Source organism: Nonomuraea sp. SBT364 (assembly GCF_001083785.1).
In the GTDB taxonomy this organism is placed as follows: domain Bacteria; phylum Actinomycetota; class Actinomycetes; order Streptosporangiales; family Streptosporangiaceae; genus Nonomuraea.
Window position 1 is genome coordinate 1 of record NZ_LAVL01000025.1, and the last position, 57,671, is coordinate 57,671.

Genomic DNA, 57,671 nt, shown 5'->3' on the forward strand with positions numbered 1-57,671 from the left:
GGGGAGATGCTGGCCGAGGTCGGGGAGACGGCCGGGGCGCGGGAGGCGTTCGGGCGGGCGGCCGAGCTGGAGCCGGGCGCCGCCGGGGCGACGCTGGTGCGGGCCGGGGTGAGCCTGGAGAGGGCGGGCGATCTCGACGGGGCGCGGATGGCCTTCGAGGGCGCCGCGCGGGACGCGGACGACTGGGCGGCCGTCGCAGGCCGGGCCCGGCTGGGGACGGCGAGCGCCGACGAGCTGCCCTGGGGGCTCCTGGCGGTCGGGGACGACGAGGGCGCGCTGGCCGCGCTGGGCGTGGTCGCGGGCGGGCGGGAGGCGGCCGAGCTGATGCTGGCGCTGCACCGCGAGGACGTCGGCGCCGTGCGGCGGCTGCTGACCGAGCGCCCGTCGGCCGGGGCGTTCGCCGAGACGCTGAAGGCGGCGCGCGAGATCGAGGACGTGACCGAGGAGCTGTACCGGCTGGTCGTCGAGCTGGCGGAGCCGGCGCAGGCGGCCGAGGCGAGGATCGGGCTCGGACGGCTGCTGTCGGACGCGGGCCAGCACTGCCGGGCGGAGCTGTGCCTGCTGCCCGCGACCGGGGAGGCGGCCACGGCGGTGGCGGCGTGGCGCGCCGTCGGGGTCGCCCGGCAGCGGCGCGGGGACCTGCCCGGCGCCGTGGAGGCCGTGCGCGCCGCCATGCCGGACGCGGCCCTACAGCTCGCCGGGCTGCTGGAGGAGCTCGGCGACGTGGCCGGCGCGCGGGCGGCGCTGGAGGCGGGGGCGGCGGCCGGTGAGCTGGAGAGCCTGCGCCACCTGCTGGTGCATCTGCTGGAGCAGGGCGAGTACGACGCGATCCCGGCGGAGGCGGAACGGGCCACCGGAGCGGGGGATCCGCAGACGGTGGCCATGGGGTACTGGGTGTGGGGTGACGCCTGCCGGTCCACCGGTGATCTGGCGGGCGCGGTGAAGCTGTACCGGCGGGCGATGGAGGCCGGGGACCCGGACGTGGTGCCGGGCGTGCGCGGGGACCTGGCGCAGGCGCTGCGGGCGCAGGGCGACGGCGGCGCGGCGGCCGAGCAGGCGTGGCTGGCCATCGAGACCGGCGACCCGGAGACCGCCGGACGGGCGGGCGTCAACCTGGGCTGCTGGCTGCACGAGGACGGCGACCCGCTGGGCGCGTCCGACGCCTTCGCCGCGGCGGCCCAGGCGGCCCCGGAGGACGCCGGGTCCGACGTGGCGCGGACGGCGCTCGGGAACCTGGCGGTGCTCGCCCGGCAGGCCGCCGAGCGGGCCGAGCACCAGCTGGCCGTGCAGATCCTGTCGCGCATGGGCAGGCACGCCGCCGAGACGGCGCGGGAGCTCGGCGGCGCGTGCGACGACCCCGCCGCCGTGCGGGCGTACTTCGAGCTGGCCGGGCACGGGTCGCTGACCGAGCTGGAGGTCGCCGGGCGGCTCGCGGAGCTGGGCGAGACGGCCCAGGCGCGGGCCGTGTACGAGCGGCTGGGCGCGGACGCCGACGCCGACGTGCGGTTCGTGGCCGGCGGCAGGCTGCTGGAGCTGCTGGACGAGCAGGGCGACGAGGACGCCTTCTACAGCCTGGCCGAGCGGCAGGCCGGTGACGCCGACAGCCCGGCGCGCGGGGTGTTCGGCAGCCTGCTCGGCATGCTGCAGGAGCGGCAGGGCGACACCGAGGCGTCGCTGCGCACGCTGCGGGCGGCGGCGGCGACGGGCGCGCCGGCCGCGCTCGCCACGCTGGCGCAGGCCCTGGTCGGCGACGGGCAGGTGGCCGAGGGCCGGCAGGTGTACGAGCGCGTGGTCGCCGGGGACGACGCGGAGCTGGCCGTCCGGGCGATGGTGGCGATCGGGCACACCCACCACGACGACGACCCCGAGCGCGCCCGGGCGTGGTACGTCAGGGCCGTGGAGGCCGGGGAGGGGCACGCCGGCGCGCTCGGCGCGATGTACCTGGGCGCGCTGGCCAAGCGGGTGCGCGACTTCCCCGAGGCGCTCGGCTGGTACCAGCGGGTCATCGACGCGGGCGACCCGGAGTCCGGCATGGCCGCGGCGCACCTGGGCGAGCTGTGCTACTGGCTGGGCGACCTCGACGGCGCGCTGCGCTACTACGAGCTGACGCTCGGCCTGACCGACCGGCCCGAGCTGGTCGCCGAGGCGGCCTGCCGGGCGGGCGAGATCCGCTACCGGCACGGCGACCTGGCCGCCGCCCGCGCTCTGCTCGGCCGGGCCGCGGAGACGGGCGACGCGACGTTCGCGGGGGAGGCGGAGATCCTCCTGGGCAAACTTGCGGTTGATTAAATGACGCCATAGTCTCACCTAGTCAAACATTTGAGGTGAGACGATGGCCAAGGCAGGACGACCACCCCTGGATCCGGCGCGCCAGCTCGAACGGGCGCACCGGATCCTCGACGCCGCCGCCGAGCTGATCCTTCGCTGGGGCTACGACAAGACCACGATCGACGACGTGGCCGGGCACGCCGGCGTCGCCAAGGGCACGATCTACTTGCACTGGCGCACCCGCGACGCGCTCTTCGCCGCGCTGCTGCGCCGTGAGCGGGTGCTGATGGCGCAGGAGGTGCGCGCGGCGGCCCCCGCCACGCTTCGGGAGCTGGTCCGCGAGCTGGCCGCCGCGCTGCTGCGGCGTCCGCTGATGAAGGCGCTGCTCACCGGCGACCGCGAGGTGCTGGGCAAGCTTCGCGCGCAGAAACCGGACATCCCGGCGGCGCCGCTGCTCACCGACGCCTTCGAGGACTATTTCGGCAAGCTGGACCGGCAGGGCGCGCTCCGGGCCGGACCGGCGGGGCCCGAGCGGCTCGCGGTCGTCGGGGGGGGGGTCTTTCGGGGTCTGTTTTTCCCCGCCGCGGTGCTCCCGCCCCCGCCCCCCCGCCCGGCCTGTTCCGAGCGCCGCCCCGGGTTGTCTCGGGCCGGGATTGCCGCCTGCTGCGGGGTGGCGTTTCGCAACCGGCTCGTCTGCCCATCGGGAGCCCATTTCATGGCGGGCTGAAAACCGTCCCCAGCTTCGCCGGACGCCAATCAGAAATGGCCCACCGAGCCACCGCATCTGCCACTCCACCCCCAAATGACGGGCTGCCACAACCGTCTCGCCCGCAGACCGGTCGGCGGGCGGCGGCGAGCTCAACCCCGTCGCACGGACGGTATTAAGGACGGGCCCGATCGGGCGAAGGTCGACAAGGAAGATCGCGGCCTCGATTTGCATCGTGAGCTGGGCGAACGGGGCGAAAGCCCGCCTTTTCCGACGAGTGAACCGATGCTTGCCCTGCGCACTAGTAGCGCTTGACGGTATAAAAAGGATGCATGAGATGGCGAGACCGCTACGGCCTTCGGCGGCAGCGCGGCCCGAAGATCGCTAAGTTCGATCGTGAGGCGACGGACGCCGACATCGAAGCGCTGATCGCCTTCGCCCGGTCGCGGCGTGGCGTGGAGTTCTACGTCGAGCCCGAGACGTTCGCGACCGACACCACCGCCGTGGCCGTCGCCGACGACGGGGAGTGGACGCGGCGCCGGGTCGGCTCGCCGTCTGTGATCCACAAGGTGGCGCGCGATCTCGCTCTCCCAGTCTACGACGTGCAGCTGACCGGGTATCCGCCCCGGATGCGGGCCTACAACGAGCGACGGCGGCGCGAGGAGGGCGGCCTTTGACCCGCGGCCGCACCCCGTTCCCGAACGCACGCCGACAGGCACCGGCCCGACCGAGGAACGGCAGCGGCTGCGCGAGGCGAAGCCCCTGCGGCAAGCCGTGCGCGGCGGGTCCCCGTACCGGGCCTCGCGAGACAGACCCAGGCGTGCCAGTGAGCAGTATCCGAGTAGTGACCCGATGACCGATCTCGGACGGTGAAGCCGTTGGGCTTGGCCACCGTGGAGGCGGTGATCTCTGGGAGGTGGCGGATGGCCGAGGGGGTGCTCAAGCACGGACTGCCGTACTACACGGTGGGCGCGGGCAGACCGCTGGTGGCGCTGCGCTGGTTCGCGCCGGAGCACGCCAACCCCACGGGATGGGCGCGCAGGGCCGAGCTCAGGGTGATGAGCCCGCTCGGGCGCCACTTCGCGGTGTACGCGGTCAACCGCGCACCCGGGATGGCGGCGGGCACGACCATGGCGGGGATCGCCGCCCAGCACGCCGAGGCCCTGGCCGAGCGGTTCGGCGAGCCGGTGGATGTGCTGGGCATGTCGTCCGGCGGGTCGGTGGCGCTGCAACTGGCCGCCGACCACCCGGAAGTCGTCCGGCGGCTGGTGGTGGCCGGAGCCGCGTACACGCTGACTCCGCGCACCCGCGAGGTCCAGCGGCGATATACCGAGGCGGTGGCGGCCGGCCGCCGGGGCGCCCACCATCAGGCGCCCGTGGTCGGCAGGACCGCGCTCACCCGGGCGCTGATCCGGCCCATGATGTGGGTCGCCGATCCCCTGATGCGCCCGGCCGATCCTCTGGACATGCTCCACTTCGCCCAGGCCGAGGACTCCTTCGACGTCCGCGACCGGCTCGCCGGCATCAGCGCGCCCACGCTGGTCGTCGGCGGTGAGCGGGATCTGGCCTACCCGGTGGAGCTGTTCGGGCAGACGGCCGAGCTGCTGCAGGACGCGCGCCTGGTCCTTTACCCGGGCACGAGCCACCTTGGCACGTTCTCCCACAAGCGGTTCGCCGGCGACGTGGCGGAGTTTCTGGGCGGCTAGGCGCATGCCGGGTCGCTTTCGCCGAGGCAGCCGAGCAGGGGGACGAGCCAGCCTATGTGGGCCTCGCCCATCGCGGTGTCGAGCTCGGCCGGTGTCGGGAGGCGGGCGCTGACCATGCCGGGTGAGAGCAGGTTCTGCAACGCGTGCATGAGCAGGTTGGCCATCGAGTAGTGCGGGTCGGCGGTCAGGGCGCGTTCGAGGGCGATGGTGGCGGTGATGCTGTCGCCGGCTCGCCAGGCGGCCATGGCCAGCAGCGTGGCCACCGGCGGGACGTAGGGAGGTTCGAGGCGGCGGGTGAGGTCCTCCCAGAGGGCGGCGTGGGAGTCGTCCATGAGCGTCCAGGCTTCGTCGCGCACCCTGATGACGGTCAGGTCGAGGCCGAGCCGGGAGGCGTCGGCGTCGCTGAGCCGGCTGCCCGCGTCGAGGGCCGCGTGAAGTCTGGCCAGGCCGTCGGTCACGAAGCGCCGGGCGAAGACGTCGGGGTCGGGGGCGGCGGCCAGTGCGGCTGTCAGGTCGGCGACGGCTTCGGAGGTCGCCCTGCGCATCGCCGTCCGGACGGAACCGGTGACGGGGGCGAGGGTGCGTTCGAGCGCTTGGCGGTCGGGGAGGGCGACCATGCCGCGCACGGTCGCCTCGGCGGCCACCCGGCTCGACATCGGGTCGTACGGGGTGCCTTCGGGCGGGCAGCAGCGGGGGCTGTCGCAGACGTAGGACCAGTAGCGGCCGTCCTCCGCCCGCATGGCCTCGGCCACCTCCACGCCCGCTCTGGCCGCCACGGCTCTGGCCTCGTCGACGGCCGGGGTGACCCGCTCGCCCGGGCCGTAGCCGATGACGACGATCTGGGCCAGCTCCTCGCGGGCGACCAGGGGCACCAGCGGCTCCAGGGTGCCGGGCGGGAAGGGCAGGCCCCAGCGGGCCGCGACCTTGGCCTGGCCGTCGGCGAGACCTATCACGATGAGGCTGTCGGCCGGGTGGAACCCCACCAGGTAGGGCACGGCGGCCAGGATGTCGGCGGGGCTGGTCAGGGTGAGGCAGGGCTCGGAGGTGTTCGTCGTCATGGGCATGGAGGATGCCGGGGACGAGGGCCCGCGGGGCGGGGTGCAACAGGTTCTGTGGACGGGCGGCGAGGCGGGGAGGCGGCTGTGGACAAGCACCGGCAGCACACGCCAGTGCCCCGGCGCCCGCGCCGCAAGCACCGGCCGGCGGCCGGTGAGTGGGCGGCCGGTGGGAAGCGGGCACGGGCAGCGGAACCGAGCCGCCAGGCCACCAGCGAGGCCAGCGAGGCCAGCGAGGCCGGGTCTAGCCGCAGGTTCCCATCGTGATCAAGGGCGCTCGGCCGCCGGGGCCGGGGGGCCGGGCGAGAGACGGTGCCGGACGAGCAGGGCCGCGCCCGCGACCGCCGCCGGCATCGCGAGTACCGCCACGAACGGCACCAGGAACAGCACGAACACCACCACCCCGAACCCGAGCGACGCCGCCTTGTTCCCCCGCAGCAGCGCGAACCGCTGCTTCCTGACGAGCCCCCGCCGCTCCAGCGCCAGCGTGGTCAGCTCGACCGTGAGGAAGAACCCGGACACGGCCGCCCCCAGCACCGGCACCACCGTCTGCCCGATCACCGGCACGAACCCCAGGAAGAACAGCGGGATCGTGAACAGCAGCACGTACCCCAGCGTGACGAGGCTGTCGCGGATGGAGCGCGGCAGCGTGCGCCACCACGGCTGCTCCTCGGCGTCGGGCAGCGGGTCGGCGGCGGCCGACAGCTTCTCGTAGAACGGCTCCCCGATGGCGAGCGTGAGCGCGGCGAAGGTGAGCACGGCCAGGGCGAGCCCGCCGAGGAAGAGCGCGACGGCGACAGCCGTGCGGAACGCCTCGCGCCACGACCAGGAGTCGGCGAACGGCGTCAGGAACTCGGCCAGCGTGGTGGCGTTCGTGCCGAGGAGGAACAGCGCCGCCACGTAGACGGCGAACGCGATGATCGCCGGGATGAGCCCGAACAACCACCACCGCCCGTTTCTGGCGGCCCAGCCCACACCTTGCAGGAAGAAGCCGACGCCGGTGGCGAAGTCGCGCAATGATCGCATGTCGCAAACGCTAGCGCCAGAGCGGCGTTACCGCGTAGCCGAGCTCGTCGAGCAGGGAGCGGAGCAGCGGCAGCGACAGGCCGAGCACGTTGCCGTGGTCGCCCTCGATGCCGTCGACGAACCAGCCGCCGCGGCCTTCGATGCTGAACGCCCCGGCGAGGTTGAGCGGCTCGCCGGTCTCGGCGTAGGCGGCGATCTCCTGCTCGGTGGGCTGGCCGAAGTGGACGACGGTGGTGGCCACCTCGGCGGCCTGTCGGCCGGTCGGCACGTCGATGACGCAGTGGCCGGTGACGAGCCTGCCGGTGCGCCCGCGCATGAGCCGCCAGCGCTCGACGACCTCCTGGGCCGAGGCGGGCTTGCCGTAGGCGCGTCCGTCGAGCTCCAGGATGGAGTCGCAGCCGATGACCAGCCCTTCGTCCAGCCCGGCGGCGACCGTGGTGGCCTTGGCCTTGGCCAGCACGAGGCTGAGCGCGGCGGGCGAGTGGGCGGTGAACGCCTCTTCGTCGACCCCGCTCACGATCACCTTGGGGTCGAGACCGGCGCTGCGCAGCAGGGCCAGGCGGGCGGCGGAAGCTGAGGCCAGAACGATCACCGGATCAGCCTACCGGTCACCATTCGGGGTGCGGTGACCGCGTACGCGCGGACGGCTCGCCGAGGAGCTCGGCGAGCAGGGGTTCGAGGGCGCCGGGGGCGGCGGCACGCTCGCGGTGCAACTCCCCGGTCATCTCCTGGGTGGTCATGTCGGCCCGTTCGGCCCGGTCGGCGAGCAGCGACATGATCATGGGGGCGAGCAGGAGCAGCACCTTGACCAGCGCGGCGGAGTCGAGGCCGGACAGGTCGGCGAGCGCGTCGGCGGCCTGGTCGACGCCCTGGCCGCCGAGGACGTGGGCGAGGATGTTCTGCCCGTCGCGGGCCAGCGTCGCGACGTCTCCGTTGAAGGGGTCGGCGTCGACGTGCTCGTCGAGGGCGGTGCGCAGCGCCTCGGCCCCGTCGGGGTGCTCGGAGCTGCGCGCCATGCCGGCCACGATGACGCCGGTCGCCGCCTGAAGGACCTCGCGCACCGTGGCCTGGTCGGTGCCGAGCATCCCGGCGAGCTGCTCCAGGCCGGGATCGCCGAGCTCGGCGACGAGCTGGTCCGTCAGTGTCACGCCAGTCCTCCCGATCGTCGTTCCGGAGGTCGTTCCCCGGTGCGGGCCGAGCCTACGTCGGGCCCTCGCTAACTTTTGGCCAAACCGGCGGCGCCGTAGGCGGTGGCCTCGTCGAGGGTCTCGTGCTTCAGGAGGGCGGCCACGATGCCTTCGAGCTTGTCGCGGTTGTCGCGCAGGATGCGCACCGCGTTCTCGTAGCATTCGTCGACGATCCGCCGGGCCTCCTCGTCGACGATGGCGAGCGTGGCGGGCGAGGCCTGCGGCTGACCGTCGTTCGGCAGGATGGTGAGCGGGCCGACCCTGGCCGACATGCCCCAGCGCCCGACCATGCCGCGGGCGATCATGGTGACCTGTTCCAGGTCGTTCTCGGCGCCGGTGGTGATGACGCCGAACACCACGTCCTCGGCCGCCATGCCGCCGAGCGCGCCGGTGATGCGGCCGCGCAGATACTGCTCGTCGTAGGCGTAGCGGTCGGTGTCGGGGGTGGACAGCGTGACGCCGAGCGCCCGGCCGCGCGGGATGATGGAGATCTTCCTGACCGGGTCGGCGCCGGGCTGCAGCATGCCGAGCAGGGCGTGCCCGGCCTCGTGGTAGGCGGTGCGGGTGCGCTCGTCCTCGGGCATCACGATGCTGCGGGCGGCGCCGAGCTGCAGCTTCTCCAGCGCGTCGGCGAAGTCGGCCATGCCGACCTTCTCCTTGCCGCGCTTGGCGGCCAGCAGCGCCGCCTCGTTGACGAGGTTGGCCAGGTCGGCGCCGGTCATGCCGGGCGTGGTCTTGGCGAGCCGGTCCAGGCTCACCTCGCCGTCGAGGGGCACTCCCCTGGAGTGCACGCCCAGGATCGCGGTGCGGCCGGCCTGGTCGGGCAGGCCGACCTGGACGGTGCGGTCGAAGCGGCCGGGGCGGAGCAGGGCCGGGTCGAGGACCTCGGGGCGGTTGGTGGCGCCGATGACGATGACGCCTTCGGCCCCGGAGAAGCCGTCCATCTCGGTGAGGATCTGGTTGAGCGTCTGCTCGCGCTCGTCGTGGCCGCCGATGCCGCCCGCGCCGCCGCGCGCCCGGCCGATGGCGTCGATCTCGTCGATGAAGACGATGGACGGCGCCACCTTGCGCGCCTCCTCGAACAGGTCGCGCACGCGGGAGGCGCCGACGCCGACGATCATCTCGATGAACTCCGACGCGCTGGCCGAGAAGTACGGCACCTTGGCCTCGCCGGCCACGGCCCTGGCGAGCAGCGTCTTGCCGGTGCCGGGAGGGCCGGCGAGCAGCACGCCCTTGGGCAGCTTGGCGCCGAGCCTGCGGTACTTGTCGGGGTCCTTGAGGTAGTCGACGATCTCGACGAGCTCGTTCTCCACCTCGTCGATGCCCGCCACGTCCTCGAACGTGACCCGCACCTGCCCCGCTTCAACCGGTTTGGCGGCCTTTGACTTGCCCAGGCCGCCGAGCCCGCCGCCGCCCATCATGCTGGCGCCGCGGCGCATGATCCAGATCCACAACCCGGCCAGCAGCAGGACAGGCAGCAGTGCCAGCAGGAGGTTGAGGAAGAAGCCTCGGCCCGACGTGAGCGGCTCCGCCTTGATCTCCACGCCCGCCGCACTGAGCTGCTGCGAGAGCTGGTCGGTGTTGGCGAAGGTGGGGATCTCGGTGCGGAAGTCCGTGTAGGACTGGTTGCCGCTGCCGGGGTCCTTGGCGGCACTCTTGAGATGGCCCTCGACCGACAGGCCGGTGGCGTAGATCTCCTTGACGTTCTTGCCGTTCACCTGCTTGGTGAACTCGGTGTAGGAGACCGTCTCGACCTGGCTGCTGTCGAAGAAGGACGAGACGAAGAAGAACGCCGCGTAGACGACCAGCAGGGTGATGGCGAACCGCCACCAGTTGATCTTCGGGCGGCCACCTGGGGTGCCGGGCAGCCCTTCCGCCCGCCAGGGCGGCTTGACCTTGCCCTTCTTCGGCACCTGCGGCGATCCAGTCCGTTCCACGGCGTCACTCCCCCATATCGCCGCAATGATGATCTCTAGCCTAGGACACGCACCCCGGAGACCACGCGCGTGATGTCGCGCCACCTCTTTCTCTGCGTGTCAGGCACTGTCACAAACGCCAAACCCGGCTTGGCCATTCCGCCGTCGGCCACCACGACCGCGGCCCGCGAGCTGCGCTTGCCGTAGGAGACCTGATAGACGAGCATCCAGCCGCGCTTGACCGGCTGGGAGGCCAGCCAGCGGATCTTCGCGCCCTCGGGGTGGTGGTTGAGGGTCCAGCGGGCGGCCAGCAGCGCCGTGTCGCGGGCCGACTTCTGCGGCTCGATCGGCACCGGGCAGCTCACCAGCATGCCGCGCCGGCTGTCGCCGCGCTGCTTGGGCAGCACCTGCTTGCTGGTGAACGGGGCGGCGCCGTACGTCTTCCACGGGCGGCCCAGGTCCGGCAGGGCGAGGCCGGTGCGCTTGTCCCTGATGACGCGCTTGGCCGGGGCGGGCAGCTTCAGCCGCCTGACCTTGCCGGGGAGTCTCGGCAGGCGGGCGTCGGCGTGCAGGGCCTCCATGGCCGTGTAGCCGGGAGCCAGCGAGGCGCCCGGCTCGGGGGTGGGCCGGGCGATGGGGGTGGAGTCGACGGCGACGGGCGTCGGCGCCGGGTCGAGGGAGGCGGGCGGAGCGGACGAGGCGGGGGCGGCCGATGGCGCGGCGATCGGCCGCCGCCCGTCCTCGTCCGAGCCGGAGGGGAGCACCAGCACCACCGCGACGACGGCGACCACCACCACGGCCGCGGCCGCGGCGAGCCAGCGGTAGATCACCCCCATGCGCAGGTCCCCGATGCGGGAGCGCTTGGGCGGAGGGCTGCCAGGCCGGATCTTGGTCTTCACTCGGGCACCCTCTGTCCCGTCTTCCCCATCGAGCACGACCGGAGCGTACGGCATAACAGGCCATTAGGTGGTGGAAGCTATGGAAGTGTCATCATGACAGCGTGGAACAGGTAGAGCTCCGCTTCGACCACGCGTCCCGGGCGGCTCAGACGCACACCAACCTGTCGGCGATCCGGCAGAGCCCGTACGGACTGTGGGTGGCCGGCGACGAGACCGCCACCTTCGAGCACCTGACATGGACCGGCGACCACTACGGCGACCAGCGCGGCTACCGGCTGACCGACTATGTGGACCTGCCGGCGGGCCCGGAGGACGAGGCCGACATCGAGGGCCTGGCCAGGGCGGACGGCTTCCTGTGGCTGACCGGCTCGCACGGGCTCAAGCGCAAGAAGGTCAAGTCGAAGGACCCCGACCGGGCCGCCGAACGGCTGGCCACGGTGGTCAGGGAGGAGAACCGGTTCATCCTGGTCCGGCTGCCGCTGGACCCGCGGACCGGCACGCCGCTGCCCGGCGCGATCATGGCCGGTCCGCGCGAGCTCACCGGCCATCTGCGCGACGACCCGCACCTGGGGCCGTTCCTGGGGCTGCCGGGCAAGGACAACGGCTTCGACGTGGAGGGCATCGCGGTCACCACCGGCCGCGTCTACCTGGGGCTGCGCGGGCCGGTGCTGCGCGGCTGGGCGGTGGTGCTGGAGCTGCGGCCGCAGGAGGCGGGCCGGGGCCGGTTGAGCCTGGCCGAGCCGTACCGCAAGCACTTCCTGGACCTGGGCGGGCTCGGGGTGCGGGACATGTGCCCGGACCGGGGCGCGCTGCTGCTGCTGGCCGGGCCGACCATGGACCTCGACGGGCCGGTGCGGGTGGTGCGCTGGCGGCTCGGCGCCAGACGGGAGCGCCTGGTGCCGGCCGACGAGCTGGAGACGGTGCTGGAGCTGCCCCACGGCGTCGGGTGCGACCATCCGGAAGGGCTGGCGCTGCTGGACGACGGGCGGCTGATGGTGGTCTACGACAGCCCGTCGCCGGCGCGGATCACGCCGGCGGGCGGGGTGCTGGCGGACGTGTTCACGATCTAGCGACGCGTCCGTGCAGCCAGGGCGCGTCGGCGACGAACGTGCACGAACCCGGCTCGATCTCGGTGAACCCGGCATCGCGGACCACCGGCAGCCCGGCGGCGGCCATGGCGTCGAAGGACTCCCTCCCGGCGGCGCGCACGGACACGGTCAGGCCGCTCGCCCGCCAGGCGTCGCGCCCGGCGGCGTCGCTGGCCCACCAGGCGAGCTGGGCGGCGTGCCCGGCCTGCGCCATGGCCTTGCCCGCGGACATGGCCAGGCGGGAGTTCTCCCAGAGGACCGGCGGCCCGGCCGGCCCCGGCTCACGCGTGTCGGTGAGCTCGGTGCCGGACACCTGCAGCCGGGCCAGGTCGCGGGGCCAGTCGTCCAGCGGCACCGGCGGGTGGACGCGCACCTCGGCGCTGCGGTGCTCGACGGTGCGGCCGGGCAGCGCGAGCGCCCTGCGCCACTCGGCGCCCCTGGCCCGCCGCACCACCTTGCGGATCTTGCCGGTGGACTGCCACGCGTGCAGCTCGGCGGCCCACTCACCGGGGTCGTCGAGCAGGCTCAGCACGGCGGAGGCGGCCGCCTCCAGGGCGTCGGTGCGCTCGGGGGGCGTGGCCCGTTCGATCCGCACCACCAGGGGGAGGACCATCAGCTCTGCGTCGTTCATCGCCTCTTACTATGCCTGATGGCCAGTGACATGCCGGTGGCCAGCAGGCAGAGGGCGCCCGACACGTACCAGGCCACGTCGTACTCGCCGAGCTGGTCGCGGGCGAGCCCGGCGCCCACGGCGGCGATGGCGGCGCCGACCTGGTGCGCGCCGAACACCCAGCCGAACACGACGGCCCCGTCCGCGCCGTAGACGCTGCGGCACAGCGCGACCGTGGGGGGCACGGTCGCCACCCAGTCCAGTCCGTAGAACACGATGAAGATCAGCATGCTCGGCTCGGCCGTGGCCGCGAACAGGCTCGGCAGCACCATCAGCGACAGCCCGCGCAGCCCGTAGTAGACGGCGAGGAGAACCCGGGGGTCCACCTTGTCGCTGAGCCAGCCGGAGGCGACGGTGCCGGCGATGTCGAAGATGCCGATCACGGCCAGCAGTCCGGCCGCCATCGGCTCGGGCATCCCGTGGTCGTGCGCGGCCGGGATGAAGTGGGTGCTGACCAGCCCGTTCGTGCTGGCGCCGCAGATCGCGAACCCGCCGGCGAGATACCAGAACGGCCGCGTGCGGGCCGCCGACCGCAGCGCGGTGAGCGCCCGCACGGCGGCGTTCACGGCGGGAGCCTCGGTACGGGGCGCGTCCGGGTCGGCGCCGAGCGCGGTGGTGCCCACGTCCTCGGGCCGGTCGCGGAGCAGCCACCAGACGAACGGCACCACGGCCAGGGCCGACCCGGCGACGGCCAGCGAGGCCACCCGCCAGCCCGGCCCCTGCGCCAGCTGGGCGAGCACCGGCAGGAAGATGAGCTGCCCGGTGGCGCCGGCGGCGGTCAGCACCCCGGTGACGAGCCCGCGGTGCCGGACGAACCACCGGTCGGTCACCGTGGCCGCGAACACGAGCGCCATGGACCCGGTGCCGAGCCCGACGAGCACGCCCCACAGCAGCAACAGGTGCCAGCCGGCCGTCATCAGGACCGTCAGCCCGCTGCCCACGGCGACGAGGAGCAGCGCCAGCGAGACGACCCGGCGCATGCCGAAGCGGTCCATCAGCGCGGCGGCGAACGGCGCGGTCAGGCCGTAGAGCACCAGGTTGACCGAGACGGCCAGCGAGATCACGCTCTTGCCCCAGCCGAACTCCTCCTGCAGCGGCGTGATCAGCACGCCGGGGGTGGCGCGGAAGCCGGCCGCGCCCAGGATGGCGACGAACGCGACGGCCGCGACGAACCAGGCCCTGTGCAGCCGGGCCGGCCTGGTGGGGGTGGTGCTCAAGGTCATGCGCCAATCCTGATTCATCAGGACGAATGACCGCGAGTGGCCGGTTGGCCATGATGTGAAAGAATCCGGCCATGCCGCAACAGATGGCGCATCGGATCGTGGTCGTCGTGCTCGACGAGTTCGCCCCGCTCGATCTGGGCGTTCCCGGCCAGGTGTTCTGGACCGCGGAGTCGCCGGCCGGGGAGAAGCTGTACGAGGTGGTGACCTGCTCGCCCGGCCGCGCGCCGGTGCGCTGCTCGGCCGGCTACAGCGTGCTGCCCGACCACGGCCTCGACGTGCTCGACAGCGCCGACACGGTCCTGGTCACGGGCGTGCACGGGGGCCAGGTGCTGCGTGACGGCACGATCCCGGGCGAGCTGCGCGAGGCGCTGCGCGGGCGGCCCCGGGTGATGTCGATCTGCACGGGCGCGTACGTGCTGGCGGCGGCGGGGCTGCTCGACGGCCGGCGGGCCACCACGCACTGGCGTGACGCCGCCCGGTTCGCGGCCTTCTTCCCGCAGGTCAAACTCGACCCAGACGTGCTGTTCATCGACGACGGCGATGTGCTCACCTCGGCGGGGGTGGCGGCCGGGCTCGACCTGTGCCTGCACGTGATCAGGCGCGACCACGGCAGCGAGGTGGCCAACCGCGCGGCCAGGCGGTGCGTCATGCCGTCGTGGCGGGAGGGCGGCCAGGCCCAGTACATCGAGCGTCCGCTGCCGCCCGCCGGCGGCGGCACCGGCGGCGGCACCGGCACCGCCGCCACCCGCGACTGGATGCTGTCCCGGCTGGACGCGCCGCTCGACCTGGAGGCGCTGGCCGGGCACGCCGGGATGAGCGTGCGCACGTTCACCAGGCGCTTTCGTGAGGAGACCGCGATGAGCCCGGCCCGCTGGCTGATCAGGCAGCGAGTCGAGCACGCCCGCCGCCTGCTGGAGACGACCGACCTGGGGGTGGAGGAGGTGGCGCGGCGGGCCGGCTTCGGTTCGGCCGTCTCGCTGCGCCAGCATCTGCACGCCGCCGTCGGGGTTTCGCCGCTGGCCTATCGGCACACGTTCCGGCGTGCCTAGAATCGCCCGGAAAGATCCACTACGAGAGGGGTGGTCGCGTGAGCGGCTCCGAGCAGGCGCCCGCCGGGATCGACGTGCGGGTGCCGAGCGTCGCGCGCATGTACGACTACTACCTCGGCGGCAAGGACAACTTCGCCGCGGACCGCGAGGCCGCCGAGCAGATGATCGAGATCGGCCGCCAGATGGGCAACGACGCCCGCGAGATCGCCCGCGCCAACCGCGCCTTCCTGGGCCGGGCCGTCCGCGTGCTGACCGAGGCCGGCGTCCGCCAGTTCGTCGACATCGGCGCGGGCCTGCCCACGCAGGACAACGTGCACCAGGTGGCCCGGCGGCACGCCCCCGACTCGCGTGTCGTCTACGTGGACAACGACCCCATCGTGCAGGTGCACGCGCGGGCGCTGCTGGCCGGTGACCCCGCCGCCATCGCCGTGGAGGGCGACCTGACGGACCCCGACGCGATCTTCGGCGACCCGCGCGTCACCGGCCACCTGGACCTGACGCGCCCGTACGCCGTCCTCATGGTGGCGGTGCTGCACTTCGTCCCGGACGACGCCGAGGCGGCCCGGGTCACCGCGCGGATCCGCGAGCGGCTGGGGCCGGGCTCCCACCTGGTGCTGTCGCACATCTACGCGGGCGACGCCGACGACGGGGTGGCGCGCTCCGGCCAGCAGGTCTACGCCACGACGGCCGCGGGCGGCATCGCGCGGCGCGACCGTGACCAGATCGCCGGCTTCTTCGGCGACCTCAAGCTGCTGGAGCCGGGCCTCGTCCCGGTCGCCGACTGGGACCCGCAGGCGCCGCCGGCTAAGGCCGACCTGACGCGGCCCGGCATCCTGGCGGGTGTGGCCCGCGCCTAGCCGAGCCGGGCGCGGGCATCGGGTGGACGATGCCCGCCTGTTTCCTGACCGAGCTGTGCGCGCCGTCGCGGCCCACCGGGGAGCGGGTGCGGATCTCGCCCGATCCAGCCACGCGGACGGCGACGCCCTCGGCGTCCCGGGTGAAGCCGGCGACCTCGCGGCCCCGGGCGACGGCGTCCGTGATCACCGGGCGCCTCCGGCGGGGGCGGGCACGGCGGCCGCGAGGGCGTCGATCGCCTCGCGGAGCAGGGGGACCAGCGCGAGCGGCGGGTCGGCGTGCAGCCAGTGCCCGACCGCCGCCTGCACGGCGGCCGTCACCGAGGCCGCCACCAGGTGCGGGTAGAGGTCGCGCGTCACGTCGGTGCCGGTGCGTGCCGCCACGGCCGCCGCGAACTCCCCGTCGGCGGCGAACGCCACCTTCAGCGACTCGGCCCGCATGGTGGAGTCGCCCGTGAGCAGCCGCATCGCGGCCAGCAGCGCCGGGTCCGGCGGCTCGGACGCCCGGCCGCCGTCGCCCCACGGCTCGGTCATCGCGTGCCCGATCGCCTCCCACAGCGGCTCGTCCCCGGGCCGCTCCCGGAGCACCTCGGCGGAGCGCCGCACCCGGTCGGCGTGCCGCGCGGCGAGCGCCTCGTACTTGCTGGAGAAGTAGTTGTTGAACGTCCGCGGTGACACCCCGGCCTCGGCCGCGATGTCCTCGACGCGTACGTGCTCCATCCCGCGCTCCAGCGCGAGCCGGAGCGCGGCCAGCGTCAGCGCCTCCCTGGTGGCCTGTTTCTTGCGTTCCCGCAGTCCGCTCATGCGGCCAGCATATTGCTGATCACGCAATATTGCGTATTCCGCAATAATCAGTCGAAGAGATCCGGCTGCTCCCGGATGATCTGGTCGTGCAGCGGCTGGAAGCTCACCCAGCCCGCCAGCTCGGTGCCGACCTGCCCGTGGGTGAGCTCGGCGTTGGCGGGCTCGATGGGCACGACCTGCCCGGCGGCCTTGGCGACGAGCTGCACCTGGGCCGAGCGTTCCATGGTGACGAACCACCACACGGCCGAGTCCACCGTCTCACCCACCGTGAGCAGGCCGTGGTTGCGCAGTACGACGGCCTTGTTGCCGCCGAGCGCGGCGGCGATGCGCTTGCCCTCCTCCACCTCGGTCACCACGCCCGTGTAGTCGTCGAACAGCGCGTTGTCCCGGTAGAACGCGCAGGCGTCCTGGGTGATCGGCTCGATGGTCTGGCCGAGCGCCGACAGGGCCCGGCCGTACACCGAGTGGCTGTGCGCCGCCGCGACGACGTCCGGCCTGGCCTGGTGCACCTGCGAGTGGATGGCGAACGCCGCCCGGTTGACCGGCCGGCCGCCCTCGACGACGTTGCCGTCGTGGTCGACGAGCAGGAGGTCGCTGACCGTGATGTGCTTGAACGACATGCCGAACGGGTTGACCCAGAAGTGGTCGGTCAGCTCCGGGTCGCGGGCCGTGATGTGCCCGGCGATCCCCTCCTCGAAGCCGAACTTGCCGAAGATGCGCAGCGCCGCCGCGAGCCGCTGCTTACGGTGCAGCCGCTCCTCCTCCAGGCTGTCGAACGTCGGAGGCAGACGGAAGTCGAGGTTGTCCGGCATGGCTCTCCCCTGAGTTTCAGAACCCGGTTCTGAGCGCACACTAACGCGGGTCCGGCACGAAGGACATGCTCGATGCCCTACGCGTACCGATGCCATCAAAAATAGACATATACATTAAGGGCTCCCTTTCTTGCGCAGCGGGTGTTATTTCCCCTATCAGGTAACCCGTATAGGGGATCTGTAACCGCACAACAATCGCCATTGGCGCGTTCCGCAGGGAAGATGGCGAATGTCCCTTCGCAGGGTTGGGCGGTGATCGATCATGAGTCCCTGGGCCGAGGACGAACTGGCCCGCGGCTGGCACAGCGCGTCCCACCTACGGCAATCCTTGCTGGCCGGGCATCCGGTGCCACGGCTCCCGCCGCAGACCGTACGTCTGCACCCCGACGAGATCCTGCACGGAGATACCGAGCTGGGCCACGAGGTGTGGTACGGCATGGACGTCACATATACCCATTCGACGACCGCTTTCGGCGGGCCCGTGTTGTTCACCGCCGGCCTGCTGGCGAGCGCGGCCGGAAATGCCCGCCGGCGACGCCGGGCCGAGGCCATGGCCGCTCAGCAATGGCGGTTCCAGGGCCACAACCGCACCATGCTGACCAACCACCGGCTCATGGCCTTCGCCGCGGACCGGTGGATCACCTGGGAACACCGGGCCATCGTGGAGTTGTGGCCGGCCCCGCAGAACTTCACCTTCACCCTGATCTTCAGCGGCATCGACCCGCTCCGGCTCACGGGGCCCGGCGCGCCATGGTTCAGCGTTCTCCTCGCGTTCCAGCTCTACGGCCCCGCGTTTCTCGCGGAACGCCCCGAATTCCAGAGCATGGGCGGCCGCGCGCTGTCACCCGGGCAGGGCCAAGTGATCGAAGAGCGTCGCGAGCGCGGCACCTGAGGAGACTCGGCAGGAGGAACCCGACCCTTCATGACCTCCATACACGCGACCGAGTTCGAGGACCTGCTCCTGTCCTTGGTCAAGGGGACGGCCGGCTCCCCGCAACTGGAGGGACTGCTCAGCACCGACGAGCGGTCCCGCCGCGACGGGGCCTTCTCCTTCCTGCGCAACATCATGGACCACATCTCCGACTACGAGTACCAGCAGAACGATGTCACCTTCATCGAGGCCTGCGATCGCGCCATTGCGGAACTGACGGGGGAAGCGGACGCGTCGCGGCTTCCCATCGCGGGAATCCTGGCGCTGATAGCGCTCAACGCCAAGCTGCTCGAGAGACGATTCGCCCGCCCGGACCGCGCCCTGCACAGGGCTGCCGACGCCTACTGCAGGAACCTGTTCACGACGACAGCCATCAAGCAGGTCGTCCACATCATCTACGGGCCGGCGGAAACGGAGGGAACCGCGTTCGAAAGGACGAGCTGGCGCCAGATCAACCCGGACACCTTCGACTACCACAGGGCCGGCACGACGTCGTTCATCCTCAAGGCGACCACCACGGAGCCCATCGACGAGTCCGGCGCCGAGCGCAAACTCGCCGTCAAGTGTGTGCTGTTCCCTTGGAACAAGCTGACCGCCATCGCCCAGGCGACCGACGAGTACGCCCGCGTCTACGGTGGCGCGCGGACACCGTCGCTGGTGGTGCATCCGATCGCCTCGACGGAGCGCTGGATCCTCATGCCCTTCCAGGAGGGGCGGACTCTCAGCGAGCAACTGGCCGCCATGGAGGACCGCACGCCGCCGGCTCCCCTCCCGGAACGGCTGGCCGCGTGCAGGGAGATGGCGGGCAGGCTAACCACGGCCTTGCACCGGCTCGCCTCCGAGGCTCCGGTCGATCCGGCGAGGCAGGAGAGCCAGCACTTGGACCTTTCGCCGAGCAACATCCTCATCGCGGCGGAGTCGGGCGACATCAAGTTCATCGATCTGGGTGCGAACCATCTCTACAGCCGCCAGGTCGGCATCGCGGATCACGACGACTCCGTCTACATCGCCCCGGAGGTGAAGAACAAGGGAACGTCCCCCTCCGCCGACGCCTACTCGGTGGGGATCATCCTCATTCAGATGATCTGTGGCTACCCTCCCCGCGACGGCCGCGCCCCGGACGAGATCTGGCAGCTGAGCCCCGACCTGGGACGCGCGCTCGAGGACCTCATCGAGGAGGATCACCACAAGCGGCTACTCCTCCTCCCGGACGGTCCGGCGACCTTCGCGCTGATCGGCACGTTTCTCGACCATGCCATTGAGCTGGCGCAGAAGGAGCCCGACGCCAGCGCTTCCGAGCACAGAAGGCGGCTCGCACGCGCGCTTCCGACCTCGATCGAGGTGTCCACGCAGTATTCCCAGTGGAGGCTCAGCAAGCGACTCGACATCGTGCGGGCCGAAGACGGGTACCTGCTCCTCTTCGCCTTCCTTGCGACCGCGTGCTGGTGGTTCATCCTGGCGAAGACGGCGTTGTTCAAGCTGGACGACATCGTGACGCTCGAAATGGACGACCTGCCGCGCGGGGTCGAGCTCGCCGCGCAGATCATCGCGCTGAGTCAGGGACTGATCGGTGCCAAGTTCTATCAGACCATCCTGGCCAGGCTGACGGCCCGGCGAGTTCCGGGCACTCTGGCCAGAATAACCGAGGCCAGTATCAGGCTCATGCCCTTCGTCGCCCTCCTCACCACCATCACGTCGGTCTTCTGGATTCCGGCGCTGTGGGCGTGGGGTTGCGCGGTCGGGGCGGCCCTCGTGGCCGTGTGCAACTGGCTGACCCTGACCCTCACCACGCGCATGTACCAGGCCGGGCTGGAGGCTGGGCTGTCCACCGTCCCGCCGGTGGGCGAGCTCCGGGCGCGTGGCTACGAGCAGTGGTGGTGGACGATGCTTCTCTACGCCGTCGTCATCACCGTCATCGCGGCAGGGTTGCAGACGGGTCTGATGAAGGACCTCTGGGCGTACGTGTTCGGCCTGGTGCTGATCAGTGTCGGCATCCATTACATCTCGAAGTTCGTCGTGGCCGGGCCCGGTGTCCGGGCGGAGCTCGCCCGGGCCTTCGCCGCGGGCGAGCGGGTGGCGATTCTCGACGCCCGTGAGGGAGGTCAGGTCAAGCAGTGGCCCCCGCGCTGGTGACCAGGCCGCCGACGCATGACGCACGCCTTCACCTGACCCGCTCGCCGCGCCGCCGTCTCGACTCTCCTGCGCATGATCCCTAAAATGCGCGGATGCGGAAATTATCCCTACTCCTCCTGGCCACGGCGCTGACCGCCACCAGCGGCGGCGTCGCATCGGCGGCCCCCACGGCCCCGCCGATGGACCTGGCCCCCTATGCGAAGGGGCGCTCGCAACCGGTCCAGGACCCGGTCTACCCCGCATACGGCAACCCGTCGATCGACGTGCTGCACTACGGCCTGGAGCTGGGCTGGCAGCCGTCCGGGCGGAGCCTGACGGGCACCGCCACGCTCACCGTCCGGGCGGTGGAGCGGCTCAGCGAGATCCGGCTCGACTTCGGCCGCGCCCTCAAGATCGACGAGGTGACCGTCGGCGGCAAGGCGGTCAAGCCCCGGCACCACAAGGACGACCTGACGATCCCGCTGCCCGCCCCGCTCGCCGCCGACCAGGGCGCCCGGGTCGTGATCCGCTACCACGGCGTGCCGAAACCCCACAAGTCCGGGCAGCGGCGTATCGACCTCGAACTGCTCGGCCTGCGCTCGGCCGCCGACGGTTCCGCCTGGGCGCTGCAGGAGCCCTTCGGCGCGTTCACCTGGTTCCCGGTGAACGACCACCCGTCGGACGAGGCGCTCTACGACGTCGCCATCACCGTCCCCAAGGGCTGGGCGGGTGTCTCGCACGGGAAGTACCTGGGCAAGAGCGAGAAGGGACGCGAGGCCACCTACCGCTGGCAGTCGACCGAACCCGTCGCCAGCTACCTCACGCTGTTCACCGCCGACAGGTACCGGCTGCACCGGGACAAGGGTCCCCGCGGCATCCCGATCACCTACTGGACGCGTAAGGAGGACGACAGGATGCTGCGGGTGGCGCGCGGCTTGCCGGACCTGATGCGCTGGATGGAGAAGAAGGCGGGACCGTACCCGTTCCCCAGCGCCGGGGTGGTCGCCACCAGCGAGTCCGGCATGGAGACCCAGCAGATGATCGCCCTCGGCGGGCACTACATGCGCCCCCGGATCGTGCTGCACGAGCTCGCGCACCACTGGTTCGGCAACAGCGTCGGCCCGCGCACCTGGAAGGACGTGTGGCTGAACGAGGGCTTCGCCATGTACTTCGAGATGCAGTGGACCGCCGACCACGAGCCGGGCACGATCGAGGACTTCATGTCCGGCCTGCGCGTGCGCGAGAAGCACATGCGCCAGGAGATGGGCCCGCCGGGTGACTACCGGCGCGACTGGTTCGCGGGCAGCAACGTCTACTACGCGCCCGCGCTGATGCTGCACGAGATCCGCAAGCAGATCGGCGACGAGAGGTTCTTCGCCATGACCCGCGCCTGGGTCCAGGAGCACCGCAACACCGGCCAGGACCGGGCGTCCTTCACCGCCTGGGTCAACCACCACACGGGCACGGACTTCACCGCGCTGATCGACGCCTGGCTCGACTCCAGGACCAGCCCCGAGAGCTAGCCGGTGGCGCCGCCTCCGAGCGAGGCGGCGTCAGCGGCCGTCAGGCGGGCGGGAGAAAACGCTCTTTCGGCAGAGCGGCGAGTGAAAGGGTGGAGCTATGGGGATTCGAACCCCAGACCTCCTCCATGCCATGGAGGCGCGCTACCAACTGCGCCATAGCCCCTTGCGATGCGTGCATCAGTCTAACGGACTCCGCTCACCTCTCTGTACGCCTTTATCCGGCGGCGCACTCCGCAGCGCGCCGCCGGACAGCGTTTCAGGAGGTGACCGCGCCGGCCTTGCCGATGAGGTCGGCCAGCTCGCTCACCATCGGGTCCTCCGCCGCGCCGGACAGCCGCCTGGCGTGCTCGCCCAGCGCGGGCAGGTCGAGCCCGAACGCCTCCCTGTCCCGCATGTAGAGGGCGAACGCGGCGGCCACCACGTCGACCTGCAGGCGCAGGGGGGCGCCCCGCCACAGGGCCTCGGACAGGTCGCCGACGCTCACCGCGCCGCTCGCCTCGCTGGGCACGCGGGTGTCGGGGTCCTGCCAGCGCACGGTCGCGGTGGCGAGCTGGCCCTCGGCGCCGGCCTTGAGTCGTACGGAGTACAGCGCGGTGACGGCATGCCCGGGGCCGATCTCGCCGCCGTCACGCGAGTCGTCGCGGAACTCCTCGGTGTCCAGGGCGCGGTTCTCGTAGCCGAGGAGCTGGTAGCTCTCCACCACCGACGGGTTGAAGACGACCTGCGCCTTGGCGTCGCGGGCGCGCAGCTCGATGCTGGCGGGCAGCTGGGTGGCGAAGATCTTGTCGGCCTCCTCCTGGGTGGAGACGTACACGGCCGCGCCGTCGCCGTTGTCGGCGAGCTGTTCCATGAGCTCGTCGCCGTACTCGCGGCCGACGCCGACGGTGAGAAGGGTGATCTGCCGTCCGGCGTGCTCCTTGACCCGGTCGAGAATCGCCTGCCATGCGGTGCTGCCCTGGTTGGCCAGGCCGTCGGAGAGCAGGATGACGCGGTTCGTGGCGGCGGGGCGGTGCGCGGCGGCCGCTTCCCGGTAGCCGAGGACGAGACCGGACTCCAGGTTCGTGCCGCCTTCGGTGCTGAGCTCGTCGACGGCCCGGTGCAGGTCGTCCCTGGCGGTGAGCGGGGTCATCGCCGCCAGCACCCGGGCCTCTTCGCTGAAGGCCACGATGGAGACCTGGTCGCCGGGGGCGAGCTGGTCGAGCAGCGTGTGCAGGGCCTGCTTGACCAGGTCGAGGCGGCCGGTCTCGGCCATGGAGCCGGAGACGTCGACGACGAAGGTGAGGTTGGCGGGGCGCCGGGCCTCGGCGGACGAGCGGCGGGTCTGCAGGCCGACGCGCAGGACGGCCCGGCCCGGCTCGTCCAGCAGGGCGCCGTCGGTGTGGACGGTGAAGCCGTCGTCCCGGGGTTCGGCGTAGTCCTGCTTGAAGGAGTTGACGAACTCCTCCGGGCGGATCCCGCCGGGCTCGGGCCAGCGGCCCTCCTGGAGGGTGCGGCGCGTGTAGGCGTACGAGGCGGTGTCCACGTCCAGGGCGAAGGTGGAGATCTGCGCCCGCGTCGTGTCCTTCTCCTGGTCCTGCCGGTCTTCCCGGCTCTCCTGGTTCTCCCGGCTTTCCTGGTTCTTCTGGTCCTGGCCGGTGGTCGCCCGGGGTACTTCTTGGGGGGCCGCTCGTTCGCCGGCGCTGGGCCGGCCTCCCGGGCCGCCGCACGCGGCGAGCGCGAGCAGCCCAGCGATTGCGACAGTTGCCATCAAAGGACGAAATTTCATCAGCTATTGCCACCTCCAGGCCCTATGACGGCCCTGGCCCCCGGGGTGGCCGGGCCGGTGACGTAAGCGACGGCAAACCGCGATCCACGCGTGATCGATTGTGGTGAACCGGTGATATCCGGTAGGCATTGTCGTCGTGCGCGTCTATTTGGGGTTGGCCGCAAAGGGCCACGAGATTCCCGCCCGTGTCCTGGACAGGGTCCGATCCGTTATCGAGACCGCCTTCCCGGTGCCTGCCGAGGTGATCCGGGGCGGCGAGTGGCACGGCCGGGAGGTGTCGCTGTTCGGCTGGTCGAACGAGCCCGACGACTCCCGGCAGCCTCCGCTGATCTCCGAACGCGGCGGCCGCGTGCTCGGGCTGAACGGCCACCTGGCCGATCCGGCCGACGCCGCCCGGCTGCTGGACGATCCGTCGGCAGGCGACGTGGGCGGCTGCTTCTCCGCCTGGGTGGCACGCGACGGCGAGCTGGCCGCCGCGACCGCGATCAACCGCGTCTGTCCCGTCTTCTACGCCGAGACGCCCGACCTGCACGTGGTGGGCAGCCGGGCGCTGCTCGTGCACCTGGCCGCCCGGCAGGACGACCGGATCGACCACGACGTGCCCGCCCTCCAGACGATGATCCGGCAGGGCTTCTTCCTGTCGGACGAGACGCCGTACCGGGGAGTGACGGCGCTGCGCCCGAGCTCGCGGATCGACGTGCGGGACGGGCGCCGGACGATCACCGAGACCCCGCTGCCGCAGGCGGCGGGCTGGCCCGACACGGCGCGGCGCAAGCGGGCGGCGATCGGCGAGCTGGCCGACGCGCTGCTGGCGACCGTGGCCCCGCTGCGCGACCTCGGCGAGCCGGTCAACCTGGCGCTGACCGGCGGGCGCGACACCCGCATCCTGGCCGCGCTGCTGCACGCCGCGCGGGTGCCGTTCCGGGTCACCACGAACGGCCTCGACACGCATCCGGACGTGATCCTGGCCCGGCAGATCGCCGCCCGGCTCAAGGTCGAGCACACCGTGATCGCCCCGCAGCAGACCGCCGAGCGTGACGCCGTGCTGGTGGAGCACCCGCTGAGCCGGGCTTGGGAGACGCTGCGCACGTGTGAGGGGATGACCTCGGCGTACGAGACGATCGTGAGCTACCTCCCGTACTCCAGCAAGGCCACCATGTCCGGGCAGAGCGGCGAGACGCTGCGGGCGGGCAGCCTGAACCTGCTCCAGACCGACCTGAGCGACAAGGCCCTGCTGCGCCGCATCAACAACACGTTCTACAAGGACGAGAAGCTGTTCACCGCCGAGGCGAACGAGCACGCCCGCGAGCTGGCCAAGCCCTGGCAGGCCCGGCCGGACCGGCTGGAGGCGCTCGACCACATCTACATCTGGTACAAGGTCGGCCGCTGGCAGGCCAGCGCCCGCGCGGGGTCGCTGCGGCGGGGCGACCCGGTCCGCCCGTTCCTGGACAACCGGGTGGTACGGGCCGCGCTGGCGCTGGACCAGGGCTGGCGGCTCTCGGAAGAGGTGATTTATTCGCTCATCTTGAGATTCGCCCCGGAGCTGCGGGACGTCCCCATCGAAGGCAAGCCGTGGCGGTTCGTCGAAGGGATGGCGCCGCGACGCTGGTGGGAGCGGACGCACGTGCCCCCGCCGCACATGCCGACGGCCAAGACCGGCGGCGGCTGGAGCTGGCGGACCAGCCCCGGCCCCGAGCTGACCGACGTGCTGCGGCAGCAGGTGCTCGGCAACCTGGACGCGCTCACCCCGATCGTGAACCCGGACGAGGTGCGCGCCCTGTTCGCCGACCCGGTGGTCAAGAAGCCCGCCACCGCCTGGCACCTCTACACGGTCAGCACGCTCCTGACCGGCGCGTACCCCGGCAAGGAGCCCGAGGGCCTGGAGCGCATCGCCGTGTCCAAGCCCGCACCGAAGCCCTGAACAGGCCCTGAACAGCCCCTCATCAGGCCAGAGCCCGCTCCTCCACCCGGATCCGCACCGTGAGCAGCGCCGCGTTGGCCACCGTGAAGGCCAGCGCGGTCAGCCACGCGGTGTGCACCAGCGGCAGCGCGATCCCTTCGACGACCACCGCGACGTAGTTGGGATGGCGCAGCCACCGGTACGGCCCCGACCCGACGAGCGGCACGCCGGGCAGCACGACCACGCGCGTGTTCCAGCGCCTGCCGAGGCTGGCGATGCACCACCAGCGCAACCCCTGGGCGAGCAGCACGAGCGCGAGCATCGGCCAGCCGAGCGCCGGCAGGAACGGCCGGTCCAGCAGCCACACCTCGGCGGGCGCAGCGACCAGCAGGCTCACGTGCGCCGCGACGATCCACGGATAGTGCCGCCTGCCGTACTCGATCCCGCCCCTCGACCGCGCCCAGGCCAGGTTGCGGCGGGCCACCACCAGCTCGGCCAGCCGTTCGAGGACGACCAGCCCGATGAGGACGAGGTAGGCGCTCACCAGTGCAGCAGCAGCATCTCGGCGGAGAACCCGGGCCCGAGGGCGAGCAGCACGGCCGGCTCCCCGGTGCGCCCGCGCGTCTGCTGCAGCACGTGCAGGACGGACACCGACGACAGGTTGCCGTGTTCGCGCAGCGACCGCCAGGTCACCTCCAGCGCCTCGGGCGGCAGCGCCAGGTTCGCCACGATCTTGTCGATCACCTTGGGGCCGCCCGGGTGGCAGACCCAGGTGCCGACCTGGTCCGGGGTCAGCCCGTAGTCGGCGAGGAAGGCCCTGATGTCACCGGCCAGCACCGACTCCACGAACGCGGGCAGCTCGGCGTCCAGCACGATGCGGAAGCCGTGCCCGCCCACCTCCCAGCCCATCAGGTGCTCGGTGTCCGGGTACAGCTTGCTGCGCGTGGCCACCACCTCGCGGCCCCGGCCGTGCCCGGTGGCGACGACGGCCCCGGCGCCGTCGCCGAACAGGCCGCTGGCCACCAGGTTGGCGACCGAGGTGTCGTCACGCTGGATGGTCAGCGAGCACAGCTCCACGCAGACGAGCAGCGCCACCTGCTCCGGCCAGCCACGCAGGTAGTCGTGCAGCCGTGACAGCCCCGACGCCCCCGCCGCGCACCCCAGCCCGAACACCGGGATCCGCTTCACGTCCGCGCGCAGCCCCGCGCGCTTGGCCAGGCGGGAGTCCAGCGACGGCGTCGCCAGCCCGGTCGTGGAGCAGAACACCAGGTGGTCGACCTTCTCCGGCGGCAGCCCGGCCTTCTCCAGCGCCCCGGCGATCGCCCGCTCCCCCAGGTCGAGGGCGATCTCGACGTACATCTCGTTCGCCTGCTCGAAGGAGTCGAGCTTGGGATAGTCCTCGAGCGGCAGCGCCAGGTTCCTGCCGGTGACGCCGGTGGCGCTGTGGAAGCGTTTGAGCAGCTCCCCGTCCGCCGCCGTGAGCTCGGAGAACGCCTCGGTGATCTCCTCCTGCTCGTAGCGGTGGCCTGGCAGAACGGTCTGCACGCCCTTTATGTACATGACCAGTTCTCTGCCGCTGAGAGGCGCGGGCTAACATCCGGGCATGCCGCCGACGTCCGCCCGCCCGCCCGCCGTGGCCGTTCTCGCCTTCGACGGCATGTCACCGTTCGAGCTCGGCTGCGTGGTGGAGATCTTCGGCCTGCCCCGGCCGGAGCTCGGCGTGCCCTGGTACGACCTGAAGGTGTGCGCCGAGACCACCGGGCCGCTCCGCGCCGTCGGCGGCTTCACGCTGCGGGCCGAACACGGGCTCGACACGCTCGCCTCGGCCGGCACGGTGATCGTGCCCGGCGTCGCCGACGTGCGCGGGCCCGTCTCCGAAGCCCTCGTCACCGCGCTGCGACGGGCCCACGGCCGCGGCGCCCGGATGGTGTCGATCTGCTCCGGCGCGTTCGCGCTCGCCGCCGCCGGCCTGCTCGACGGGCGCGAGGCCACCACCCACTGGAAGTACGCCGCCCTGCTCCGCGAACGCTTCCCCGCCGTCGAGGTCAACCCCGCCGTGCTGTACGTGGACGGCGGCGACGTGCTGACCAGCGCCGGCAGCGCGGCCGGCCTCGACCTGCTCCTCCACCTGGTACGCGCCGACCACGGGGCGAACGTGGCCAACGCGGTCGCCCGCCGCCTGGTCATCCCCCCGCACCGGGAGGGCGGCCAGGCGCAGTTCGTGGAAGCGGCGGTGACGCCCGTCGGTGAGGACGGCGCCGTGGCCAGGGCGATGGCCTGGGCGCTGGCCCACCTCGCCCGGCCCATCACCGTGGCGGACCTCGCGGGGGTGGCGCACCTGTCGCAGCGCTCCTTCATCCGGCACTTCAAGCGGCAGACCGGCACCAGCCCGCTGCGCTGGGTGATCGCCCAGCGGATCGCGGCCAGCCTGCCGCTGCTGGAGACGACGGGCGCGCCGGTGGAGGAGGTCGGCGCGGCCGTCGGCTTCGAGAGCCCCGTCACCTTCCGGCACCACTTCACCCGCGCCATGCACACCTCCCCCTCCGCCTACCGCCGCACCTTCGCCTTCCCCCGCACGGGCACCCCACCTTCCTGATCTGTTCTGCCGAACGTCGCCTTCCGGAAGGGGGCGCCAGCTCCCAAGGAGGCGCCCTCTCCGATGACAAGTCACCTGAGGAGAGGGGAGGCCATGGTCCGTCTATGGGCGGCGTGAGCTGGGCGGACGGCCTATGCCACGCATGGGCCATGCAAGATCGTCCTCGGTAAGGATCTCCTGGAGCCGTTCGACGAACGCGGCGAGCAAGGCCTGGACGCGACGGTTGACTCTCCGCACCAGCAGCACGAATCCGGCACAGTACGCCTTTGCGGTCAGCTCGATCTGCGCGAGTAGCAACTGTGCACGCCGTTCAGCCATTTCGCGTCGATCTCGCGCCCGGTGATCCGGCCTGCCAGCCGTAGCGCGGATGTGACGCTGACCTCGATGGTCACGGGGTTCTCGATACCGTCATCATCTGGGTTGTCCAACTGGAAGAACAGTCCCTCCATGAGTGGGTCGAGGGCGTGCGGGTCTGCGCCTCCTCGCTCGTCAGGCCAGTCGATGAGAAAGCAGGTGACGATGACCCCGTCGACAGCCCAGTCGAGGCGGTAGTTGTTGTGGCCGCATTTGATACTGAGCGCTCGCGTGCCACGCGACACTTCCTGAAGGAAGGACAGCGGCGAAGGGTAAAGACCGAACAGTAAGGCCTGCGCCCAGCCGTTGGCCGTGCCGGCCCACATGCTGGGACCTGGCCCGACCTCGGGTCGCGGCATGTTGTTGATGTCGCACCGAAACGCGCTGGCCGGGTCGCCGCCCAGGCGACGGCACAGCTCGTTGCCGCCCATTTCCTCCGCCCACACCAAGTGGAAGCCCGAGTATTCCTCGCTATCCAGGTCGAAGGAAACCAGCAGGTCGTATAGATCGGTCGGATGAGGCATGAGAACCTTTCGACGACATGGAGAACAGGTGCCCGACCACGCGGTCCGGCACCTGTTCCCTGGGCAGCTACTTGACGCTGACCCAGAACTTGCTGCTGTTCACCACTCGATAACGAGCGTAGAAGAGCCAGAGATCTCGTCCGGCCACCTGGTTGTGCGCCGTCTTGACTGCACGCGCCGAGGCGTTCTCGAAGCGTTGCCACTTGCCATCGACCAGCAGTCCGTCGCCGGCCCCCTCCTTCGTCGAGGCGAACGGGAACTCATCGCACTCCTGATCTCGTTGCGGCCAACCTGAATAGTGGGCCAGGCAGGCTTTCCTGGTCCAATACCGGTTTTTGCCTCGCATCTTCTTCCCGTCCGCGGCCAGCGCGCCCTCGTTCATTTTGGTCAGCGCCTTCCCGGACGGATTCTCAACGCCCCCGGGAAGAGAGCGAGGTGTGTCGTAGACCTTTGAGGGGCGCTCTCTACTGGCGTGATGAGGTTCGCGAAGACCACCATTCGCCCAGGGCACCAGCGAGTCATCGACTACACCTGCGCCTGCGCCGCGCCCCCTATGAGTACCTGACCGCCGGAGGTCGGTACCAGTTCCGGCCGGAACTCCGGAGTGACCCCAAGGTCGCCCGTTACACCGGTCCTTGGCATCGATCCAGAGCCGACGATCCATGGCGGCTGCCGCTCACGGGACAGGCTCGCTGATGGGGTGGGCGCCGCGTCCCGCGAGGGCTCCGGGTCGTCAGCGGTGGGTGAGGCGCCAGAGGGTGGTGATCTCGCCGGAGCGGGCGGCGCTGAGGGGGTCGGCGGGGTCGGCGGCGCGCCGGTGCGGCGGGCGGGTGTCGATGCGGTCCTTGACGCGCAGCCCCGCCGCCTCGACCGCCGCCCGCAACTCGCCGGGCCCACGCAGCCCGAGGCGCTCGGCCAGGTCGGACAGCACCAGCCAGCCCTCCCCGCCCGGCTCCAGGTGGTCCCCGAGCCCGTCGAGGAACCCGGACAGCATCCGCCCGCCCGGGTCGTAGACGGCGTGGTCGAGGGGCGAGACGGGCTGGGCGGGCAGCCAGGGCGGGTTGCACACGACGAGCGGCGCCCGCCCCGGCGGGAACAGGTCGGCCCGCAGCACCGAGACCTGCCCGCCGAGCCCGAGCCGGTCGACGTTCTCACAGGCGCAGGCGACGGCCCGGGGGTCGAGGTCGGTGGCCACCACGCGTTCGACGCCGCGCCGGGCCAGGAGGGCGGCCAGCACCCCGGTGCCGGTGCCGACGTCGAAGGCGGCGCGCCCGGACGGCAGCGGCGCCTCGGCGACCAGTTCCACGTACTCGCCCCGTACCGGTGAGAACACCCCGTGGTGCGGGTGGATGCGGCCCCCGAGGGCGGGCACCTCGACGCCCTTGCGCCGCCATTCGTGCGCGCCGATCACGCCGAGCAGTTCGCGGAGCGGCGTCACGGCGGGGCCCGTCGCGGGGCCGTACACCTCCTCGCACGCCTCGCGGACGTCCGGGGCGCGGCGCAGCGGGATCGTGTGGCCGGCGGCGAAGGGGATGAGCAGCATGCCGAGCGTGCGCGCCCGCTGCGACTGGGCCTGGCGGTAGCGGTGGAAGCCGGCCCCGGCGGGCGCGGGGTTGCAGCGGCGGGCCAGGGCGCGCAGGAGCTGCCTGGCGTTGTGGAAGTCGCCCCGCCACAGCAGCGCGGTGCCTTCGCAGGCCAGCCGGTAGGCGGTGGCGGCGTTCATCCGGTCGTCGGCCACGGCCACCCGGGAGGGCGGGGGCGCTCCGGCCGCCGACCGCCAGGGCGCTTCACGCTCTCGTCCTGCTTCGGTCCACCGAATCATCAGGCCCTGACCGTTTCACGGCCCGGGGCGCCCTGGCGAGCGGTTTTCCGCGGTGCTACTTTCTATACATGTATAAAAACAAAGAGCGACTGGTCGCCCTGGGCGACGAGCTGGTGAAGCTGCACGACGGGTTCCGGCGGCAGCTCGCCGGCCTGCGAAACGGCGCGCCGGGTGCGGCGGAGCTGCGCGAGCACTGCCTGACGTTCTGCGAGGCGCTGCACGCGCACCACGCGGGCGAGGACGCCGTGCTCTTCCCGCACCTGGACGGCGAGCACCCGGAGCTGGCCGGTGTGCTGAGCCGGCTGCGGCAGGAGCATCACGTGGTGGCCGAGCTGCTCGCCCGGATCCGCGCGCTGCTCGACGGCGGCGGCCCGGCCTCGATCGGGCCGGAGCTCGACCGGCTCGCCGCCGAGCTGGAGGCGCACCTCGACTACGAGGAGGAACAGCTCGTCCCCCTGCTCAACCGCATGACCACGGTCCCCGAGGGGCTCTGAGCGGGTCAGGACTCCAGCGTGTAGTCGAACACGTAGGAGTGGGCGCCGTCGGAGCCGACGTCGATCGTCATCTCGCCGCGGAGCCCGGTCAGCTCGCCGGTGCCGGAGTCGGGGACGACGCTGACGCGCAGCGACTGCCGGCCACGGTCGCTGACCGCGTTGTGCTGGACGACGAAGGTGCCCTTGCGGCCCTGCAGGACGCCCTCGACGCGCTCGACGGCCACGTACGACCTCGACTCCGCCACCGGCGTGGACACCACCACGAGATGGACGACGCTGGTGGCGGTGAGGTCACCGTGGAAGGTCTTGCTCATCGAGACGTGCCCGAGCGAGACGCCGTCGCGGTCGTCGAAGGGCGGCTTGGCGTCCCAGTCAGCGGTGTCGAAAGGTCCTCGTGCGATCATGCGTCCAGCATGCCGGTGATACCTGTCAGATCCGGTCAGGTACCGGCGAGTCGTTCCACGACCGGCGCGAAGGCGTCGAGGCGGTCGGCCGGGACGGTCACGTAGGAGATGCCGAGCTTGTCCCTGCGCCTGATCAGCGTCTCGGCGATCCGGTCGGCGGTGCCGGGCAGCACGCCGACGGCGTCGTCGCCGGGCGGGCCGAACCGGGCGGCCAGCCAGGAGGGCAGTTCCTCGCCGACGGCGGCCACGTTGACGTTCAGCTCCAGTTCGCCGTAGCGGTCCCCGGCCAGCTCGTACAGCTCGTCGAGACGGGCGGCGAGCTGCGTCTCGGTGGCGTTCGGGGGCAGCGCGACCGCGACCGTGGCGGCCCGCGCGGCCGCCACGCGCAGCAGCCGGGAGCCGGCGGCGGCGATGAGGATCGGCACGTCCGCGACGGCGTCGGCCGTCGCGGCCACCCGATCGATCCGCTGGGCGGGGGTGCCGAAGTCGGCGCCGAGCCGCGCGGCGTCGGCCTCGGCGTGCGGCCGGCCGGCGCCCAGGCCGAGCTCGAAGCGGCCGCCGCTGAGCTCGTGCAGCGTGGCCGCCTCCCAGGCGACGGCCTGCGGGTGACGGAGGGGTGCCGACAGCACGTACGTGCCGACGCGCAGCGTGGTGGTGACGCTCGCGGCGGCCGCGCAGGCGGCGAACGGCGACAGCGTGCCCAGGGTGTCGGGGACCAGCAGCGTCGAGTAGCCGAGGCTCTCGGCCCGTCGCGCGAGCCCGGCCCAGTCGGGCGCCCGGCCGGAGACGACGCCGAATCGGAAGGCATGGGGGATCATGTCTCAACGATCGCCCGCCGGCCGCCGTGGCGCATCGTCCGCCGGACCGGTCCCGGTGTACGCCGGCGGACGCAAGCCCGCCCGCCCGCGCTACTCCCCCAGCAGTAGACGGGTGAAGTCGTTGCCGAAGCGGCCGTGCGGGTCGTAGCGCCGCACCAGCTCGCGGAACCGGTCCGGGCACGACGGCCACCGGGTGAACAGCTTGCCCCAGTGCGGCCTCGGGTCGAACGGCGCCAGCGTGTCCTCGACCAGCTTGATCACCGGCAGCACGGCGGCGGTGTCCTTGATCCAGGTGAAGTGCACGGCCACGCTGTCGCGCCCGTAGGAGGGGCTGAGCCACAGGTCGTCGGCGGCGACCGTGCGCACCTCGGCGATCTGCAGCACCGGCCGGATCAGGTCGCCGGCCCCGCGCAGCTCGCGCAGCGCGTCGGCGGCGTGCTCGCGCGGAATCAGCCACTCCGACTGCAGCTCGTCGCCGGCGCTGCTGGGCGGGGCGTCGGGCCGGAAGTGCGGCAGCCGCTCGTGCCACGGCCCCGGCACGCCGAGCTGCCCGGTGCAGCTTCCGGGCGGCATGCCCGGCACCGGGTGGCGCGGCCCGTCCGCCGCCACGGTGCCGAACCACTCGGCGGGCAGCTCGGTGTCGCGCTTGATCCACGCCCGGGTGTCACGCCAGTCGGTGAACAGGCTCACGCTGTAGCCATCGGCCATGAGCTCGCCGAACGGCGCGTCGTCCGGCACACTTTCGCGCACGTACTGCCGCAGTTCGAAGGCGGGCACCAGGTCGAGCGTCAGCGCGGTGACCACGCCGAGCGCGCCGAGCGACACCACCGAGCCGGGGAAGCCGGCCTCGCCGCGCCGCAACGTGACGAGCGAGCCGTCGGCCGTCATCAGCTCCAGCGCCGACACGGCCGCCGACAGGCTCGCGTTGGCGACGCCGGAGCCGTGCGTGCCGGTCGCGACGGAGCCCGCCACCGAGATGTGCGGCAGCGACGCCAGGTTGGCCAGCGCCAGCCCGCGCGCGTGCACCTCGCGGGCGAGCGTCGCGTACGTGGTGCTCGCGCCGACGCGCACCCGCGCCGCCCCGCTGTCGACCTCCACGAGGTACGGCATGCGGTCGAGCGACACCAGTTCGCCGGTGGTGTCGGCGACGTCGTTGAAGGAGTGCCCGCTGCCCAGCGCCCGCACCCGGGACGCGCCGGTGACGGCGCGCCTGAGCTCGTCGAGGGAGGTGGGGCGGTGCAGGTGGCTTGCCCGGAACGAGGTGTTTCCAGCCCAGTTGGTCAGCGTCACGGCCCCACCCTCCCACACGGCTAGAACCCCTGGGCCAGGCGGTAGTAGGCCTGGTTCCAGCGCAGTTCCTTGGTGAACCGCTCGGTCGTGGTCTCGGCGTCGATGATCACCAGTTCCACGCCGAGCATCTCGGCCAGGTCGGTCAGCTCCTCGCGGCCGACGGCCATGGACAGCACCGTGTGGTGCGGCGCGCCGGCGGTGAGCCACGACTCGGTGGAGGTGCGCAGGTTCGGGCGCGGGCGCCACACGGCGCGGGCCACCGGCAGCTTGGGCAGCGGCTGCGGCGGCGTCACCAGGTCGATCTCGTTGGCGACCAGGCGGAACCGGTCGCCCATGTCGGCCAGGCCGATCACGATGCCGGGACCGGGCTCGGCGTCGAACACCAGCCTGACCGGGTCCTCCCGGCCGCCGATGCCCAGCGGGTGGATCTCGCACGACGGCGTGCCGGAGGCGATCGACGGGCAGACCTCCAGCATGTGCGCGCCCAGGATGAGCTCGTTGCCGGGGGTCAGGTCGTAGGTGTAGTCCTCCATGAAGGACGTGCCGCCGGGGGTCCCCTTGTCAGACATCGCCTTCAGGGTGCGCAGCAGCACCGAGGTCTTCCAGTCGCCCTCGCCGCCGAAGCCGTAGCCGTCGGCCATGAGCCGCTGCACGGCCAGGCCGGGGAGCTGGCGCAGGCCGCCCAGGTCCTCGAAGTTCGTGGTGAACGCCTTGAATCCGCCGCCCTCCAGGAAGTGGCGCAGGCCCAGCTCGATCCTGGCGGCGTAGCGCAGCGACTCGTTGCGCTCGCCGAGCAGCTCGGGGGCCACGGTGTACTGCTCGGCGTACTCCTTGACCAGCGCCGTCACGTCCGCGTCGGAGGCGGCGTCCACGGCCTCGACCAGGTCGTTGACGCCGTAGGTGTTGACCGAGACGCCGAAGCGGAGCTGCGCCTCGACCTTGTCGCCCTCGGTGACGGCCACGTCGCGCATGTTGTCGCCGAACCGGGCCAGCTTGAGCGTGCGCACCTCGGCCACGCCCTTGGCCGCCCGCTCCCAGGCCAGGATGCGCTCGCCCACGGCGGGGTCGCTGACGTGCCCGGCCACGGTCTTGCGCGGCACGCCCAGCCGCGTCTGGATGTGGCCGAACTCGCGGTCGCCGTGTGCCGCCTGGTTGAGGTTCATGAAGTCCATGTCGATGGAGCTCCACGGCAGCTCCACGTTGGCCTGCGTGTGCAGGTGAAGCAGCGGCTTGCGCAGCGCGTCGAGCCCGGCGATCCACATCTTGGCCGGGGAGAAGGTGTGCATCCAGGCGATGACGCCGGCGCAGGAGTCGTCCGCGTTCGCCTCCAGCATGACGCGCCGGATCGCCGCCGCGTCGGTGAGCACGGGCTTCCACTCGACGGCCACCGGCAGCGCCCCGGCGATGCGCTGCGACTGCTCGGCGACCTGGCGCAGCGTGTCCTCGCCGTACAGCCCCTGGCTGCCGGTCAGAAACCAGATGTTCAACGCGGGCTCCTCTGTCCGTAGACGTTCTGATAGCGGTCGTACAAGCGGTCGATGTCGTCCTGCGCGATCGGCAGCGGCTCGCCGAGCTGGCGGGAGACGTGCACGGTACGGGCCACGTCCTCGCACATCACGGCCGCCTTCACCGCGGCCTTCGGGTCCTTGCCGATGGTGAACACGCCGTGGTTCTTCATGAGCACGGCGGGCGAGCGGTGGCCCTTGAGCGTCTCGACGATGCCCTGGCCGATGGAGTCGTCGCCGATCAGCGCGAACGGCCCGACCGGGATCTCGCCGCCGAACTCGTCGGCCATCGCGGTCAGCACGCACGGGATCGCCTCGCCGCGCGCCGCCCACGCCGAGGCGTAGGTCGAGTGGGTGTGCACGACGCCGCCCACCTCGGGCAGGTTGCGGTAGACATAGGCGTGCGCGGCCGTGTCGCTGGACGGGGCGTGCGCCCCCTCCACCAGGTTGCCGTCGAGGTCGCACACCACCATGTTCTCCGGCGACAGCTCGTCGTAGGAGACGCCGGAGGGCTTGATGACGAACAGGTCCTCGCCCGGGATCCGGCCGGACACGTTGCCCGCGGTCCAGGCCACCAGGTTGTAGCGGACCAGCTCGGCGTGCAGGTCGCTGACGGTCTTCCTCATGCGCTCGCCTCGTTCCTGATCGCGCGCAGCTTGTGCAGCGCCTGTCCGTCGCCGAAGTGCTCGTGCAGGTTCCGGTACTCGGCGTACAGGCGGTCGTAGGCGTCCGCCCTGGCCTCGTCCGGCACGTACGCGGCCTCCGTGCGCTTGCCCATGGCCGCGGCGGCGGCCTCGATGTCGGCGTACGCGCCGGCCGCGACGGCGGCGTGGATCGCCGAGCCGAGCGCCGGGCCCTGGTCGGAGCCGATCACCGACAGCGGGCGGCGCAGCACGTCGGCGTAGACCTGCATGAGGAAGGGGTTCTTCAGCAGGCCGCCGGCCACAACGAACTCCTCGACCGGGACGCCGGACTTCTCGAACGTCTCCACGATCATGCGGGCGCCGTAGGCGGTGGACTCGATGAGCGCCCGGTAGACGTCCTCGGGCCTGGTGGCGAGGGTCTGGCCGATGATGACGCCGGACAGGTTGTGGTCCACCAGGACGGACCGGTTGCCGCCGAACCAGTCGAGGGCGACCAGGCCGTGCTGGCCCACGGCCTGCTTCTCGGCCAGCGAGGTCAGGTACGCGTGGACGCTGACGCCCTCCCCGGCGGCCCGCTCGGTGTAGGCGGCGGGCACGAACGCCTCGACGAACCAGGCGAAGATGTCGCCCACGGCCGACTGCCCCGCCTCGTAGCCCCACAGGCCGGGCACGATGCCGTCGCGCACGACGCCGCACATGCCGGGCACCTCGGCGAGCCGGTCGCTGGGCATGATGTGGCAGGTCGAGGTGCCCATGATGGCCACCATCTGGCCGGGCCGGACGGCGTCGGCGGCGGCGGCGGTGACGTGCGCGTCGACGTTGCCGACGGCCACGGCGACGCCCTCGGGCAGCCCGGTCCACTCGGCGGCCCCGGCGGACAGCGTCCCGGCGAGCGCGCCGAGCGCGGCCAGCCGGACGCCGTCGCCCGCGAGCTCGCCGACCGGCCCGGTGGCGAGCTTGCCCGTGAAGTCCGCGAAGCCGGGGTTCAGCTCGGCGAGGAAGTCGGCCGACGGGTAGGCGCCGTCCTGGAAGATCCCCTTGTAGCCCGCGGTGCAGATGTTGCGGCTCTCGACGCCGGTGAGCTGCCAGATGATCCAGTCGGCGGCCTCGATCCACCGCTCGGTCCGCCCGTACACCTCCGGGTCCTCCTCCAGGACCTGCAGGGCCTTGGCGAACTCCCACTCGGAGGAGATCTTGCCGCCGTAGCGCGGCAGCCAGCTCTCCCCGCGCCGGGCGGCCAGCGCGTTGATCCGGTCGGCGTGCGGCTGGGCGGCGTGGTGCTTCCACAGCTTGGGCCAGGCGTGCGGCCGCTCGGGGGTCTCGAAGCAGAGCGGCGTGCCCTCGGCGGTGGCGGGCAGCACGGTGCAGGCGGTGAAGTCGGTGCCGATGCCGATCACGTCGGCGGGCGAGACGCCGGCCGCCGCGACGGCCGCCGGCACGGCGATCCGCAGCACGTCGATCCAGTCCTGCGGCGACTGCAGCGCCCAGTCGGGCCCGAGGCGCGTGTCCGAGCCGGGCAGCGCCCGCTCGATGACGCCGTGGGCGTATTCGTGGACGGCGCTGCCCAGCTCCGCGCCGTCGGCCACGCGGACCACCACGGCGCGGCCGGACAGCGTGCCGAAGTCCACGCCGACCACGAACTTGTTAGCGTTCACATGTGACTCCATGGGGGTTCGATGGGGACGGTGCCACGCGCTTCTATCCTGCGGCAGCGGCGGTCGATGCGGTGCTGGACCTGACGACGAAACCGGGCGGCACGATCAGCCGCTCGGCCGGGCCCGGCTCGGCGTCGATCTGCCGGAGCAGCATCTCGATGCAGTGCCGGCCCACCACGTCGAAGTCCTGCCGGACGGTGGTGAGCGGAGGCGAGAAGAACGCCGACTCGGGGATGTCGTCGAAGCCCACGACGCTGATCTGGCCGGGCACCTTCACTCCTTCCTCGGAGAGCGCGCGCAGCACGCCGAGCGCCATCTGGTCGTTGGCCGCGAAGACGGCGGTGACCCCGTCCATCGCGGCCAGGCTCCGGCCCGCCTCGTAGCCGGCGCGCGGGCTCCAGTCACCGGCCAGGGGCTCCGGCACCGGCCGGCCGGCCGCCTCCAGCGCCTCGCGCCAGCCCTGCAGCCGGCCCTCGGTCTCCAGCCAGCCCGCCGGGCCGCTGACGTGCCAGACCGTCTCGTGGCCGAGGCCGAGCAGGTGGCGGGTGGCCATCCTGGCGCCCTCGGCCTGGTCGATGCGGACCACCGGGATGTCGGCCCGGTGGGTGGCCTCGACCGCGACGGCGGGGGTGCCGGTCGGCAGGCTCTCCAGCGCCTGGCTCGCCGAGTGCTGCGGCGCGACCACCACGACCCCGTCGACGCCCTGCTCGGTGAGATAGTCGATGGCGTCGCGCACGCTGGCGGCGTCGATCGACTTCAGGCTGACGATGCTGACGAAGTAGCCGGCCGTCCTGGCCGCCTGCTCGATGCCGTAGATCGTGCTGGCCGGCCCGTACAGCGTGGTGTCGAAGCTGACCACGCCGAGCGTCCGCGAGCGCCTGGTGACCAGGGCGCGGGCGACCAGGTTGCGCCGGTAGCCGAGCCGGGTGATGGCCGCCTCGACCCTGGCGCGGGTGTCGGCCCGGACGTTCGGGTGGTCGTTGAGCACACGTGAGACCGTCTGGTGCGACACGCCCGCCTCCTTGGCCACGTCGGCCATGACGGGCAAGCGTCGCTTGGGGATCGGTCCCACGGTCTCTCCTTCCGTCGGCTAGCAGATCGTAGTGGGCGCCCCGTCAGCCCGCGGCACCCGCCCTGCGCTTGGTCCACACGTCGAAGGCGACGGCGGCCAGCAGCACGGCGCCCTTGACGAGCATGACCCGCTCACTCGGGGAGCCGATCAGGGACATGCCGTTGTTGATCACGGCCATGATGAGCCCGCCGGTGATCGCGCCGACGACCTTGCCCACGCCGCCCTGCACGGCCGCGCCGCCGATGAAGGCGGCGGCGATCGCGTCGAGCTCGAAGCTGTTGCCCGCCGTCGGGCCCGCCTGGTTGAGGCGGCCGGCGAAGATGATGCCGGCGATCGCCGACAGCACGCCCATGTTGACGAAGATCCAGAATACGACCTTCTTGACCTTGACGCCCGACATGACGGCCGCCTGCAGGTTGCCGCCGATGGCGTAGATCTGCCGGCCGAAGACCGTGCGGTTGGCCATCAGCGAGTACGCCAGCACCAGGATCGCCAGCAGCACCAGCACCCAGGGCAGGTTGTGGAAGCGGGCGAGCTGCACGACCAGGAAGAGGATGACGGCCGCGCCGGCGGCCATCTTGAGCGCGAACAGCGCGATGGGCTCCACGCTCTGGCCGTAGCCGGCCCGCGCCGCGCGCGAGCGCCACTGGGCGGTGACCATGCCGGCGATGGCGATGACGCCGATCAGGAGGCTGAACAGGTCGGCGCCGCCGAGCGGGCCGAGGCCGATGTTGCCCAGGTAGCCGCTGGTGAAGCCGTTGGCCAGGGTGCGGACCTGGTCGGGGAACGGGCCGATGCCGCGGTTGCCGAGCACGGTCAGCGTCAGCGCCCTGAACAGCAGCATGCCTGCCAGCGTCACGATGAACGCGGGGATGCCGAAGTAGGCGATCCAGTATCCCTGCCAGGCCCCGATGAGCCCGCCGGCCACCACGGTGAGCAGCAGCGCGAGCGGCCACGGCATGCCCATGTTGACCATGAGCACCGCGGCCAGGGCTCCGGTCACCGCGACCACGGAGCCCACCGACAGGTCGATGTGCCCGGCGATGATGACCAGGATCATGCCGATCGCCAGGATCAGCACGTAGGAGTTCTGGACGATGATGTTGGAGATGTTCTGCGGCGTGAGCAGGGCCCCGTCGGTGAGCACCGAGAACAACACGACGATGAGCGCGAAGGCGATGTAGATGCCGCTGGCCCGCAGGTTGAGCGACAGGCCGCCGAGTGACACCCGGCCCGGCCGCCGGGGTTCCCCTCCCCCGCCGCCCTGAGCGCCGGCCTTGACGCCGGCGGGCGTGATGCTGCTCATTGGAGCTACTCCTGTCCCTTGGTCATGAGATGCATGAGGCGTTCCTGCGTCGCGTCCCGGCGCGGCACCTCACCGGTGATGCGGCCCTCGGAGAGGGTGTAGATGCGGTCGCACAGGCCCAGCAGTTCGGGCAGTTCCGACGAGATCACCAGCACGGCCCTGCCCTCGTCGGCCAGCCGGTTGATGATCGTGTAGATCTCGTACTTGGCCCCGACGTCGATGCCCCGGGTGGGCTCGTCGAGGATGAGCACGTCGGGCTCGGTGAGGATCCACTTGGAGAGCACGACCTTCTGCTGGTTGCCGCCGCTCAGCTTGCCGACGACGCTCGACACGCTGGGGGCCTTGATGTTCATGCTCTTGTGGAAGCGCTCGGCGACCGCGTACTCCTGGTGCTCGTCGACCCACCCGCGGCGGGACAGCCCGGAGAGCCCGGCGGCCGAGACGTTGCGCTTGATGTCCTCGATGAGGTTGAGGCCGTAGCGCTTGCGGTCCTCGGTGGCGTAGGCGAGGCCGTGCCGGATGGCGTCCTGGACGGTGCGGATCTCGATCGGCTTGCCGTCCTTGAACACCTTGCCGGAGATGTTCACCCCGTACGTCCTGCCGAACAGGCTCATCGCCAGCTCGGTGCGGCCCGCGCCCATGAGCCCGGCCAGGCCCACGATCTCGCCGCGGCGCAGCGTGAGCGCGGCGCCGTCGACCACCTTGCGGCCCGGCTGGCTGGGGCTGTAGACGGTCCAGTCCTCGATCCGCAGCACCTCCTCGCCGATCGTCGGCTCGTGCGGCGGGTAGCGGTTGTCGAGGGCGCGGCCGACCATCCCGGAGATGATCCGGTCCTCGGTCACCGCGTCGGTCGCCATGTCGAGGGTCTCGATCGTGCGGCCGTCGCGGATGATCGTGACGGAGTCGGCGATCGCGGTGACCTCGTTGAGCTTGTGCGAGATGATCACGCAGGTGATGCCCTCGTCGCGCAGCCCGCGCAGCAGGTCGAGCAGGTGGGCCGAGTCGTCGTCGTTGAGCGCGGCCGTCGGCTCGTCCAGGATGAGCAGCTTCACCTCCTTCGACAGCGCCTTGGCGATCTCGACGAGCTGCTGCTTGCCGACGCCGATGTCGGAGACGACGGTCGTCGGGTTCTCGCGCAGGCCGACGCGCTCCATGAGCTGGGCGGCCTCGAAGTTGGTGCGGTTCCAGTCGATGAAGCCGCGCCTGGCCCGCTCGTTGCCGAGGAAGATGTTCTCGGCGATCGACAGCTGCGGGCTGAGAGCCAGCTCCTGGTGGATGATGACGATGCCGGCGTGCTCGCTGTCACGGATGCCGCCGAACTCGCACGTCTCGCCCTCGAAGCGGATCTCGCCCTCGTAGGCGCCGTGCGGATAGACGCCGGACAGCACCTTCATCAGCGTCGACTTGCCGGCGCCGTTCTCGCCGCAGATCGCGTGGATCTCGCCCCGCCGCACCGACAGGGTGACGTCCTGCAGCGCCTTCACGCCGGGGAACGTCTTGGTGATCCCGCTCATCCGCAAGATGTGGTCGGTCATGTCTCAAGCCCCTCGCCCCGGAGGGCCCCGGGGGCGTGCCGCCCCCGGGGCGCGCTCCTACTTGAGCTGGTCCTCGGTGTAGTAGTTGCCGCCGATGATGACGTCCTTGTAGTTGCTCTCGTCCACGATCACCGGGTCGAGCAGGTACGAGGGGACGACCTTGTTGCCGTTGTCGTAGTCCTCGGTGTTGTTCACCTCGGGCTTGCCGCCCTTGAGCACGGCGTCGGCCATCTTGACCGTGACCTCCGCGAGCTTGCGGGTGTCCTTGAAGATGGTGGAGTACTGCTCGCCGGCGACGATCGACTTGACCGACGCGAGCTCGGCGTCCTGGCCGGTCACGACCGGGTAGGGCTGGCCGCTGGTGCCGTAGCCGCTGCTCTTGAGCGCCGACAGGATGCCGATCGACAGGCCGTCGTACGGGGAGAGCACGCCGTCGACCTTGGCGTCGCCGGTGTAGGTCTTGGTGAGGATGTCTTCCATGCGCTTCTGCGCGGTGGCCGGGTCCCAGCGGAGGATCGCGGCGGTCTTGAAGTCGGTCTGGCCGCTCTTGATCTTCAGCGTGCCGTCGTCGATCTTCGGCTGGAGCACCGACATGGCGCCGTTCCAGAAGAACGTGGCGTTGTTGTCGTCGGGCGAGCCGCCGAACAGCTCGACGTTGAACGGGCCCTTCTCGCCCTTGTCCACGCCGAGGCCCTGCAGCAGCGAGGTCGCCTGCTGGACGCCGACCTTGAAGTTGTCGAAGGTGGCGTAGTAGTCGACGTTGGGGCTGTTGCGGATCAGCCGGTCGTAGGCGATGACCGGGATCTTGTTGTCGGCCGCCTGCTGGAGCTGGGAGGTCAGCGCGGTGCCGTCGATCGAGGCGACGATCAGGAGCTTGGCGCCCTTGGTGATCTGGTTCTCGATCTGGTTGGCCTGCGTGGGGATGTCGTTCTCGGCGTACTGCAGGTCGACCTTGTAGCCGAGGGCCTCAAGCTGCTTCTTGACGTTGTCGCCGTCGTGGATCCACCGCTCCGACGACTTGGTCGGCATGGTGACGCCGACCAGCGCCCCGGCGCTGCCGCCCGCGCCCGCGGACGGCTCGGCGTCGATGGTCTTCTGGGCGGAGCCGCAGGCCGTCATGGTGGCGGCGAGCGCGATGGCGGACACCACGCCCCCGATTCGTCCCAACCTCATCCTTGACTCTCTCCTCGTATGGGGGTTGCGGTGCTAAACCGTGATAAACCGGAACAAAGTTCGCGTTCGTCCTGGCTGATTGTTATCGCTAACAACTCCGCTGTCAATGGCTGAATATAACCTCCCGGAAACGTTGCGGTAACCACAGGTGAGCAGGTCAGGGGCGTGTCCGGGCCGAGAACAGGCGCTGCAGCAGGATGAAGGCGAACAGCAGGAGACCGATGAAGATCTTCGTCCACCACGAGCTGAGCGTCCCCTCGAAGCTGAGGATCGTCTGGATGAGCCCGAGCACGAGCACGCCCAGCACGGTGCCGAGCAGGAACCCGGTGCCGCCGGTCAGCAGCGTGCCGCCGATGACGACCGCCGCGATGGCGTCCAGCTCCATGCCGACCGCGTGCAGGCCGTACCCGGAGAGCATGTAGAACGACAGCAGCACCCCGCCGAGCGCCGAGCAGAAACCGGAGATCGTGTAGACGGCGATCTTCGTCCGGCCCACCGGCAGCCCCATGAGCAGCGCCGACTGCTCGCTGCCGCCGGTGGCGTAGACCGCCCGGCCCAGTCGCGTGTAGTGCAGCACGTACGCCGCGACGAGCACCACCACGGCGGCGATGAGCACGCTGGGCGAGATCCACAGGTCGGCGAACAGGTCGATCCTGGTCTGCGCGAACGCGGTGAACGTCGGGTCCTCGATCGGGACGGAGTCCGTGCCGATCGTGTAGCACAGCCCCCTGGCCAGGAACATCCCGGCCAGGGTGACGATGAACGGCTGGATGTCGAAGGCGTGCACCAGATAGCCCATGACCAGGCCCAGCCCCGAGCCGATGAGCAGCACCAGCGGCACCACCAGGTACGGCGGCCAGCCGGGCCCGGCCATCAGGGTCGCCGAGATCATCGTCGACAGCGCCACCACCGAGCCCACCGACAGGTCGATGCCGCCGGTCAGGATCACGAACGTCATCCCGACGGCCACGACCAGCAGGAACGCGTTGTCGATGAAGACGTTGAGCACCACCTGCCCGCTGGCGAAGCCGTCGTACCTGATCCCGCCCACCACGAACATGGCCGCGAACAGGCAGGCCGTCACCAGGACCGGGACGTACTTGGCGGGGATGACCCGCCCGCCGCCCAGGGAGAGCGTCGTCATGCCGTCACCCGAACCTTCTCCTCGGCCGGGCGGGCGGAGGGCGGCCGCCGCCGGCGATGGAACACCTTGTCGCGGAAGGCCGGCGACTGCACGAGGCAGACCACCGCCACCACGAGGGCCTTGAACAGCAGCGTGGTCTCGGGCGGCACGCCGATCGAGTAGATCGTCGTGGTCAGCGTCTGGATGATGAGCGCGCCGAGCACGGTGCCGCCGAGCGAGAACCGGCCACCGGCCAGCGACGTGCCGCCGATGACCACGGCCAGGATGGCGTCCAGCTCGATCCAGAGCCCGGCGTTGTTGCCGTCGGCGCTGGACACGTTCGAGCTGATCATGAGCCCGGCGACGCCGGCGCACAGGGCGGCGAACGCGTAGACCATGACGATGATGCCGCGCGAGCGGATGCCGGCCAGCCTGCTGGCCTCGGCGTTGCCGCCGACCGACTCGATGAGCAGGCCGAGCGCCAGCCGCCGGGTCAGGAACGCGGTGATCGCCAGCACCGCCAGCACGATGAGCACGCCGAACGGCACGGTCAGCCAGTAGCCGCCGCCGATCAGCTTGTAGGCCGGGTCGTTGACGGTGATGATCTGCCCGTCGGTGATGAGCTGGGCCAGGCCGCGCCCGGCGACCATGAGGATCAGCGTGGCGATGATCGGCTGGATGCCGATCCCGGCCACCAGGAACCCGTTCCACGCGCCGAGCAGCACGCTCAGCCCGAGCGCCAGCACAATCGCGATGAACACGCCCTGGTCCTGGCTGATCTGCAGGCACGCCAGCGCACCGGAGATCGCCACCACGGAGCCCACCGACAGGTCGATGCCGCCGGTCGCGATCACGAGCGTCATGCCGAGCGAGACCAGGATGAGCGGCGCGCCGAAGCGCAGGATGTCGATCAGGCTCCCGTACAGGTGCCCCTCGCGCACCTCGATCGACAGGAAGCCGGGGATGAAGGCCACGTTGACCAGCAACAGCGCGGCCAGGATCAGGAGCGGCCAGATCAGCCGTCGCATCGCCGCCATCACGCCCGGCCTCCGCTCGCGATCGTCTCCATCAGTACGTCCGTGGTGAGCTCGGGCCCGTTGGGCAGCTCGGCGACCAGCCTGCGGTCGCGCAGCACGCCGACCTTGTGGCTGAGCCGCAGCACCTCCTCCAGCTCGGCGGAGATGAACAGCACCGCCACGCCGCCGTCGGACAGCTCCGCGACCAGGCGCTGGATCTCCGTCTTGGCGCCCACGTCGATGCCGCGGGTGGGCTCGTCGAGGATGAGCAGCCGCGGCTCCAGGATGAGCCAGCGGGCCAGCAGCACCTTCTGCTGGTTGCCGCCGCTGAGGTCGCGGACCAGGTGCTCGGGGTTGGGGGGGCTGATCCGCAGCGCCTTGACGTACTTGCCGACCAGCTCGTCCTGCTGCTCGCGCGGCACCGGCCTGGTCCAGCCGCGGGTCGCCTGGAGGGCGAGGATGATGTTCTCGCGGACGGTGAGGTCCGGGATCAGCCCGTCGGCCTTGCGGTTCTCCGAACAGAATGCGATCTTGTGGCTCATCGCCGCGCGGGGCGTGCGCAGCGACGCGGGCGCGCCGCCGATCGCCACCTGCCCGCCGCCCGCGTGGTCGGCGCCGAACAGCAGCCGCGCGATCTCGGTGCGGCCCGAGCCCAGCAGACCGGCGAGTCCCACGACCTCGCCCTCGTGGATGGTCAGCGTGAACGGCTCGATGGCCCCGGGCCGGCCCAGCTCGCGGGCCTCCACCAGGGGGCGGTCGAAGGCCGCCGCCTCGCCGTGCAGCCGGTCGAGCGCGGCCAGCTCCTGGCCGATCATCTTGGCGACCAGGTCGACCTGGCTGAGCTCCCGCGTCGGGTACTCGCCGACGAGCCGCCCGTTGCGCAGGATCGTCATCCGGTCGGAGATCTCGTAGATCTGGTCGAGGAAGTGCGACACGAAGAGGATCGCGATGCCCTCCTCCTTGAGCCTGCGCATCACCCGGAAGAGCTGGCCCACCTCGTCGGCGTCCAGGCTGGAGGTGGGCTCGTCCAGGATGAGCACCCGCGCCTCGACGTCGAGCGCGCGGGCGATGGCCACCATCTGCTGGATCGCCAGCGAGTACGACGACAGCGGTGCCGACACGTCCAGGTCGAGCTCCAGCCGGGCGAGCAGCTCGCGGGCGCGGGCCCGCATCCGCTTCCAGTCGATGCGGCCCCACCGGCGGGGCTCGCGGCCGATGAGGATGTTCTCCGCGACCGACAGGTTGGTGCAGAGGTTGACCTCCTGGTAGACGGTGCTGATGCCGGCCTGGCGGGCCTCCAGCGGGCTGCCGAACGCGACGGCCTGCCCGGCCAGCTCGATCGCGCCCTCGTCCGCCTGGTGGACGCCGGTCAGCACCTTGATCAGGGTGGACTTGCCGGCGCCGTTCTCGCCCATGAGCGCGTGCACCTCGCCGGGCAGCAGCCGCAGGTCCACGCCGTCGAGCGCGTGCACGCCCGGAAACTGTTTGCCGATCCCGCTCATCCGCAGGATCGGCGCGGGTACGGCCATACGGCGTCCCTCTCCTTGGTCACGTTCCCGGGGCCGCCCCGGCGGGGCGGCCCCGGCGCGGGTCAGTACTGGCGGCTGGGCAGGGCCTGCTTGGCCTGCTCCTGGGTGAACGTGGTCTCCTCGGTCACCACGCGGGGCGGCACCTGCTCGCCCTTGACGACCTTCTTGGCCAGGTCCATCAGCTGCGGGCCGAGCAGCGGGGAGCACTCGACGATGTAGTTGATCTTTCCGTCGGCGAGGGCCTGCATGCCGTCCTTGACGGCGTCCACCGTGATGATCTTGATGTCGGTGCCGGGCGTCTTGCCCGCGCCCTCGATCGCCTCGATCGCGCCCAGGCCCATGTCGTCGTTGTGCGCGTACAGCACGTCGATGTCCGGGTTGGACTTCAGGAAGGCCTCCATGACCTCCTTGCCCTTGGCCCGGGTGAAGTCACCGGTCTGCGAAGCGATGATCTTGAACTTCGGGTCCGCCCCGATGACCTCGGCGAAGCCCGCCTTGCGGTCGTTGGCCGGCGCCGAGCCCGTCGTGCCCTGCAGCTCGACGATGTTGACCGGGTCCTTGGCGTCCTTGTACTCCTCCACCAGCCACTGGCCGGCCTTCTTGCCCTCCTCGACGAAGTCCGAGCCGAGGAAGGTCTTGTACAGACTGGTGTCCTTGGAGTCCACCGCGCGGTCGGTCAGGATGACCGGGATCTTCGCGTTCTGCGCCTCCTTGAGCACGGTGTCCCAGCCCGACTCCACCACCGGCGAGAAGGCGATCACGTCCACCTTCTGCTGGATGAAGGAGCGCAGGGCCTTGATCTGGTTCTCCTGCTTCTGCTGGGCGTCGGAGAACTTCAGCTCGACGCCCGCGCTCTTGGCCGACTCCTGCACGGACTTGGTGTTCGCAGTACGCCAGCCGCTCTCCGCGCCTACCTGGGAGAAGCCCATGACGATCGAATCATCGCCTGCGCCGGTGCCGGTGCCGGCACTGGTGGTGCCGTCACCGCCGCCGCAACCGGCCAGCACCACGGCGGCCGCCACTAGCAAAGAGATCTTCTTCAACACTGGGGGGGTGTCCTTTCTGGAATTGTGAGCGCTAACAAGGAAGGGACGACGCCCTTCCGCCAGCCGCCCGGCAGTCAGCGCCGGGCGGTGCTGGCACGACGCACGAAGGCCGGGGGCACCACGAGCCGCTCGTGCTCGCCGCCGCCCTCAATCTGGCGCAGCAGCACCCCGATGCTGTGCCGGCCGACCGCGCCGAAGTCCTGCCTGATGGTGGTGAGCGGCGGCGAGAAGAACTCCGACTCGGGGATGTCGTCGAACCCGACGACGCTCACCTGAGCCGGCACCTTCACCCCCCGCTCGGTGAAGGCCCGCAGCACGCCCAGTGCCATCTGGTCGTTGGCCACGAAGACCGCGGTGACGTCCCGCAGGCTCGCCAGGCTGCGGCCCGCCTCGTATCCGGAACGCGGGCTCCAGTCGCCGGCCAGCGGCTCGGGAGCCTGCCGGCCGGCCGCCTCCAGCGCGGCCCGCCACCCGGCGACCCGGCCCTCGGCCTCCAGCCAGTCGGACGGCCCGCGCACGTGCCAGACCGTCTCGTGGCCCAGCGAGAGCAGGTGCTCGGTGGCGAGCCTGCCGCCCTCGACCTGGTCCACGCAGACCACCGGCACGTCACCGGCCTCGCCGCCCTCGACCGCCACGGCGGGGACGTCGAGCGGCAGGTCGGCCAGCGCCCGGGCGGCCGAGCGCTGCGGCGCGACCACCACGATCCCGTCGACGCCCTGGTCGGCCAGGTAGTCGAGGGCGTCGCGGACGCCGCTCCTGTCGATGGACTTGAGGCTGACGATGCTGACGAAGTAGCCGGCCGCCCTGGCCGCCTGCTCGATGCCGTAGACCGTGCTGGCGGGCCCGTACAGGGTCGTGTCGAAGCTGACCACGCCGAGCGTGCGCGAGTGCTTGGTGACCAGCGCGCGGGCGACGAGGTTGCGGCGGTAGCCCAGCTTGTCGATCGCCTCCAGGACCCTGGTACGGGTCTCCCCGCGCACGTTGGGATGCTCGTTGAGCACGCGGGAAACTGTCTGGTGGGACACTCCGGCCTCCCTGGCCACGTCGGCCATGACAGGTGGGCGCCGCCCCTGAATGGATGCCACAACCGTGCTCCTTTCCGGGCCTGGGAAAGACTGTGAACGTTAACAACCGGTCCCGTCAAGCGTCGGTTCGATTACGGCCGCACAACAGGCCGGGGAGCTTGACGGGGAGGCGCGGGGGTCCTTAACTAGGCGGCGTTCTCCGTTGTTAACGCTCACTACGTTATGTTAACGCTAACAACACTCTGAGGAGCCCCCCACTCATGAGACGACTCGCCTTATCCGTGCTGCTGGCGGCGGGCGTGCTGACCGCTCCGGCCACCCCCGCGGCCTCCGCCGCCCAGCCGGACGCCGCCGGGCCGAACGCCGCCGCGGCGGCCGGGCCCGTTCCGGAAGGCGCGGTGGTCGACCAGTTCGACGCGGCCGCGCTCGGCCCGGACTGGACCGTGCTGGCCCCCGACGACTCCCGCTGGTCGCTGACCGGCGGCGCGCTGCGCGTCCGGTCGCTGCCCGGCGACACCTACCAGGGCGTCAACACCGCGCGGAACCTGTTCCTGCTGGACGTGCCGGCCGGCGATTTCGAGGTGGTCACCGAGGTCAGCGCCGCCGTCGCACTGGACTTCCAGAACGCGGGCATCCTGGCCTGGCAGGACTGGGACAACTACGTGCGCACCGGCCTGGCCCACGTGGGCTCGTCGGGCGGCGTGGTGATCGAGACCGACACCGAGGTGAGCGCCGCCTTCACCGCGGGCTTCGCGGCCCGGACCGGCTCCACCGGTGAGACGCTCAAGCTGGCCAGGACCGGCGACCGGTTCACCGCCTCCTACTGGGACGGCTCCGCCTGGGTCCAGGCCACCCAGGTGACCGCCGACCTGGACGTCAAGCAGGTCGGCCTGTACGCGCTGTCGGCGCAGAACGGCGCCGAGATCACCGCCGACTTCGGCTACTTCGCGGTCAAGGCCGCCGAGGGGCGCCCGGTGGTCCCGCAGGGCCCGTTCACGCTGCGCGCCGCCGGCGAGCGGCGCTACCTGAGCGCGGACCGTACGGGATCGGTCCTGGCGTCGGCGAAGCCGCCGATGACGAGCCTGGCGGTGACCGCCGAGCCGCGCGGCGACGGCGTCGCGCTGAAGGACCTGGCCACCGGCCGCTACCTGACGGCCGGCCGGGACGTCCGGCTGGACCCCACCGGGTCGGTGTTCACGCTGCGGGACGCGGGCGGCGGCAAGGTCACGGTGAGCTCGGGCGGCCGGAGCCTGTCGGTGCGCGGCGACCGGCTCGTCACCGGCGACGAGCCGGCGAAGTTCCTCGTCGAGGGCTACACCTCCGGCAAGCTGACCGTCGACGCCCGCGCGAAGGGCACCGAGGTCAGCCCCGACCTGTACGGAGTGTTCTACGAGGACATCAACCACGCGGCCGACGGCGGGCTGTACGCCGAACTGGTGCGGAACCGCTCGTTCGAGTTCAACTCCACCGACGAGCCCAGCTACACCGGGCTGACGGCGTGGAGCGAGGCCGAGCGCGGCGGCACGGCCACGCTCGCGGTCGGCGGCGACCGGCCGCTCAACCCGAACAACCGCAACTACCTGCGCCTGGACGTCACCGGCGAGGCCGGTGTGAGCAACGCGGGCTTCAACAGCGGCCTGCCGCTGAAGCGCGGCGAGTGGTACGACCTGTCGTTCTGGGCGCGCTGCGACACGGCGGGCCCGGTGACGGTCACGCTGGAGAGCGGCGCGAGCGTGCTCGGCACCGCCCGGGTGCCGGTCAAGGCGGGTGGCTGGGCCAAGTACACCGCCCGGATCAGGGCGAAGGCCACCACCGACGCCGGCCGGCTGGTGCTGCTGGCCCCGCAGGGCCGTACCGACCTGGACATGGTCTCGCTGTTCCCGCGTGACACCTTCAAGGGCAGGCCGAACGGCATGCGCGCGGACCTGGCCGAACTCGTCGCCGAGCTGAAGCCGCGCTTCCTGCGCTTCCCGGGCGGCTGCGTGACCAACGTCGGCACGTACGCCCCGTACACGGAGAACCAGGACCGGCGGCGCATCTACCAGTGGAAGGAGACGATCGGCCCGGTCGAGGAGCGGCCGGCGAACTTCAACTTCTGGGGCTACAACCAGAGCTACGGGATCGGCTACTACGAGTACTTCCAGTTCGCCGAGGACATCGGCGCCGAGGCGCTGCCGGTGCTGTCGGTGGGCGTCAACGGCTGCGGCGAGAACCGGCCGCTGACGGACGAGGCGGGGCTGGCCCGCTGGGTCCAGGACACGCTCGACCTGATCGAGTTCGCCAACGGCCCGGCGTCGTCGGAGTGGGGCGCCAAGCGGGCCGCGATGGGGCATCCCAAGCCGTTCGGGATGAAGTACATCGGGCTCGGGAACGAGGAGATCTACCCGGAGTTCTTCGCCAACTATCCCCGGTTCGCCGACGCGATCAGGGCGAAGTATCCGGACATCCAGATCATCAGCAACTCGGGCCAGACCTCGCAGGGCGCCTGGTTCGACCGGATGTGGGACTTCGCCCGGGAGCAGAAGGCCGACCTGGTCGACGAGCACTACTACAACAACCCCGAGTGGTTCCTGACCAACAACCACCGCTACGACTCCTACGACCGTGAGGGGCCGCAGGTGTTCGTCGGCGAGTACGCCTCGCGCGGCAACACGTTCTACAACGCGCTCAGCGAGGCGTCGTTCCTGACCGGGATCGAGCGCAACGCCGACGTGGTGAAGCTGGCCGCCTACGCGCCGCTGCTGGCCAACGTCGACTACGTCGACTGGGCGCCGGACCTCATCTGGTTCGACAACGACGAGGCGTACGGCTCGCCCAGCTATCACGTGCAGCGGCTGTTCTCCCGCAACGTCGGGGACCGGGTGCTGCCGAGCGCGTTCGCGGGCGACACCCGGCCGGTCGAGGACATCTCGGGCGCGATCGGGGTCGGGGCATGGAACACGCAGGTCCGCTACGACGACGTCAGGGTGACGGCCGCCGACGGCACCGTGCTGCTGGAGGACGACTTCGCGGCCGGAGCCGGCGGGTGGACGCCCGGCCTCGGCACCTGGGCGGTCCAGGACGGCGCCTACGTCCAGACCGCGCAGGTCGAGGACGCCAGGTCCACCGCCGGGTCGGCGGACTGGTCGAACTACACGGTCGAGGTGACCGCGCGCAAGACCGGCGGCGCCGAGGGCTTCCTGGTGATGTTCGGCGTGCGCGACACGGGCAACTTCTACTGGTGGAACGTCGGCGGCTGGAACAACACCCAGTCGGCCGTGGAGAAGGCGGTCAACGGCGCCAAGGCGTCGATCGCCACCTCGGCCACCACGGTCGAGACCGGCCGCGACCACCGGCTGAAGGTCCAGGTCTCCGGCCGGAAGATCACCACCTGGCTGGACGGCGTGAAGGTGAACGAGTTCGTCGACGACGCCGCCGTCAAGCCGCTCTACCAGGTGGTCTCCACCGACGACAGGACCGGCGACCTGGTGGTCAAGGCCGTCAACGCGCAGGACACGGCCGTGCGGAGCACGGTGGACCTGGGCGGCGCCCACGTCGGCCGGACGGCCTCGGTCACCTCGCTGACCGGGGCGCCCGCCGACGTCAACTCCATCGCCGACCCGGACCGGATCGCCCCGGTGCAGCATCGGCAGACCGGCTTCTCCGGGCGGTTCACGTACGACTTCCCGGCGAACTCGGTGACGTTCATCCGGCTCGGGCGGAGGTAGCGAGCGACGAGCCCGCCGCCGTCCGGGTCACGGTCGGCGGCGGGCCGGCGTCAGGGCTTGCGGGCCACGCCGCCGGCGATGCAGACGCCGCCCAGGCCGAGGGGCAGTTCGACGGGCCGCTCCGGCCGCCACTGGGGCAGGTGCACCACGCCGGGCTCGACCGGCTCCAGGCCGTCGAAGAAGCGCACGATCTCGCCCAGGTCCCGGGCCCGCCCGGTGCCCAGCATCGTGAGCAGGACGCCTTCCAGCGCCCGCACCTCCGGCGCGCACGAGCAGAAGTGCGTCAGCTGCATGTAGCTGCCCGGCGCCAGCTTCGCCTTGTAGGTGCCGACCAGTTCCTCCGGCCCCTCGTCGTCGCCCAGGTGGTGCACCACGGCCACCAGCAGCAGGCCGATCGGCCGGGAGAAGTCGAGGAAGCCCGCGACCTGCGGATGGTTGAAGATCACCTCGGGTTCGCGCATGTCCGCGGTGATGACCCGGGTGTTGTCGTTGGTCTGCAGGATCGCGCGGGCATGGGCGAGCACGATGGGGTCGTTGTCGACGTAGACGACCTTCGCGCGCGGGTTGACCCGCTGGGCGACGGAGTGGGTGTTGTCCATCGTCGGCAGGCCGGAGCCGATGTCGAGGAACTGGTCGATGCCCTGCTCGGTCATGTACTGCACGCCCCGGAAGAGCATCGCGCGGTTCTGCCGGGCGCCCTCGCCGCCGTCGGGGAAGTGTTTCATCCCCTCGGTGGCGATGGCCCGGTCGACCGCGAAGTTGTCCTTGCCGCCGAGGAAGGCGTCATAGACCCGGGCGATGCTGGGTCTGCTCGCGTCGATCTCCGGGGGCAGATAGTCCGGGTCCTGGTGCGTCCACTTCGGGGTTCCCTCGCCCATGGTCACCTCGTCGGTCGGCGTCGGATGGGGTTGGAGCATAGCGATCACGGCTTCGGTCCGCAGATCGAGCTGAAACTTTCATCCGGCGATCACCCCATCCGGTCACATGCGTGCGGTCGAGTCCCGGATGACGAGGCGGCAGGCCATCTTGTGGACCCCCGGCGTGGCCTTCCCGTCGATGGCCGCGAACAGGTGCTGCGCGGCCGTGCGGCCGAGCCGTTCGAGGTCCGGGTCGACGGTGGTCAGCGGCGGGCGGGTCTCGGCGGCCAGCACCTCCCAGTTGTCGTAGCCGACCACCGCGAGGTCGTCGGGCACCCGCCGGCCCAGTTCGCGGGCCGCCTCCACGAACCCGGCGGCGATCTGGTCGCTGCCGCAGAACACCGCGTCGAACTCCGGCCCGGCGGTCAGCAGCATCTCGGCCGCGTGCCGCCCCCACCGCTGCGACCAGGTGCCCCACAGGGTCTCGCCCGCCTGCGGAAGACCGGCCGAGGCCAGCGCCGCGCCGAGCCCCTCGGCCCGGTCGCGCGCCGCCCGGTAGTCGGCGGGCCCGGTGACGTGCGCGATCCGCCGCCGCCCGAGCGCCAGCAGGTGCTGCACGGCCAGCGTCGCCCCGCCCACGTCGTCGGGCACGAACGACACGTCCGCCGGGTCGTCCGACGGCCCGTAGGCGTAGACGACCGGCACCGGCAGGTCCTTGCTGACCGACGGCCGGGGGTCGGTGCTCTCCCCCACCACGATCAGCCCGTCCACCCGGCGCGACAGCAGCGCCCGCAGATGGTGCTGCTCCCGGATCGCGTCGCCGCGCGCGTCGCACAGCAGCACGGCCATCTCCCCCGCGCCGAACGCGTCCTCCGCGCCCATCAGCACCGGGATGCCGAAGCGGCCCTCCAGGTCGGAGGTGAGCAGCCCCACCGTGCGCGTCTGCCCCGACAGCAGGCCCCTGGCCAGCGCGTTCGGCTGGAACGCGAGCTCCTCGGCGGCCGCCAGGACCCGCTGCCGGGTCGAGGCGCGCACATCCTGGCGCCCGTTGAGAGCCTTGGACGCCGTGGCGATCGACACCCCCGCCAGAGAGGCCACGTCACTGATGGTCGCCCGCCTAACCGCCATGTTCGAAACCCTTTTCAGTCACTTGCCACCTAGCCGAGACCCTAACACCCATTGACATGGTGCCATGTTTCTTTTACGTTTCCGAAAACCTTTAAGTCCAACGGGGGACCGAAGGAGTCATCATGAGACGACTGGCCGGGATCGCGACCCTCGCTCTGTTAACGCTCACAGCAGCGTGCGGCGGCGGCGGTGGCGCGCAGGAACCCGCCGAAGGACCGGTCACCATCACCATGTGGACCCGCGCGGCCACCCAGGCGCAGAGCGAGCGGCTGGTGGAGGCCTACAACAAGAGCCACAAGAACCAGGTGAAGCTGACCGTCATCCCGACGGACAACTACCAGCCACGCATCGCGGCCGCGGCCGGGGCCAAGCAACTGCCCGACCTGTTCGCGGCCGACGTCATCTTCGTGCCGAACTACACCTCCCAGGGCCTGTACCTGGACGTCACCGACCGGATCGCCACGCTGCCGTACAAGGACAGCCTCGCGCCCTCGCACATGAGGCTCGGCACGCTGGACGGCCGGCAGTACACGCTGCCGCACACGCTCGACCTGTCGGTCTGGTTCTGGAACAAGGACCTGTACGAGAAGGCCGGGCTGGACCCCGAGCAGGGCCCCAAGACGCTCAAGGAGCTCGCCGAGCACGCGACCGCGATCGACGAGAAGCTCGGGAAAGACGGCAAGGTCCACGGCACGTTCTTCGGCGGCAACTGCGGCGGATGTTACGTCTTCACCTTCTGGCCCTCGGTCTGGGCGGCCGGCGGCCAGGTGATGGACGAGCAGGGCACCACCTCGCTCAACGACCAGAAGGCGATGACCGACGTGTTCGCCATCTGGCGCGGCCTCTACGACAAGGGCGTCACCGGGCCGACGGCCAAGGAGGAGCAGGGCCCGACGTGGACCGGCTTCTTCCCCAAGGGCGAGATCGGCGTGATGCCGATGCCCTCGACCACGCTCGGCCTCATGCCGGCGGACATGAAGATCGGCGTCGCGCCCATCGCCGGCCCCGACGGCGGCGAGTCCACGTTCGTGGGCGGCGACTCGGTCGGCGTCTCGGCCACCACGAAGAACGCGGACGCCGCCTGGGAGTTCCTGTCCTGGACGGTGTCGGACGAGGCGCAGGTCGAGGTCATGGCCAAGAACAAGGACGTGCTCGCGCGCACCGACCTGGCCGAGAACAAGTACTCCGCCGAGGACCCGCGCGTGGTGCTGATCAACTCGCTGGTGGCCAAGGGCCAGACCCCGTACGCGCTGCGTTTCGGCCAGACCTACAACGACCCGCAGGGGCCGTGGCTGCGGCTGGCCCGCGAGGCGGTGTTCGGTGACGCCGCGAAGGTCGGCGAGCTGAACGCCCAGATCACGAAGTCGCTGCAGCAATGACCTTGACGATCACCAAGTCCGGACGGCAGGCGGCGCGCGGGGCGCCACCTGCCCGATGGCGCGGCCGCAAGGCCCAGGGCTGGCTGTACGCGGCGCCGACGGCGGTCATCGTCGGCGTGCTGTTCCTCGCGCCGCTGGTGCTGGTCGGCTGGATGTCGCTGAACCGCTGGCCGCTGCTCGGCCCGGCGGCGTTCAACGCGCCGGACAACTACACGAAGATCGCGAGCAATCCGCTGTTCGTGGACGCGGTGCTCTTCACGCTGAAGTACACCGCGATCACCACCGTGCTGCTGTCGGCGGTGGCGCTCGGCCTGGCGCTGCTGGTGCAGGAGCGCCGTCCGGGCGTCGGCTTCTTCCGCACCGCGTTCTTCCTGCCGGGCGCGGTCGGCTTCGCGGCGGCGGCGCTGCTGTTCTACGGGATGCTGAACCCGGACTTCGGCCCCGTCGACCCGATGCTGCAGGCGCTCGGCATCACCAGCGAGCCGGTGAAGTGGATCGGCACGCCGAACATGGCGCTGTTCTCGACGATCATGCTGGTGCTCTGGCGGTTCGCCGGGTTCAACATGCTCATCCTGCTGACCGGCCTGCAGGCCATCCCGGTCGAGGTGTACGAGGCGGCCAGGAGCGACGGCGCGAACCGGTGGCAGATCTTCACCAGGATCACGCTGCCGCTGCTGCGGCCCACGCTGGCGCTGATGCTGATCCTCAGCGTCACCGGCTCGCTGCTGGCCTTCGACCAGTTCTTCATCTTCACCAACGGCGGCCCGGACAACAGCACGGTGTCGATGGTCATGGTCGTCTACCGGGACGCGTTCTTCCGCTTCGACCTCGGCGGCGCCGCCGCGCTGTCGGTCGTGCTGCTCGTGGGCCTGGTCGGCCTGAACACGCTGATGATGAGGAGGCTGCGGTGAGCCGGCATCTCACGCTCGGCGCACTGGCGGTGCTGTTCCTGTTCCCGCTGGTGTGGAGCGGTTACGCCTCGCTGGAGGACCCGTCCAACTACCTGGAGATGGCGAGCTACGGTGAGGGCGTCGGCACGTACGCGGCCAACAGCGTGCTCGTCTCCGCCCTGACCGTCGGCGGCACGCTCGTCGTGTCGGCGCTCGGCGGCTACGCCTTCGCCCGCTTCGACTTCCCGGGCAAGAACCTGCTGTTCCTGGCCACCCTGGCGATCCTCATGGTGCCGTACGCGACCATCCTCATCCCGCTCTACGTGCTGCTCGGCTATCTCGGGCTGCAGAACTCGCTGGTCGGGCTGTCGCTGGTGTTCGTGATGTTCCAGCTGCCGTTCGCGCTGTTCATGATGCGCAACGCGTTCGAGGGCATCCCGCGCGAGCTGGAGGAGGCGGCGCTGGTCGACGGCTGCGGGACGTTCCGGGCGTTCTCCCGCATCCTTCTGCACGCCGTACGTCCCGCGCTGGTCACGGTGGGGCTGTTCGCCTTCCTCGCCTCCTGGAACGACTTCTTCGCGCCGCTCATCCTGCTCAACGACGGCTCCTCGTTCACCCTGCCGGTGGCCGTGGTCAGCATGACGCAGGGCACCTTCGGCGCGATCGACTACGGCATGCTCCAGGCCGGCGTCATGGTCATGGCCATCCCCTGTCTCATCCTCTTCATCGTCCTGCAGCGCCACTACGTGCGCGGCTTCATGTCGGGAGCATTGCGTGGCTGATCGCGTGGCTAACCCTGTCCTGCCCTCCTCCGGCGTGCTGTCCCCCCTCGGCCTCGACGCGGTACGGCTGCTCCCCGGCTTCTGGGGCGACCGGGTCGCGCTGAACCGTGAGGTCACCATCGCCCACTGCCGCGAATGGGAGGAGCGCGAAGGCTGGATCGGCAACTTCCGCGGCGAGCGGCCCCGCCGGGGACGCGAGTTCAGCGACTCGGAGATCTACAAGCTGCTGGAGGCCATGGCCTGGGCCGAGCACCCGGACCTGCCGGCGCTGGCCGAGACCGTGGCCCAGGCCCAGGAGGGCGACGGCTACCTCAACACCCGCTGGTCCGGCAGCCGCTACACCGACTTCGAGTGGGGGCACGAGCTCTACTGCTACGGCCACCTCATCCAGGCCGGGGTCGCCCGGCTGCGCATGCACGGCGAGGACCAGCTCACCCGGGTCGCGATCAGGGCCGCCGACCACGTGTGCCGCCGCTTCATGGACGGCGCCGAGACGTGCGGGC

General features: G+C 71.3%; 50 protein-coding genes, 1 tRNA gene and 1 pseudogene (1 of these 52 running past the window's edge). 18 read left to right on the plus strand and 34 right to left on the minus strand.

All coding sequences use genetic code 11. From position 1 onward, the window contains the following. The 4 genes and pseudogenes from ADY59_RS51385 to ADY59_RS14670 form a co-directional block, all read left to right on the plus strand. Positions 1–2,289: pseudogene (locus ADY59_RS51385) on the plus strand (hypothetical protein); the annotation flags it as partial. A gap of 43 nt (positions 2,290–2,332) precedes the next feature. Next, a complete protein-coding gene (locus ADY59_RS47535) occupies positions 2,333–2,995 on the plus strand; it encodes a TetR/AcrR family transcriptional regulator (protein WP_053174763.1) in 663 nt (220 codons plus the stop codon). A 311-nt stretch (positions 2,996–3,306) separates the two neighbouring features. Continuing rightward, complete coding sequence (locus tag ADY59_RS14665) at positions 3,307–3,651, plus strand: hypothetical protein (protein WP_049562454.1); 345 nt, start codon at positions 3,307–3,309, stop codon at positions 3,649–3,651. Positions 3,652–3,876: 225 nt separating this feature from the next. Further along, positions 3,877–4,680 (plus strand): alpha/beta fold hydrolase, encoded by an 804-nt coding sequence (locus ADY59_RS14670; RefSeq protein WP_231618717.1) that lies wholly within the window; start codon positions 3,877–3,879, stop codon positions 4,678–4,680. Here ADY59_RS14670 and ADY59_RS14675 read toward each other — a convergent pair. From ADY59_RS14675 to ADY59_RS14700, 6 genes are all read right to left on the minus strand, one after another. Beyond that, entirely contained in the window at positions 4,677–5,738 is a 1,062-nt protein-coding gene (locus tag ADY59_RS14675) for a DUF4192 domain-containing protein (RefSeq protein ID WP_049562562.1), read from the minus strand. The genes ADY59_RS14670 and ADY59_RS14675 overlap by 4 nt on opposite strands. Positions 5,739–6,002: 264 nt before the next feature. Beyond that, on the minus strand, positions 6,003–6,761 hold the full coding sequence (locus ADY59_RS14680; RefSeq protein WP_049562457.1) for an EI24 domain-containing protein: 759 nt from the start codon (positions 6,759–6,761) through the stop codon (positions 6,003–6,005). Between the two features lie 10 nt (positions 6,762–6,771). Beyond that, positions 6,772–7,353: a Maf family protein gene (locus tag ADY59_RS14685; RefSeq protein WP_049562459.1), complete on the minus strand. Its 582-nt coding sequence runs from the start codon at positions 7,351–7,353 to the stop codon at positions 6,772–6,774. A gap of 16 nt (positions 7,354–7,369) precedes the next feature. Beyond that, positions 7,370–7,909 (minus strand): DUF937 domain-containing protein, encoded by a 540-nt coding sequence (locus tag ADY59_RS14690; RefSeq protein ID WP_049562461.1) that lies wholly within the window; start codon positions 7,907–7,909, stop codon positions 7,370–7,372. Positions 7,910–7,977: 68 nt separating this feature from the next. Then, complete coding sequence (ftsH, locus tag ADY59_RS14695) at positions 7,978–9,885, minus strand: ATP-dependent zinc metalloprotease FtsH (protein WP_049562463.1); 1,908 nt, start codon at positions 9,883–9,885, stop codon at positions 7,978–7,980. A gap of 35 nt (positions 9,886–9,920) precedes the next feature. Continuing rightward, complete coding sequence (locus ADY59_RS14700) at positions 9,921–10,763, minus strand: hypothetical protein (protein WP_049562465.1); 843 nt, start codon at positions 10,761–10,763, stop codon at positions 9,921–9,923. 101 nt (positions 10,764–10,864) lie between these two features. On the opposite strand from ADY59_RS14700, the gene ADY59_RS14705 reads away from it, so the two are divergent. After that, positions 10,865–11,833 (plus strand): DUF3616 domain-containing protein, encoded by a 969-nt coding sequence (locus ADY59_RS14705; RefSeq protein ID WP_197093641.1) that lies wholly within the window; start codon positions 10,865–10,867, stop codon positions 11,831–11,833. On the opposite strand, the gene ADY59_RS14710 is transcribed toward ADY59_RS14705, so the two are convergent. Then, positions 11,823–12,482, minus strand: coding sequence for an aminoacyl-tRNA hydrolase (locus ADY59_RS14710; RefSeq protein WP_049562468.1), 660 nt, complete (start codon positions 12,480–12,482; stop codon positions 11,823–11,825). The two genes, ADY59_RS14705 and ADY59_RS14710, sit on opposite strands and share 11 nt — an antisense overlap. Further along, on the minus strand, positions 12,479–13,744 hold the full coding sequence (locus tag ADY59_RS14715; protein ID WP_049562470.1) for an MFS transporter: 1,266 nt from the start codon (positions 13,742–13,744) through the stop codon (positions 12,479–12,481). Before ADY59_RS14715 ends, ADY59_RS14710 begins: the two co-directional genes overlap by 4 nt. 71 nt (positions 13,745–13,815) lie before the next feature. On the opposite strand from ADY59_RS14715, the gene ADY59_RS14720 reads away from it, so the two are divergent. Then, on the plus strand, positions 13,816–14,793 hold the full coding sequence (locus tag ADY59_RS14720) for a GlxA family transcriptional regulator (protein WP_049562471.1): 978 nt from the start codon (positions 13,816–13,818) through the stop codon (positions 14,791–14,793). A 38-nt stretch (positions 14,794–14,831) separates the two neighbouring features. Further along, complete coding sequence (locus ADY59_RS14725; RefSeq protein ID WP_049562473.1) at positions 14,832–15,650, plus strand: SAM-dependent methyltransferase; 819 nt, start codon at positions 14,832–14,834, stop codon at positions 15,648–15,650. A 183-nt stretch (positions 15,651–15,833) separates the two neighbouring features. Here the strand turns inward: ADY59_RS14725 and ADY59_RS14730 are convergent, their stop codons facing one another. Together ADY59_RS14730 and ADY59_RS14735 are read right to left on the minus strand one after the other, a co-directional pair. Beyond that, complete coding sequence (locus ADY59_RS14730) at positions 15,834–16,451, minus strand: acyl-CoA-like ligand-binding transcription factor (RefSeq protein WP_049562474.1); 618 nt, start codon at positions 16,449–16,451, stop codon at positions 15,834–15,836. Positions 16,452–16,498: 47 nt separating this feature from the next. After that, positions 16,499–17,359, minus strand: a complete 861-nt coding sequence (locus ADY59_RS14735; RefSeq protein WP_082310106.1) for a class II aldolase/adducin family protein — start codon at positions 17,357–17,359, stop codon at positions 16,499–16,501. A 166-nt stretch (positions 17,360–17,525) separates the two neighbouring features. Between ADY59_RS14735 and ADY59_RS14740 the strand changes: the two genes are divergently transcribed. The 3 genes from ADY59_RS14740 (at position 17,526) to ADY59_RS14750 (ending at position 21,829) form a co-directional block, all read left to right on the plus strand. Continuing rightward, entirely contained in the window at positions 17,526–18,155 is a 630-nt protein-coding gene (locus tag ADY59_RS14740) for a hypothetical protein (RefSeq protein ID WP_049562478.1), read from the plus strand. Positions 18,156–18,185: 30 nt separating this feature from the next. Next, positions 18,186–20,327, plus strand: a complete 2,142-nt coding sequence (locus ADY59_RS14745; protein ID WP_049562479.1) for a protein kinase domain-containing protein — start codon at positions 18,186–18,188, stop codon at positions 20,325–20,327. A 92-nt stretch (positions 20,328–20,419) separates the two neighbouring features. Continuing rightward, positions 20,420–21,829: a M1 family metallopeptidase gene (locus ADY59_RS14750; RefSeq protein ID WP_049562481.1), complete on the plus strand. Its 1,410-nt coding sequence runs from the start codon at positions 20,420–20,422 to the stop codon at positions 21,827–21,829. A 90-nt stretch (positions 21,830–21,919) separates the two neighbouring features. Here the strand turns inward: ADY59_RS14750 and ADY59_RS14755 are convergent. After that, positions 21,920–21,992 (minus strand) — tRNA-Ala (locus ADY59_RS14755). 93 nt (positions 21,993–22,085) lie between these two features. Beyond that, positions 22,086–23,576, minus strand: a complete 1,491-nt coding sequence (locus ADY59_RS14760; protein WP_197093642.1) for a vWA domain-containing protein — start codon at positions 23,574–23,576, stop codon at positions 22,086–22,088. A 247-nt stretch (positions 23,577–23,823) separates the two neighbouring features. Here ADY59_RS14760 and ADY59_RS14765 point away from each other — a divergent pair, with 247 nt between their 5' ends. Further along, the gene (locus ADY59_RS14765) at positions 23,824–25,515 is read left to right on the plus strand and encodes an asparagine synthase-related protein (RefSeq protein WP_231618718.1); all 1,692 of its coding nucleotides are present in this window, start codon (positions 23,824–23,826) and stop codon (positions 25,513–25,515) included. A gap of 22 nt (positions 25,516–25,537) precedes the next feature. Here the strand turns inward: ADY59_RS14765 and ADY59_RS14770 are convergent, their stop codons facing one another. Next, positions 25,538–26,038, minus strand: a complete 501-nt coding sequence (locus ADY59_RS14770) for an isoprenylcysteine carboxyl methyltransferase family protein (protein ID WP_049562486.1) — start codon at positions 26,036–26,038, stop codon at positions 25,538–25,540. Then, positions 26,035–27,039: a type III polyketide synthase gene (locus tag ADY59_RS14775; RefSeq protein WP_231618719.1), complete on the minus strand. Its 1,005-nt coding sequence runs from the start codon at positions 27,037–27,039 to the stop codon at positions 26,035–26,037. Before ADY59_RS14775 ends, ADY59_RS14770 begins: the two co-directional genes overlap by 4 nt. A 58-nt stretch (positions 27,040–27,097) precedes the next feature. Between ADY59_RS14775 and ADY59_RS14780 the strand changes: the two genes are divergently transcribed. After that, positions 27,098–28,090: a helix-turn-helix domain-containing protein gene (locus ADY59_RS14780; protein ID WP_049562489.1), complete on the plus strand. Its 993-nt coding sequence runs from the start codon at positions 27,098–27,100 to the stop codon at positions 28,088–28,090. Positions 28,091–28,362: 272 nt separating this feature from the next. Here the strand turns inward: ADY59_RS14780 and ADY59_RS14785 are convergent, their stop codons facing one another. From ADY59_RS14785 to ADY59_RS14795, 3 genes are all read right to left on the minus strand, one after another. After that, the gene (locus ADY59_RS14785; RefSeq protein ID WP_049562491.1) at positions 28,363–28,968 is read right to left on the minus strand and encodes a DUF6461 domain-containing protein; all 606 of its coding nucleotides are present in this window, start codon (positions 28,966–28,968) and stop codon (positions 28,363–28,365) included. Positions 28,969–29,035: 67 nt separating this feature from the next. Beyond that, positions 29,036–29,350: a NucA/NucB deoxyribonuclease domain-containing protein gene (locus tag ADY59_RS51390; RefSeq protein ID WP_049562493.1), complete on the minus strand. Its 315-nt coding sequence runs from the start codon at positions 29,348–29,350 to the stop codon at positions 29,036–29,038. 351 nt (positions 29,351–29,701) lie between these two features. Next, positions 29,702–30,706 carry a 50S ribosomal protein L11 methyltransferase gene (locus ADY59_RS14795; protein WP_231618720.1) on the minus strand — a complete coding sequence of 335 codons (1,005 nt, stop codon included), beginning with the start codon at positions 30,704–30,706 and terminating at the stop codon, positions 29,702–29,704. A 152-nt stretch (positions 30,707–30,858) separates the two neighbouring features. Here ADY59_RS14795 and ADY59_RS14800 point away from each other — a divergent pair, with 152 nt between their 5' ends. Further along, positions 30,859–31,284: a hemerythrin domain-containing protein gene (locus ADY59_RS14800; RefSeq protein WP_049562496.1), complete on the plus strand. Its 426-nt coding sequence runs from the start codon at positions 30,859–30,861 to the stop codon at positions 31,282–31,284. A 5-nt stretch (positions 31,285–31,289) separates the two neighbouring features. On the opposite strand, the gene ADY59_RS14805 is transcribed toward ADY59_RS14800, so the two are convergent. The 15 genes from ADY59_RS14805 to ADY59_RS14875 form a co-directional block, all read right to left on the minus strand. Further along, a complete protein-coding gene (locus ADY59_RS14805; RefSeq protein WP_049562497.1) occupies positions 31,290–31,688 on the minus strand; it encodes a DUF3224 domain-containing protein in 399 nt (132 codons plus the stop codon). A gap of 35 nt (positions 31,689–31,723) precedes the next feature. Next, positions 31,724–32,506 carry an LLM class flavin-dependent oxidoreductase gene (locus ADY59_RS14810; RefSeq protein ID WP_049562499.1) on the minus strand — a complete coding sequence of 261 codons (783 nt, stop codon included), beginning with the start codon at positions 32,504–32,506 and terminating at the stop codon, positions 31,724–31,726. Between the two features lie 90 nt (positions 32,507–32,596). Further along, positions 32,597–33,796 (minus strand): FAD-binding protein, encoded by a 1,200-nt coding sequence (locus ADY59_RS14815; RefSeq protein ID WP_049562501.1) that lies wholly within the window; start codon positions 33,794–33,796, stop codon positions 32,597–32,599. Positions 33,797–33,816: 20 nt separating this feature from the next. Further along, positions 33,817–35,283, minus strand: a complete 1,467-nt coding sequence (araA, locus tag ADY59_RS14820) for an L-arabinose isomerase (RefSeq protein ID WP_049562503.1) — start codon at positions 35,281–35,283, stop codon at positions 33,817–33,819. Next, a complete protein-coding gene (locus ADY59_RS14825; protein WP_049562505.1) occupies positions 35,280–35,927 on the minus strand; it encodes an L-ribulose-5-phosphate 4-epimerase in 648 nt (215 codons plus the stop codon). The genes araA and ADY59_RS14825 overlap by 4 nt, the downstream gene beginning before the upstream one ends. Beyond that, entirely contained in the window at positions 35,924–37,612 is a 1,689-nt protein-coding gene (gene araB / locus ADY59_RS14830; RefSeq protein ID WP_049562506.1) for a ribulokinase, read from the minus strand. Before araB ends, ADY59_RS14825 begins: the two co-directional genes overlap by 4 nt. Positions 37,613–37,643: 31 nt before the next feature. Continuing rightward, positions 37,644–38,639 carry a LacI family DNA-binding transcriptional regulator gene (locus tag ADY59_RS14835; RefSeq protein ID WP_049562564.1) on the minus strand — a complete coding sequence of 332 codons (996 nt, stop codon included), beginning with the start codon at positions 38,637–38,639 and terminating at the stop codon, positions 37,644–37,646. A 76-nt stretch (positions 38,640–38,715) separates the two neighbouring features. After that, entirely contained in the window at positions 38,716–39,978 is a 1,263-nt protein-coding gene (gene mmsB, locus ADY59_RS14840; RefSeq protein WP_197093643.1) for a multiple monosaccharide ABC transporter permease, read from the minus strand. Between the two features lie 5 nt (positions 39,979–39,983). Further along, positions 39,984–41,513: a multiple monosaccharide ABC transporter ATP-binding protein gene (gene mmsA / locus ADY59_RS14845; protein ID WP_049562508.1), complete on the minus strand. Its 1,530-nt coding sequence runs from the start codon at positions 41,511–41,513 to the stop codon at positions 39,984–39,986. A 57-nt stretch (positions 41,514–41,570) separates the two neighbouring features. Beyond that, on the minus strand, positions 41,571–42,686 hold the full coding sequence (gene chvE / locus ADY59_RS14850) for a multiple monosaccharide ABC transporter substrate-binding protein (RefSeq protein ID WP_049562509.1): 1,116 nt from the start codon (positions 42,684–42,686) through the stop codon (positions 41,571–41,573). A gap of 157 nt (positions 42,687–42,843) precedes the next feature. Continuing rightward, entirely contained in the window at positions 42,844–43,830 is a 987-nt protein-coding gene (yjfF, locus tag ADY59_RS14855) for a galactofuranose ABC transporter, permease protein YjfF (protein ID WP_049562511.1), read from the minus strand. Beyond that, entirely contained in the window at positions 43,827–44,837 is a 1,011-nt protein-coding gene (locus tag ADY59_RS14860; protein ID WP_082310109.1) for an ABC transporter permease, read from the minus strand. Before ADY59_RS14860 ends, yjfF begins: the two co-directional genes overlap by 4 nt. A gap of 8 nt (positions 44,838–44,845) precedes the next feature. Further along, positions 44,846–46,354 (minus strand): sugar ABC transporter ATP-binding protein, encoded by a 1,509-nt coding sequence (locus tag ADY59_RS14865; RefSeq protein WP_049562515.1) that lies wholly within the window; start codon positions 46,352–46,354, stop codon positions 44,846–44,848. A 62-nt stretch (positions 46,355–46,416) separates the two neighbouring features. Beyond that, entirely contained in the window at positions 46,417–47,400 is a 984-nt protein-coding gene (locus ADY59_RS14870) for an ABC transporter substrate-binding protein (protein WP_049562517.1), read from the minus strand. A gap of 74 nt (positions 47,401–47,474) precedes the next feature. Continuing rightward, positions 47,475–48,452, minus strand: a complete 978-nt coding sequence (locus tag ADY59_RS14875) for a LacI family DNA-binding transcriptional regulator (protein WP_049562518.1) — start codon at positions 48,450–48,452, stop codon at positions 47,475–47,477. Between the two features lie 233 nt (positions 48,453–48,685). On the opposite strand from ADY59_RS14875, the gene ADY59_RS14880 reads away from it, so the two are divergent. Further along, complete coding sequence (locus ADY59_RS14880) at positions 48,686–52,132, plus strand: alpha-L-arabinofuranosidase C-terminal domain-containing protein (protein ID WP_082310108.1); 3,447 nt, start codon at positions 48,686–48,688, stop codon at positions 52,130–52,132. 50 nt (positions 52,133–52,182) lie between these two features. On the opposite strand, the gene ADY59_RS14885 is transcribed toward ADY59_RS14880, so the two are convergent. Both ADY59_RS14885 and ADY59_RS14890 read right to left on the minus strand, forming a co-directional pair. Next, positions 52,183–53,049, minus strand: a complete 867-nt coding sequence (locus tag ADY59_RS14885; protein ID WP_231618721.1) for an SAM-dependent methyltransferase — start codon at positions 53,047–53,049, stop codon at positions 52,183–52,185. Positions 53,050–53,112: 63 nt separating this feature from the next. Then, positions 53,113–54,087 carry a LacI family DNA-binding transcriptional regulator gene (locus tag ADY59_RS14890; protein ID WP_231618722.1) on the minus strand — a complete coding sequence of 325 codons (975 nt, stop codon included), beginning with the start codon at positions 54,085–54,087 and terminating at the stop codon, positions 53,113–53,115. Between the two features lie 152 nt (positions 54,088–54,239). Between ADY59_RS14890 and ADY59_RS14895 the strand changes: the two genes are divergently transcribed. The 4 genes in view from ADY59_RS14895 to ADY59_RS14910 are tightly spaced (at most 4 nt apart) and all read left to right on the plus strand, a layout consistent with a single transcriptional unit that may run on beyond the window. Continuing rightward, positions 54,240–55,496: an ABC transporter substrate-binding protein gene (locus ADY59_RS14895; protein ID WP_049562521.1), complete on the plus strand. Its 1,257-nt coding sequence runs from the start codon at positions 54,240–54,242 to the stop codon at positions 55,494–55,496. Next, positions 55,493–56,407 carry a carbohydrate ABC transporter permease gene (locus ADY59_RS14900; protein WP_049562522.1) on the plus strand — a complete coding sequence of 305 codons (915 nt, stop codon included), beginning with the start codon at positions 55,493–55,495 and terminating at the stop codon, positions 56,405–56,407. Before ADY59_RS14895 ends, ADY59_RS14900 begins: the two co-directional genes overlap by 4 nt. Continuing rightward, positions 56,404–57,168, plus strand: a complete 765-nt coding sequence (locus tag ADY59_RS14905; RefSeq protein WP_049562524.1) for a carbohydrate ABC transporter permease — start codon at positions 56,404–56,406, stop codon at positions 57,166–57,168. Before ADY59_RS14900 ends, ADY59_RS14905 begins: the two co-directional genes overlap by 4 nt. Positions 57,169–57,172: 4 nt before the next feature. Next, a protein-coding gene (locus tag ADY59_RS14910) for a glycoside hydrolase family 127 protein (RefSeq protein ID WP_049562525.1) crosses the window boundary here: on the plus strand, positions 57,173–57,671 show its start. It continues 1,349 nt past the right edge of the window; the window shows 499 of its 1,848 coding nt (coding positions 1–499); the start codon lies at positions 57,173–57,175; its stop codon lies off the right edge, out of view.

Coding starts and splice junctions, on each gene's coding strand:
- ADY59_RS47535 (WP_053174763.1), top strand. CDS start 2,333: ATGGCCAAGGCAGGACGACCACCCCTGGATCCGGCGCGCCAGCTCGAA.
- ADY59_RS14665 (WP_049562454.1), top strand. CDS start 3,307: ATGAGATGGCGAGACCGCTACGGCCTTCGGCGGCAGCGCGGCCCGAAG.
- ADY59_RS14675 (WP_049562562.1), bottom strand. CDS start 5,738: ATGACGACGAACACCTCCGAGCCCTGCCTCACCCTGACCAGCCCCGCC.
- ADY59_RS14680 (WP_049562457.1), bottom strand. CDS start 6,761: ATGCGATCATTGCGCGACTTCGCCACCGGCGTCGGCTTCTTCCTGCAA.
- ADY59_RS14710 (WP_049562468.1), bottom strand. CDS start 12,482: ATGAACGACGCAGAGCTGATGGTCCTCCCCCTGGTGGTGCGGATCGAA.
- ADY59_RS14715 (WP_049562470.1), bottom strand. CDS start 13,744: ATGACCTTGAGCACCACCCCCACCAGGCCGGCCCGGCTGCACAGGGCC.
- ADY59_RS14720 (WP_049562471.1), top strand. CDS start 13,816: ATGCCGCAACAGATGGCGCATCGGATCGTGGTCGTCGTGCTCGACGAG.
- ADY59_RS14730 (WP_049562474.1), bottom strand. CDS start 16,451: ATGAGCGGACTGCGGGAACGCAAGAAACAGGCCACCAGGGAGGCGCTG.
- ADY59_RS14735 (WP_082310106.1), bottom strand. CDS start 17,359: ATGGCATCGGTACGCGTAGGGCATCGAGCATGTCCTTCGTGCCGGACC.
- ADY59_RS14740 (WP_049562478.1), top strand. CDS start 17,526: ATGAGTCCCTGGGCCGAGGACGAACTGGCCCGCGGCTGGCACAGCGCG.
- ADY59_RS14745 (WP_049562479.1), top strand. CDS start 18,186: ATGACCTCCATACACGCGACCGAGTTCGAGGACCTGCTCCTGTCCTTG.
- ADY59_RS14750 (WP_049562481.1), top strand. CDS start 20,420: ATGCGGAAATTATCCCTACTCCTCCTGGCCACGGCGCTGACCGCCACC.
- ADY59_RS14760 (WP_197093642.1), bottom strand. CDS start 23,576: ATGGCAACTGTCGCAATCGCTGGGCTGCTCGCGCTCGCCGCGTGCGGC.
- ADY59_RS14780 (WP_049562489.1), top strand. CDS start 27,098: ATGCCGCCGACGTCCGCCCGCCCGCCCGCCGTGGCCGTTCTCGCCTTC.
- ADY59_RS14785 (WP_049562491.1), bottom strand. CDS start 28,968: ATGCCTCATCCGACCGATCTATACGACCTGCTGGTTTCCTTCGACCTG.
- ADY59_RS51390 (WP_049562493.1), bottom strand. CDS start 29,350: ATGAACGAGGGCGCGCTGGCCGCGGACGGGAAGAAGATGCGAGGCAAA.
- ADY59_RS14800 (WP_049562496.1), top strand. CDS start 30,859: ATGTATAAAAACAAAGAGCGACTGGTCGCCCTGGGCGACGAGCTGGTG.
- ADY59_RS14805 (WP_049562497.1), bottom strand. CDS start 31,688: ATGATCGCACGAGGACCTTTCGACACCGCTGACTGGGACGCCAAGCCG.
- ADY59_RS14810 (WP_049562499.1), bottom strand. CDS start 32,506: ATGATCCCCCATGCCTTCCGATTCGGCGTCGTCTCCGGCCGGGCGCCC.
- ADY59_RS14825 (WP_049562505.1), bottom strand. CDS start 35,927: ATGAGGAAGACCGTCAGCGACCTGCACGCCGAGCTGGTCCGCTACAAC.
- araB (WP_049562506.1), bottom strand. CDS start 37,612: ATGGAGTCACATGTGAACGCTAACAAGTTCGTGGTCGGCGTGGACTTC.
- ADY59_RS14835 (WP_049562564.1), bottom strand. CDS start 38,639: ATGGCCGACGTGGCCAAGGAGGCGGGCGTGTCGCACCAGACGGTCTCA.
- mmsB (WP_197093643.1), bottom strand. CDS start 39,978: ATGAGCAGCATCACGCCCGCCGGCGTCAAGGCCGGCGCTCAGGGCGGC.
- mmsA (WP_049562508.1), bottom strand. CDS start 41,513: ATGACCGACCACATCTTGCGGATGAGCGGGATCACCAAGACGTTCCCC.
- chvE (WP_049562509.1), bottom strand. CDS start 42,686: ATGAGGTTGGGACGAATCGGGGGCGTGGTGTCCGCCATCGCGCTCGCC.
- yjfF (WP_049562511.1), bottom strand. CDS start 43,830: ATGACGACGCTCTCCCTGGGCGGCGGGCGGGTCATCCCCGCCAAGTAC.
- ADY59_RS14860 (WP_082310109.1), bottom strand. CDS start 44,837: ATGCGACGGCTGATCTGGCCGCTCCTGATCCTGGCCGCGCTGTTGCTG.
- ADY59_RS14865 (WP_049562515.1), bottom strand. CDS start 46,354: ATGGCCGTACCCGCGCCGATCCTGCGGATGAGCGGGATCGGCAAACAG.
- ADY59_RS14875 (WP_049562518.1), bottom strand. CDS start 48,452: ATGGCCGACGTGGCCAGGGAGGCCGGAGTGTCCCACCAGACAGTTTCC.
- ADY59_RS14880 (WP_082310108.1), top strand. CDS start 48,686: ATGAGACGACTCGCCTTATCCGTGCTGCTGGCGGCGGGCGTGCTGACC.
- ADY59_RS14885 (WP_231618721.1), bottom strand. CDS start 53,049: ATGCTCCAACCCCATCCGACGCCGACCGACGAGGTGACCATGGGCGAG.
- ADY59_RS14895 (WP_049562521.1), top strand. CDS start 54,240: ATGAGACGACTGGCCGGGATCGCGACCCTCGCTCTGTTAACGCTCACA.
- ADY59_RS14900 (WP_049562522.1), top strand. CDS start 55,493: ATGACCTTGACGATCACCAAGTCCGGACGGCAGGCGGCGCGCGGGGCG.